This is a genomic window from Spirosoma migulaei, from assembly GCF_054776855.1.
In genome coordinates this window covers 173,015-230,685 of record NZ_BAAHBG010000013.1, presented here as the reverse complement: position 1 = coordinate 230,685, position 57,671 = coordinate 173,015, and the positions used below count along the sequence as shown (strand labels likewise).

The following is a 57,671-nucleotide window of genomic DNA, read 5'->3' as shown; positions in this document are numbered from 1 at the left end:
GGTGCCGACCAGAAGGGATCTGACACAGCTAAGCCCAACGGCAAAAACGCCACTGAACACAGGTATAAACTTCCCGTCGAAATATAGGTTTCGCCAATAGAAGGCTGATGACCGCACAACCCGATTTGCAGCCAGCCTTTTGCATCGAACGTACCCGGTGCGTCCATCGTTCGATGCATCACGGCAGTTAGTGCCGAGCGGACTTGCCCTGGCAACAGCTCTGGCGGTAGGTTTCCCTGCAAAGCAATCTGCGACAACAATTGAAACGCTCCACATCGGTAGGCTAAGGAGCGTCCGAATGCAGCAAACGAACCATCGGGATTAATCAATCGCTCCTGAATCATCGCATAACGTTGGGCGCGAGTTAGCAAGGATTCGTACAAACTTTTCTCCGCTTTTCCAGCGTCAACCAGCGTTTTAACCACATCCAGCAACATGGGCTGAATGACATAGCTATTGTAATAATCCCAATGAAAATCAGGGCCATCGCCATAGGCACCATCGCCTTTGTACCAGGCCTGGTGTTGTCGAATGGCGTAGTCCATCCGGACCTCATCGCCAGAACCCGTATATTTCAGCAAGGCAGCTTCGACCATCGCCGTAAACAACAGCCAATTGCTATAACCCGGCTTAATAACCCGACTCGCCTGTAAGGCTTTCACCACGTTAGCCTGTTCCTCTGCACTTAACGAATGCCAAAGTTTGGGCGAGCGAACCAAGCCATGCGCCAGAAATGCAGAATCGACCAATGGTTGCCCCCCTTTCGTAAAATTCAGATAATCGACTGACTGCGGATTCGTACCATTCGCAATGGCCTTTTTGGCCAGCGCCAGATACGTTTGCCGTGAACGACCTTCTGGCGAATCATCTGCCCCTAACTCAAGCCAGGGAGCCAGGCCAGCTAAGGTACGTCCCAAGGCTTCGAGATGTGAAACGTCTATTCGGCTTGCCTGCTGACCAGGTGCCGATTCTACGGGCATAGTCGCTTTTAAACGATTCTGCGCTAAAGCCGATAAAACCGGATCGGCAATTTTCAATACCGTTTGGAGCCAGTAAGCGCGGTCATCGATAGGGGCTTTGGTATCTTCCGAAACACCTGAAGCAGACCCCAAACTCGCAATCGGGTTAATGCCTACACTAACTGGCAGCGCGGCAGCTAACCGGGCAAATGTGCGTCGTTTCATATAGTTATTGTCATTCGCCGTCAGTCATTGTTATTCTGTAGTCAATCATTGTCCTAATTCCGATACCGTTTTGCCAATCACTGGCTATGTACTACAAATGACAATTCATGACCACACTTGACAAATAATGACGATTAAACAACAGGCTTCCATCCTTTTTCGTACTCACGTCCCCACAGCTTCATGGCTTCTTTGTCATGGAGAATATGGCCGTTCGATGGATCTGTATGAACAATACTTCCGGTGCGTTGGGAAATATTCGCCAAATGGCACAGCAATACTGATCTGTGTCCCTGTGCAATATCGGCGTTGGGCTTTGACTTACCCCGGACACTTTCCAGGAAATTATCCAGGTGATAGGCATCCAATTGTTCGCCACCCGGACTGACGGCATTCGTAGAGGTACTGGTCGGTGCATCTCCCTTTACATCTTTTATGACTTTGCCCCCTAAATCCAGAATCTGGTAATCTGGCCCACTTTGTGGAGCAGACAGTACTCCTTTATCGCCATAAATAGTAAAGCCACGTCCGCTTTTTTCGGGACCAAATGCCTGACAGCTTAACCCTTCCCAGGTAATGGTCGCCTTGTCACCGAATTCAAAGGTAGCGATCTGCGTATCAGGCGTCTGCCAGTCGTCGCCTTTATAGGCATAGCGACCACCCGCAGAAGTTACTTTGGTCGGAAAATCCACGCCCATCAGCCAACGGCAGCAGTCAAGTTCATGCGTACCGTTGTTGCACGCTTCGCCCGTTCCCCAATTCCAGAACCAGTGCCAGTTATAGGGAACAACATTATCCTGATACCCTTTTCGCGGAGCTGGGCCCTGCCATAAATCCCAATCGAGGGTGGTAGGAACCGCAATGGATTTGCCGGTTCCAATTGGCTTTCGATTATTGTAATACCAGGCCCTAGCAAAATAAGGCTTTCCAATAGCGCCATCCTGAATATCTTTAGCCGCCTGTTGCAGCGTTGGCCAAGACCGGCGCTGGCTACCCATTTGTACAATACGATTATGTTTTCGAGCGGCCTCCAGCAACCACTCCCCTTCCTGCGGATTATGCCCACATGGTTTTTCAACATATACGTGTTTCCCCGCCGAACAGGCCAGAATACCTGCCGGAGCGTGCCAGTGATCAGGCGTGGCGATGGCAACAGCATCGAGGTCTTTTCGTTCCAGCAATTTACGTAAGTCTTTTATAACGGTTGGCTTACGGGTTTGTCCCGCCTTTTCAACCGCTTTCAGCCCGTTGGCAATGGCCCCGTCTTCTACATCACAGATATAGCCCACTTCGGCACCGGGCAGTTTTGAAAAAATACCCGCCAGCCAACTCCCCCGCGACTGAACGCCAATCAGGCCAATGACCACTTTTTCGCTGGGCGCATTTCGCCCAAAAATTGGGAAGGGTAAAATCTGGGTTGCCAGTCCGGCAACAGCGGTATTCTGAACAAAGTCTCGGCGATTCATCTCGATGCTTGATTACGTAGATAGCTGTTAAAGCGACAAACGATAGCGTTCTTACTGTTTCCGTTTGCTATGGACCAAATTCGGAAACGTTCGGCCGGAAAATGCTGTTACCGTTTTGAACTCGCCATTTTGCTTTCCGTGAACGAAGAACAGAAAAGCGGTCGGATTTTTGACCTCGCCATTCTCCGCCGACTATATGCGTTTGTAAAACCTTATCAAACTCGTTTTTATCTTTTGATAGGGATTATTATGCTGGCAGCCTGCCTGGCACCACTAACACCTTTACTCATTCGCTATACGATCGATAACGTGATCGCGATAGGCGACTACCAGAAGTTGACCCAAATGCTGGTCATTATGATTGGTGTACTGGTGGTTCAGGCAGTCATTCAATTCCTAAATACCTACTTATCAGGTTGGTTAGGTCAATACGTGATCCGTGATATTCGGACGCAGTTATACAGAAAAATCCTGCATCTGCGCCTAAAATTCTTTGATAACACCCCTATCGGTCGATTGGTTACGCGGTCCATTTCGGATGTAGAAACCCTGGCCGATGTGTTTAGCGAAGGTATGGCGGCTATTGCAGGTGATATTCTACAATTAGTCCTGATTATTGGGGTGATGGTCTACACCGACTGGCGGTTGGCGGCTATCAGCCTGTCGACCATTCCGTTGATGTTATTCAGCACCTATGTGTTCAAGGAGAAAATCAAAAAATCCTTCAATGAGGTGCGGACTGCGGTTGCCAACCTGAACTCGTTTGTGCAGGAGCATATTACGGGCATGAACATTGTCCAGATTTTTGGTAGTGAGAAAATTGAAGCCGAAAAGTTTCGGGTTATCAACGACGAACACCGGGCTGCTAACATTCGCTCCATTTGGTACTACTCCGTTTATTACCCCGTTGCCGATATTATTTCGGCAGTAGCGGTTGGCTTGGTCGTCTGGTATGGAGCAACGCAGATTATTCACTCCGATGTTACGTTCGGGACGGTTACAGCATTCGTGATGTTCATCAACTTGTTTTTCCGTCCTATTCGGATGCTGGCCGATCGGTTCAACACACTCCAGATGGGTATTGTTAGCACCGACCGCATTCTAAAGCTTTTAGATAGCGACGAATTTACCGTTGATAACGGTTCTTATACGCCTACAGCTATTCAGGGAAAAGTCGAATTTGACCGTGTTTGGTTTGCCTATAATAATGAAGACTGGGTACTCCGCGATATTTCGTTCCGGGTCAACGCGGGCGAAACGGTAGCCTTTGTGGGCGCAACAGGCGCGGGTAAATCATCCATTATTAACTTATTGAGTCGCTTTTATGATATTAACAAAGGCGAAATCAAGATCGATGGCGTCGACGTTCATGAATATGAGCTAGGGCATTTACGTCGGAATATTGGCGTTGTGCTACAAGACGTTTTCCTGTTCTCCGATACCATAGAAAACAACATTACCCTGGGCGATAAAACAATCAGCCACGATAAAATTGTGGAAGCAGCAAAATTAGTCGGTGTTCACGACTTCATCGAACGACTTCCAGGCGCTTATCAATACAACGTCATGGAACGCGGTTCCACCCTCTCGGTTGGACAGCGGCAATTGATTTCGTTTGTTCGGGCTATGGTTCAGGACCCAAAAATCATTGTGCTTGACGAAGCCACTTCATCTGTAGATACCGAAACGGAGGAGATGATTCAGAATGCGATCAGCAAGCTGATGAAAGGCCGTACAGCTATCGTAATCGCTCACCGTCTGTCGACCATTCAGAAAGCCAATAACATCATTGTGGTCGACAAAGGCCGCATTGTTGAGCAGGGTAATCACGAAGAATTGCTACAACAAGAGGGCTTCTACGCTAATTTGTACCGCATGCAGTATAAGGAAGTCGTGTAGTTACTTGCCAAAAAGGGCTTCCTCTTCTTCGGGCCCGGCTCCGGAAGTGCCTTCTGTAATTACATCGTGACCCGATACATTGGGCTTTGCATTGGTAGGGCCTGGTCCGCTCCCATCAAGCGCATACGCAATTGAATCGGCCAGATCATCAGGTGCAATTTTGGCGGGCTGGGCATCGCTCGACTCAATCTGGTCAGAACTAACTGGCTCGGGATAGGATTCCTGGGGCGAGAGACCATCGCGCTGATCAATGACTTCCTCATCAGCATTAGGATCATTTTCCATACCGGTTTGCACGCGGCTGGAGTCACCGCCGGTTAACTCGCTGGGGTTAAGCATGAAGTGTCGCATGGGCGTCGATGAGTTTAGTTCTCATTGATAACCCGTAACACCCGATAGCTGTTTATAAACAGGAATTATTCTTCGATTAATTTCTTCACCAAAATCTTATCGATCCGGCTTTTATCCATATCCACAATCTCGAACTGGTACTTATGCCAGACGAACGTTTCCCCTGCCTTGGGAATGTCTTTCAGGATATGGAGCGCAAAACCACCGAGCGTATCGAAACCCGTTAATTCCCGTTTAGCCTGGGCATTGATATTAATGGAAAAATAAGAGAGAAAATCTTCAAATGGCAATTGAGCATCAATCAGGAAACTGCCATCTTCCCGCTCACGGATTTCGTAATCGGAGTGAATATCGTCATTAATGTCACCAACCAGCACATCCAGGATATCGTTAAGCGTGATCACTCCCAGAACACCCCCGTACTCATCAACGATTACGCCAACATACTGCCGCCGTTCCCGGAAGCGCTCCAATACCTGATAAGCTTTGTTATTTTCGGGGATAAACAACGCATCCCGCTTCATATCAGTCAAGCGCAGGAGTTCAGTATCGAGGTCTTTTCCTAGAAAATCTTTCGAATAAATCAGGCCCACCACCTCATCGACGCTGCCGTTACAAAGTGGATATACAGAATGCTTGTACTCCAGAATTTTGGCTTTGTTTTCGGCAGGTTCATCTTCTAGATCCAGATAAATGATTTCCTGCCGGTTAGTCATCAACGAGGTAATCTTGCGGTCGCCAAGTTGAAATACATTCTGAACAATTTCCTGTTCAATTTCCTCAATGGCGCCACCCGAGGTCCCTTCCTGAATCAAACTTTTAATTTCTTCTTCCGTTACGGCACTCTCATTCGGCTTGATATTCAGAATCTTAAGCAACAAATCACTCGAAACCGTAAGAAGTGCGATAAAGGGTGAGGTTAGTTTCGAAAGAAAAATCATGGGGGCTGCCATTGTTTTGGCAATGCCTTCGGGATTCGACAGACCAATGCGTTTCGGCACTAGTTCGCCAAAGACCAACGAGAGATAGGTCAGCAGAAACAAAACCAGTACAACGGACACCGAGTGCGCATAAGGCCGGAGAATATCTATCTGGGCAACAAAATTCTGAACATCGTCAGTCAGTTTATCGCCCGAAAAAATACCTAATAAAATACCAATCAGGGTGATACCGATCTGTACTGTTGACAAAAATCGGTTGGGCGAGTTCGACAGATCGAGCGCTACCTGCGCCCGGCGGTCACCGTTTTTGGCGGCAGTTTCTAATTTGGACTTTCGCGATGAAACTAAGGCAATTTCTGACATCGAGAACACACCGTTCAGGATTGTCAGGAGTAATATAATGAGGAGTTCCACAAAGGAAGAAGGTTGACTTATTGCAAAAATATAGAAACTGAACTGGTTTGCAACTAAATTGACCGTGTGACAGACCGTCAGTTTCACTACTTTTACGACTTGATCCGCTTATTGTTCTGATGATTGTTTTTATTAACGACCGCCCAATCCGGCTCGTTGGCCCCAAAGCCGCTGCGCAACTTACCAATTCTGGGTCGAATAGTCCGACCTTTACTGATTATGATGAGATTGTCGATGCACGTTTAGAGTCGCTCAAGGAAGATTCCCTGCACGGGCATCTACTAGTCCTGAACACAACTCCAGCCACAGTCAGTAAAGTTCTCAATCTTCTTCAAAAAGCAGATGCCAGTCATTTGCTGTCTATTACGTTGGGCTGCCTTGATAAGGAAGCCTGCGAAGAGGCCATTAAAAAGCCATTTAAAGTCATTAAAGCAGCGGGGGGTATCGTTTATAAGGGAGACAAAATACTGCTGATGTTCCGTCGGGGTGTTTGGGATCTTCCCAAAGGGAAGTTAGACGCTGGCGAATCATCGAAACAGGGGGCTGCCCGCGAAGTAGAAGAAGAAACTGGAGTTCGGGTAGCCGTTAGTGAACGGATCTGCACCACCTGGCATACCTATAAACTTAACGGCAACCGTATCCTGAAACGAACTAAGTGGTACAGAATGAGCGTGTTAGATGATAGCCGTATGACACCTCAGGCCGATGAGGACATTGAGAAACTGGCCTGGCTCAACCCCAAAGAAACGAAATTGGCCCTCACGAACTCCTTTAGCTCCATTCGATTTGTTATTGATGAAGCCGGAAAGGGTTCTAACGTATAGGTAAGAGAGCAAATTGGTTTCCTGAAAACGTCCAACAGCAGGTCAGTTATAGTATAGATTTAACGCCAGTTCGGGAAACGGGCGACTGAGTCCTATCTGCCACTTCGCTTGTATTAGTGTAATCTTTGCGTCGGGACGAACCTTACCCATGCACACTTTACGCCAAAAACAGCCCATTTACCAGGCACAATCACGAATCAAACGCCCGTCTTATTCATCAGGGTAATCTGCTTTTCGTCAATTCAAGCTCCATACTTTAGGAGCTTCTGGGCTTACACAGCAATACATTTCGCATTATCGAATTCAGTCTGCCTTCTGGGGGTGGAGGCTTCATGGCCAAGAATAATCTGCATTGATTATCTAGCAAAAAAGTTTTCTGGTAGCCGTAGGTTTTTTTTCAACTGGTCGTCTAATGACCCGAAGACCAATCATCCGTCCAACAGGAAAACTAAAGAAAATGCAGAAACTAATATTTCCAATGTTGCTATTAAGCGTGCTGGCCTGTAGCAAGAGCGATGACACCTCCAGCACAACCACACCTATTACTACAGGTAGTGTGGATATTACCAGCGTGGTGAAGGCCAAGTTTGCAAGCGGGGTTACAATTACCACCAGTGGTGATAACCTGATATTAAAAAGCGATGGTCGTCCCAATCATAAAACGCCTTACTGGGGTGTTGGCAATGCGTTGTATGAACCTTTTCCGTCGGGTCATGCTGCCAACCCCAATACGATGGTTGCTCAAAACTATACCATGACCATTCCAGCCAAACCTGCTGGGGCAAGCACCCATGAGGAAACATCGCTTGGGGCTATTGGACTGGCAATCACGGGTGCCCCTATTTTCAATAATAACGAAGGGGGTAATGTCGCCTTAAACGCGGGGACCATCACCTCGTTTGATGGAGCTGGTGCTCACCCAGCGCAAGCAGGCGATTATCATTATCACGTTACGGGTACGTATACAACGACAGATGATGCCAAACTAGTAGGATTTCTACGAGATGGTTTCCCTTTATACGGTCGCAAGGATAAAGATGGCACCTACCCGAGCAACCTTGATGCTTATAATGGCCATACCGCTGCTACTACTGAGTTTCCAGATGGAATTTACCATTACCATACTCGAAATGAGAACTATCTAAATACGGGCTATTACATCCTTAAATCGGGTAGCTATTATGGCACCAAAGGGACATTCACACAATAGAATCTTTCTGTTGGCAACTGCTTATTGCTGCTTGGTGGTGGCAATAAGCAGTTGTAGTAATGAATCAACAGCAACGACCACACTAATACAGGCGAAGGATTACACCATTGACACAACGGGCATTCCAAAGGATACTGTGTTAGGGAGTGACCAAAGATTGGCGGTGCTTAACGGCATTTATCTGTTGAACAACAAAAAATATTCGGGTATTCTAAAAGAGCTTTACCCGAACAGCACCGTAAAAACCTATGCCTCCGTATATCAGGGAATGTTACATGGCCGGTATAAAAGTTTCTATGAAAATGGACATCCGTATGAAGTGCGGCTTTATAGGAATAACCTGAGTACGGGCCGGCATTATGGCTATTGGCCGGAGGGGGGAATCCTTAAATTTGATTACACCTATTTTGACGAAAAACGAGAAGGTCAACAAAAACGATGGTACAAGAATGGCAAGCCTTATTTATTTACTACCTACACCGATGACCATGAAGATGGGCTCCAACAAGGCTGGCGAGAGAATGGAAAACTGTATCTGAACTATGTAGCCAAAGATGGCCATCGATACGGCCTACAACAAGCCGCACTTTGTTACACACTTCGTAAGCAGAAAATAAAATCCCAATAAACAGACTGTACCTTCCCGCCTTGCAACCCTTATCAATGTCAACTACATACCAACAACGAATTAACTATAGTTTACTGGTTGTATTGATTGTCCTGCTGACCACCTGTGAGCAGCCGCAGGAACGGAAATTACCCTATTATAACACCTCTGACTTCACTCCCCATTTTGACAAAGAAGTATCGGACAATTTTCATCGCATACGGCCTTTTAAGCTTACTGCGCACACGGGGCAGGCATTCACCGAAAAAAACATGGATGGGAAGATATGTGTCGCTAATTTCTTTTTTACGACCTGCCCAGGCATTTGCCCACGCATGACCACGAACATGAAGGTGTTACAGGATACCTTCCTCCTCGATAAAAACATTCAGCTTATTTCTCACTCCGTAACGCCGGACAAAGACAGCGTGGCCCGGTTACAGACATTTGCCAAGTCCAGAAAAATAGATGCCAGTAAATGGCTATTGCTTACTGGCAGTAAAGAAGAAATATATAACCTCGGACGAAAATTCTACTTCGTCGAAGAAGATCTTGGCGAAAAAAGAGACACCGACGTTTTTTTACACACCGAAAATTTTGTGCTAACGGATAAAAAACGGCGCATTCGTGGCATTTACAATGGCCTCAATATATCGTCCGTGCAAAATCTTATTGCCGATATCCGGGCGTTAGAAAAGGAATAGCCCTATTTCATCAACTGTCTTTTCTAGCTAGGAGTATCCAACGCCAACTCGTGAATTGGATGATTCAACCAGGTTGCCAGAACGTCAACTAGTACATTATGATCTTCCCGCTGTGGCAAACCTGAAATAGTAAGGGTACCCATGCAGCCCGTTCCTCGAATCCAAAGCGGGAAGCAACCCCCGTGGGGGGCATAATCACGATCGGGAAGCCCAGCCTTATCCATGAGTGTGGTTTGATTTTTCTTCAACTCCAGCCCAACGGCGTACGAACTCCGGTGATAACGCAGCACCACGTTCCGCTTCCGACGTATCCAATCCACATTATCGGGTGTAGTACCGGGCATGGCAAAGAAAAATAAGGGCTGACCCATAAACTGAATGTCGATGGCTACGGCTTTACCACGGGCTTCTACAGATTCTTTTAGTCGAGTGCCCAATTGCCAGGCCGTATCGTGCGTAAAAGCGTCGAATTGAAGCTGCTGTTCCTGAAGCGCAATCCGCGCCAGATCCTGATCGATTGATGCATCCATATATCCAGTTTATACGGCCTTCGCTTTTTCCAATTGATAGGGTAAAAACTCATCCACCTGCTGGCCATAGCGATGCAGGTCGCGAATAATACTGGAGCTGATAGGCGCTAATTGAGGAGAGGTAATTAAAAAAACCGTTTCAACATCTTCATAAACGTATCGATTCACCTGCGAGATACCATTTTCGTACTCAAAGTCAGTGGTGTTTCGCAGCCCCCGAAGCAGGAACTTTGCGCCAATGTCACGGGCAACATTCGCGGTCAGGTCATCGTAGCTCATAACCCGTACTGCCGAATAATCGGCAAATGCACCCTCAATTAACTGGGTCATTTGTTCCAGTGGGAAATACCGCTCTTTACGTGCATTACGCCCAATCCCAATAACGACTTCGTCAAATAGTCGTAAACCTCTTAATACAATGTCTTCGTGGCCTTTGGTAAATGGGTCAAATGAGCCAGGGAACAGAGCGATACGCTTCATAATTCACGTGAGTTAGTAAATGAGCGAATGGATAAATAAGTGACTAAAATTGCCGGACGGCATTCACTCATTCACTCAGTAAACCTAATCCATATAAGCTCAAATACCGATGAGCTGGTAAGTCCTCAAATTCATTGGCCAATATCAGGCCAGGAGGTGTTTGTCCAAACGACAAATTGGGCAGGAATCGACTCAACTCGGTATAGGCCTCCGCAAATGGTGTGATTTCACCATATAAGGATAAGTTAACGTTGTCAATCATTAACCCCTGTTCATCAATCACATACAGAACATAATAGGCCAAATCCTGGACGTTTTTATACCCAAACCGATTACAATAGCGTAGTTGATGCTCCTTCCGGTATATGATTGATACAAACTCGTCTTCAAAATATAAATAAACGGTATCAGGTGTCAGCGAACGTCGGTCTAAATCGGCAGTAGCTTGTATCAGTGCACTAACCTGATGCACGAATGTCAACGGCTGAAGCGGATACACTTCCGAAAAATAATCGGCAAGTGGGTGTTCCAGATTGAATACCGTTAGAAACCCTTCCGACTCATGTGGGTAGGCCTGGGCAAACTCGTGAGCGGGTAGTTCACTTCCTCTCATTAGCGCCAGATAGCTACCAGCATATTCTTTACGATAGAGTGGCTGTGGAACCAGGGTAAACGATGGCGAATTGACACCAATCCGAATCTCCTGCCAGGGGCCAGCCGATAGCACCGCATGATCGCGGAATACATCAGGAAGGATGCTCGTCAGCGGTCGATCGGTCAACAGGGATGGAAACATGTAGTCCTCCAGATACAAAGCCCGGCCGCGCTTATCCTGAACCAATAATTGAAACCGATCCCGGCCTACTTCAAGGCAAAGCACCGATTTATCGGTTTGCCTCGGATCGAACGAGTCAGCATGGATGGTTACGGTGGGTGCGAGGGTCACAGCGATTTGCACAACTTCAGCGAACTAACAAGTGAAGGAAAAAATCAATAAACCGTTGAATTTTTTAATAGTCAGGTCAGCAATACCAGGCCTTTCTACTTATTACTGCAAATAGCCACGAAGGCGGAATACATCATCGAGTGAATCGCAATACTGAAATAACGCGTGCACCTCTTTGGGCGGGTAGCGTTTGATTTCCTCGAAGCTCATCAGCCTGACTTCTTCAATAATTTGTCCGTCGAGGCTCATTTCGGGATCTATTCCCAGTCGAACAGAACCACCCGTTGCGCGAACCTCAAAAAACAACTCCATGGCATGAAGGGGTGGTTGGATAAATTCGTTCACGAACAACATATCGCCAATTTCCACCTCCAGGCCCGTTTCTTCCATAAACTCCCGAATTAAAGCGTTGGGCGCTGTCTCATTAAACTGCGGTCCACCACCCGGCGGGCACCAGAACGTATCTGTTGGCCCGATACCCCGGTGCCGAACCATTAATAAACGATCTCCTTCCCGATACAGGCCACATACCCGCAAACGAAGGCGATTTCCATATAGTTTTTGTACTTCTTCGCGGGTCGAATCTACTGCATCAGCAGAGGACAGGCCGGGAAAATCCATTACTTGCGTCATGGCATAATTGGTATTGGGGACGCAAAGGTATGAGATTTTAAGTATTAGTAGTTAGTAGCGAGGAGTGAGAATGCCTGCAATCCTTATCCTCACTCCTCGCTACTAACTACTAATACTACTTAATACGGGCTTCCAGAAATATAACTTTCTAATGAGTCGATCCGGGTTTTTTGGTCTACGATAATCGCTTTTACAACATCGTTGATTGAAATAATTCCCATGAGTTCTCCATTATCCATAACAGGCAGGTGACGGATGTGCTTATCTGACATAATTTGCATACACTCCTCCAGCCGCTGGTCTGGCCCAATGGTAATCACATTGGCGGTCATAACATCGGCAATGAGCGTATCATCCGAATGCCGATCTTTCAGAATTACTTTCCGGGCATAGTCACGTTCGGAGAAGATTCCCGTCAGTACCCCTTTATCAACAACTAATAAAGCACCGATATTCTTTTCGGCCATTACCCTGAGTGCATCCAGTACGGTTTGGTCCGACGAAACGGAGTAAAGGGCGTTCACCGTTTTGCCCTGAAGGATTTGACGAATTTTCATGTGAGTCAGAAGGATTTAGTTGTCGGTGAAAATAACAAAAAAGGAGAAAGGACGAAAGGGAAAGTGGAGAAAGGATTAAAAATAACTTAAAAACATCTTCCTTTCCTCCTGGAGAAGGGTATCCGTTTACTTTTTCCTTTGCCTGTTTTTTTGTAACTTAGAAGCATGAACGAAACCCAAACAGCTGCTGATTTGCTGGCTAAACGGTTCCCCTTTAAGCCTACTTCTGGTCAAACACAGTTCTTTGAACAAATTGGTGCATTCATCGCTCAGGAAGATGTTGAACACTATCGCGACTGCTTTCTCTTACGTGGCTACGCGGGTACAGGTAAAACCACACTCGTTGGCACGCTCATTAAGGTGTTGCCCCGTTTCGGCTACAAATCGGTTCTATTAGCCCCTACGGGTCGGGCAGCTAAGGTTATGACCAATTACGCCAAAAAGTCAGCGCAAACGATTCACCGGAAAATATATCGACAGGTAGCCGATCCGGGTTCAGGAACGCTGGCGTTTCAACGGCAGAAAAACTACCACGAAGACACCCTCTTCATTGTCGATGAAGCGTCGATGATTTCCGATGAAGCCGATTTTGGTGGCAAAGGCTTATTAACCGACCTGATTGACTTTGTTTTTGAAGGGCCCGGCAACAAGTTGCTGCTCGTTGGCGATACTGCTCAGCTTCCTCCTGTTGGTCGTGAGTTAAGCCCTGCCCTGGATCGGGGGTTTCTGGCCAGTGCGTTCGACATGACCGTATATGAGCAGGAGTTGACCGAAGTGATGCGTCAGGAGGAAGAATCAGGTATTCTTTACAATGCTACGGGTTTACGCATGTTACTTACAAATGATGGCTCACATACGCCCAAAGCAGTTGGTTTCGATGCCCTCCTGACTGATAACACATCGTCACCATCGGCAGATATGCCTGCCATACGTCTGAATGTTCGCTCCTTTACTGATATTTATAAAATGCCACTGACCAAACTGGAAGATGGCATTCGGTATGCTTACGATAAGTATGGCCGGGAGAATACAGCCATTATTTGCCGCTCGAATAAAACAGCCGTTCAGTACAATCAGTTTGTCCGGCGAATGATTGACCAGTGCGAGGAAGAACTCGATGCGGGCGATATGCTTATGATTGCCCGAAATAATTACACCGTGCTCGATGAAGACTCACCAGCGGGCTTTCTGGCCAACGGAGAGTTTGCCGAGGTGCAGAAAATCCGGAATAAAGAAGAAATGCACGGTTTCCGATTCGCGACCGTTACGCTCCGATTAGTCGATTATGAAGAGCAACCCGATTTCGACGCGAAAATCATGCTCGATACCCTGCATACGCCGGTACCCTCGCTGACATCGGATCAATACAAGGCTTTATACGAGAGCGTTGCAAAGGATTATTTTTACATCAAAAGCAAGAAAGAACGATCGGAAGCGATCCGGCGCGACCCATACCTGAATGCCTTACAGGTAAAGTTTGCCTACGCCCTCACCTGCCACAAAGCGCAGGGTGGCCAGTGGAGTGCAGTCTTTGTCGATCAGGGATTTCTACCGGAAGGTCAGGTGAACGATGAATTTGTGCGATGGCTCTATACAGCCCTTACCCGAGCAACGGACGAAGCCTTTCTGATGAATTTCAATCCGCAGTTTTTTAATTAGATTGAACACGGTTTCCCGTATTCAGTTTACAAACTCAGTAGGCTTTCATTAGAACCTACCTACTATAAACAGAATACTTAAAACGTTCACTAATTATGTCCTTCGAATGGATTATGAGTGCCTGTATTGGCGTTGGTCTGGCCGCCTGTTGTGGCTTTCGGGTATTTGTACCCTTACTCATTGCCAGTGCAGCTACCAAACTTGGCTTTATTGACACCATGGCCGGTTTTGAGTGGCTAAGTGGTTGGCCTGCCATCTTAGGACTAACGGTGGCTACCGTATTTGAAATCGGGGCCTATTACATTCCCTGGCTCGATAATGCCCTTGATACCATTGCCACGCCTACCTCTATTATTGCTGGCACTATACTTAGCACCTCGCTTCTTCAAATTGATAATCCAGTATTACACTGGGGCCTGGGCGCAATTCTGGGGGGAAGCTCAGCCGGTATCGTTCAGGCAGGAACAAGTTTACTTCGGCTTGGCTCTACCGCCACTACCGGCGGAGTGGGAAATCCCGTTGTGGCTACAGGCGAGAACGTTGCATCGATTGGGTTATCAATCTTCAGTATTTTTCTACCCTTGCTGGCTGTCGCTGTTATCGTCCTTATCCTTATTTTTATCCTCGGCCGCTTAGTATCCCGCCGAAAAGTATGGTTTACCCGAGCTCCCAAACAAGCGGGCGGATCAATAAGCCAGATACCCCGCAGTAACAATGGCCGCTCCTAAACAGATTCGGTATTTGGTTTACGGTTAAACCAGAAAACCGTAAACCAAATACCGAAAACCAGTTCAGCTATTACAGTTTCTCCACGGTCCGGCGGACAAAGGCTGTTAAGTCAGCACCCGTAAGCATATTTTGCGAAAGCAGTGCCAGGTCATACAGCTGCTTCACCAGCGATTTTTGAGCGTCGGTATCGGCTTCAGCCAAAATCTTAGCAACCAGTGGATGGTTAGCATTGACGACCACATTGTAGGTTGCAGGTAAATTACCATAGAATGACTGTTCGCCTGAAAGAGCCGCCATATCCTTCATCCGGCGCATAAACTCCGGCATGGTGATGGTAACGGGCAATTCGTCGGTTGGCTGGGCTTCCACACTCACATTGAGCATTTTATTGTCAAGCACCTGCTCAAACACCTCTTTCAGTTTTGTCTGATCAGCTTCCGATAATACGCTTTCGTTGTTAAGGCCCTTGTCAATCAGTTTGTCGATTGAATCGGCATCGACACGCTGGAAATGCACTTTCTCGAGCTTCTGCTCCAGTGCATTGATAAAGTGTGCGTCGATAACATTATCCATCAGCAAAACATCATACCCACGCCGGGTTGCCGACTCAATATAACTGTGCTGTTGTTTACGGTCGGACGTATAAAGCAGAACCAGCGTTCCGTTTTTGTCGGTCTGGTTAGCCTGTATTTTCTCCCGATACTCGTCCAAGGTAGAAAAAACGCCTTCCGTATTTTTTAGCAATACGAAGTTCTTGGCTTTATCCCAGAATTTCTCATCGCTCAGGATACCGTATTTGATAAACAGACCGATGTCATCAAACTTTTCTTCAAAGGCTTTCCGATCGGCATTGAACAACTCGTTCAGTTTATCAGCGACTTTCCGGGTTATATACCCGTTAATTTTCTTGACGTTCGAATCAGCCTGCAGGAAGCTCCGCGATACGTTCAGGGGAATATCGGGCGAGTCAATCACGCCGTGAAGCATCATCAGGAAGTCGGGTACTACGTCCTTCACCTCATCGGTAATAAACACCTGGCGGCTATACAACTGGATTTTCTCCCGTTGGAAACGCAGTTCGTTTTTGATGCGCGGGAAGTACAGAATACCCGTCAGATTAAACGGATAATCAACGTTCAGGTGAATCCAGAACAGCGGCTCTTCGCTCATTGGATACAACTCTTTGTAGAACGTCTTGTAATCTTCGTCGGTTAGTTCCGCTGGCGACTTCGTCCAGATGGGCGTGGTGTTATTAACCACCTCTCCGTCAAACTCCACCGGTACGGGCAGGAAGCGAGCGTATTTGTTTAATATAGACTGAAGACGACCTTTATCCAGAAACTCTTCAGAATCTGGAGCAATATGCAGAATGATATCCGTTCCGCGATCAGCCCGCTCAGCAGTCGTTAATTCAAATTCGGTTGAGCCATCGCAAACCCAGCGAACAGGCTCTGCATTGTCGCGATAGGACTTCGTAACGATTTCAACGGACGAGGCAACCATAAAGGCCGAATAGAAGCCCAAGCCGAAATGACCGATAATCTGGCCCTTATCGTCTGTTTTGTCTTTATATTTTTCCAGAAAATCAGTTGCGCCCGAGAACGCAATCTGGTTGATATACTTTTTGACTTCATCGGCGGTCATACCAATACCGTTATCGCTAACCGTAATGGTTTTGGCTTCCTCATCCAGCGAAACTGTCACTTTCAAATCACCTAATTCGCCCCCAAACTCACCAAACGACGTCAGTTGACGCAGTTTCTGGGTGGCATCGACAGCGTTAGAGACTAATTCGCGCAGGAAAATCTCATGATCAGAGTAAAGAAACTTTTTGATAATGGGGAAGATATTCTCGGTATGGATCGAAATCTGGCCCCGCGTGGACTCGCCCTTCTCGTTCTGTACGGCTTCCATAAGGTATAGTTAGAATGTATTAATGATATAGCTGATCTGTCGTCAAATCTTGTTCCAGTGTGAGCCTTGCTGACAGATTGACAGATTGATTTTACGTTCCAGCTACAACTGTCTGTACCTCTTGAGGGTCTAATACTCAAAAAAACATAGCCATGAGAATATGCGCCCTATTTACCTACTTAGTGATATATCAGTTTGTAGGTTGTCAAACACAAACAACACCTGAAGCAAAATCCGAGCGCACTGAATCAGCCTATATAGTTGGCAATCAGATCCCTTTTGATGGATGCGAAGAATCGGTTAGACTTGAGACCAGTGCTTCTGCGACCCCGATTCGCTATAAACCGACATCGGCCTCACTACCTATTTTACAAAAGGCTCTCGGAAATGATAATCAGGGCGAAAAATCGGTTACAATTCGTTTTAGAGAGACGGGCAACCAAGTCGAGCTACTGTGTGGATGGGGAGCCAAACCCAAAGTAGGCGAAATAGAGATTCTGGAACTAACAGCCCGATAAGTGAATGAGTCGAGTGAACAGGGATTGCGTGTTCATTGTTAGGCTGCCATATGGACATGCCTTCTTACACCGATATTTCCTTGTCTGATCTCGAATTGCTACGCCAGCAACCGGCTAGCGCTGTCCTAGATGTACGAGACGAGTGGGAATTTGACGAGTTCAACATTGGCGGGTTAAACATTCCTCTCCCAGACATCCGTGCCCGAAAGGCTGAACTCTTTCCTTACAATCCGCTGATTGTGATTTGTACCAACGGGGTTCGTAGCCGGGTTGCAGCCAAAGATTTACTCCGCCAGCCAGAATTTCAGCATAAAACCATTTATCACCTGTATGGAGGTATAATCGAAGCAGTCGATTAGCTTATGTGACAATCGTGAAGCCAGGCCGGGCAGCCTGTTTTTCAACATGAGGCAGATAGATCTGTAATATATCGTGTACATTTACCCGAATCAACTGGCTCAACTGATTTAGGGGCAAGTCATTCCGCTCCAAACCGAATGGTTCTTCAATTTCTTCGCCAATCATTTCAAGCCCAACCAGAATATACGACGTTAACACAACGGCTGGAATAGTTAGATATCCAAAAGCATCCATAACCGTAAACGGTAATAAGGCTACATACAGCATGATAAACAGCTTGATAAACAGCATGTACGAAAACGGAATTGGGGTACTTTTAATCCGCTCACAAATACCACATACATCCATCAAGGTCGTTAGGTGCTGATTCAGATTGATATGCTGCGATTCTGAGATATGCCCTGCCCGGTAGAGTGCCTCCGTTTTTACCCATAATTGATTAGCCACGCCAGCAGGTTTGTGATCGAAATTATTCAGGTCACGTCGTTCTCCTTCCTCAACCATATCCAGTTCGTCCATCCTGGGCATATCGCGCAGGTGATTCTTAAGGGCAAATGGAAAATTGGAAATTGCTTTGGCAAAAAACAGGCGGCTCTCTTTATCCCCTTCCGGCAAAACAGCATTAAAGAAGATAGCCAGATTACGACAATTGTTCACTAACTCGCCCCAGGCCTGTCGTCCCTCATAGAAACGGTCATACGCTGTATTAGTCCGAAAAATCAGCAATAGGCTTAACAAAATACCCATAGCTCCCAGAAATGAACCGGGGGTATCTTTCAGACGTAAATCGGTATAATGCATTTCAGCGACCGTAATCAATGTTACGTAAACGCCTACCACAACTAACCGACGCATGAGCGCTTTGGCTGTAGGGCCCGTATGGAAATGCCAGATGGATGGGAGAATTCCTTTATTCTTGTAAAGAATCATTCGGATATAAACGTGTATAGTTCCTTACCTAACCAACAGGAATGCTAAACAGTTATTGTTCCCGCAAAAACTCGTTTAGCTGGCCCAATCAGATAGATGTTATCAAACTGCTCATCAGCTTTGGGATGGAACGATACCCGAAGGTTGCCGCCAAGGGTTTTAATAAATACGGGATCGGACATATGTAGTTGACGCTGTGCAACTAACGCAACAGCCGTTACACCAGTACCGCAGGAGTAGGTCTCGTCTTCAACACCACGCTCATACGTCCTGACAAACAAGGTATTGCCATCAATTGGCTGAACAAAATTAACATTTGTACCACCAGGCAGAAAACGCGAATCATAACGAATAGAGCGGCCTTCACTTACTACATCAAGTGATTCCAGGTCATCAACAAACTGAACAACATGGGGGGAGCCCGTATTCAGAAATGTAAGCCCTTCTCGATCATCAATTCCCGCCACTTCACTCATTTTCAGGAAAATATCGTCTCCACGAACCTCGGCTTTGTGTTCACCATCAACGGCTAGGAAGCGGGTTTCGCTTTCAAACACGCCCAGATCGTGGGCAAATCGGACAATACAACGGCCCCCGTTCCCACACATGCTCCCTTCGGCACCATCCGCATTAAAATAAATCATCCGAAAGTCGTACTCAGGATCGTTGCGCAGGAGAATAAGCCCATCCGCCCCAATACCAAACCGACGATGACAAAGCCGCTCAATCAATGCCTGATCAGACGCGGGAAAGGTTTCATCTCGGTCATCGATCAGCACAAAATCATTGCCGGTGCCCTGGTATTTAAAAAAGTCGATAGTCATATGCGTAAATGGTGGTCAAAGGGAACAAAAAAAGCCACCTTTTCAGGCAGCTTTTGATTTTTTGGGCAAACAGGCAATTAAGCTGCTGCAACTGCCTTTGGTTTCCGCTCTTTCACACGAGCTGCTTTACCCTGGCGACCGCGCAGGTAGAACAACCGGGCCCGGCGTACTTTACCAAGACGAACAACTTCAACCTTGTCGATATTAGGCGACAGAAGCGGGAAAATCCGTTCTACACCTACACCATTGGATACCTTGCGAACGGTGAATGTTTCACCACCGCTGCTTGGGTTCCGGCGTTGGATTACCGTACCCGTAAAGACCTGAATACGCTCTTTATTTCCTTCGCGGATTTTAACGTGTACGTTCACCGTATCGCCGGCCCGGAATGTGGGCAACTCGGTGCGACGCTGCGCGTTGTCTGCCTCCACTAATTTGATTAACTCGCTCATGACCGTATATAAATCGCCAGATAAGTATTTGCGAAATGAGCCGCAAAGATAGTAAATTTCTCGGTAGGAGAAAATACTTTTGCAAAATTATGGTATGTACCTTGCACCACCTTTATGAAAATACTGAACGTTGACCAAATCCGCGCCCTTGATCAATCGACTATCGAGCATGAACCCATTGCACCCATCAATTTGATGGAGCGGGCGGCCCTTGCTTTCGTTGACTGGTTTGTTGATCGTTTTCCCAATACAACGCCTACCAAACTCTTCTGCGGATTAGGTAACAACGGGGGCGATGGCCTGGCCATTGCCCGACTACTTCTGGAACGGAACTATCCTGTTGAGGTAAATGTGGTGCGCTATGCACCTCGTGAGTCAGATGATTTTATGCACAATCATCGGCGCCTGAAATTAATTACCGAAACAATCCGATACATTGAATTGCCCCAGGAAATTCCTGCACTTCGCCATAATGAAGTACTAATTGACGCCATTCTGGGGTCAGGACTCTCGCGCCCAACAGAGGGCATTGTTAAGAGTGTTATTGAAGTTATCAATCGTTCTCCCGCAACAGTGATTGCGGTCGACATTGCCAGTGGCTTGTATACAGACAAACCGAATGAGCTGACCGACGTCATCATAGAACCGGATTACACGATTACATTTCAGTTGCCTAAACTAGCGTTCATGCTCCCAAAAAATGGCCGTTATGTAGGTGATTGGCATATTGTGGACATTCGGTTGCATAAACGCTATATTGACCTCGCCCCTACCCCCTATTATTATACGCAGCCTCAGGATGCCCGACTACTGTTACGCAAACGGGATCGGTTCTCCAATAAAGGTACGTTTGGCCATGCCCTGCTGATGGTAGGTAGTTACGGAAAAATGGGCGCAGCTGTTCTGGCAGCTAAAGCCTGCCTACGATCGGGGGTTGGTCTGTTAACTGTTCATGTACCCCGATGCGGTTATGACACGATGCAAATAGCTGTGCCCGAAGCAATGTGCCGTCCGGATGGCAACCCAAATGTACTAACCGGAACGCCAGACCGCGGTGCCAGTGAGTTAAGCAGTCTTACTCCTTCCGACTACGCTGTAGTGGGTATTGGCTCAGGTATTGGGCAGGCGCATGAAACGCTGGATATGCTAAAAGGGCTGCTCAAGACGATGAAAAAACCAATGGTAGTCGATGCAGATGCACTGAATCTGCTGTCCGAAAACCGTGAGTTATTGACTTATCTCCCTAAAAACAGCATTCTGACGCCCCACCCCAAAGAGTTTGAGCGACTAACAAAAAAGTGGGAGAATGATTATCAGAAATTAGATATCCTACGGGAGTTTGCCCAGAAGTATAAGGTCGTTGTTGTATTAAAGGGTGCAAATTCTGCGGTGGCAACACCCGATGGCGATATTCATTTTAACTCAACGGGCAACCCTGGTTTGAGTACGGGCGGTACAGGCGATGTTCTGACTGGGGTACTAACCGCTCTACTAGCCCAAAACTACGATTCTGTAGAGGCAGCGGTATTAGGCGTGTTTGCGCATGGACTGGCTGGCGACCGTGTAGCCGTACAGCGAGGTCAAATTGGCATGATTGCTACAGATGTAATTGATGCATTGCGATGGGAGTAAATTCGTGAAACAGGTAGTTTATTTACTACACCCGTTACTTTATGGTTCACTCGGTGTCTTATCAACCAAGCTACCGTTTTGAAACCACGAACACATATTGGTTAGTGTACAATCAGGTAGTTATACGTATCAAAAAAATCAGGGTTTTTCCGCTGTTTTAGCCAAAGGTAATCCCCCAATTTTGTACCGGTATATAACCACTTACTGACACACCAATGAAAAATGTGGCACAACGAGCTTGGCGCAACAATCGTCCTTCACGAAGAGAACGGTCGAGTTTCGATCATACAACGGCACTAGGTAGCCTGGCTGTAGCACTATTTGCCTATATCCTATACCATATTTACCCCTTAATTTCGAAGGGTTTGCTCTGGTAACCAAAACTTTATATAAAATCGGAACGCGGGTTGTACCAGTTTATTTACTGTAAATAAACTGGTACAACCCGCGTTCCGATTTTATGCGTTACTGCATTATCTGATAAGTAAAAAAGGCCGCTCCATAAGCCAGCACCATCATGTATACTAACTGAACAGCAGGCCATTTCCAGCTTTTGGTTTCCCGTTGCGTGGCCGCCAATGTGCTCATGCACATCATAGCAAACACATAAAAAATCAGCAACGACCAGGCCAGAGCCGGTGTATACATAGGTCCGCCTGTAATAGGGTTTCGCTCCTGACGGAGTCGCTCACGAATGGTGATTCCATCATCGTCGGCTCCACTCCCAATACTGTAAATGGTGGACATTGTACCAACAAACACCTCTCTGGCAGCAAACGAACTCAGTAGGGCAATCCCAATTTTCCAGTCATAACCGAGTGGACGAATGACAGGTTCGATGAAGTGTCCAAACTGGCCTGCATATGATGCTTCAAGCCGGTCGGAGGCTATTATATTCTGTAATTGATTAAGGGTAAGCGTCGAATGCTGCTGCTTTGCTCGTGCTTCGGCCTGATCCATTGAATCATCAGGTCCATAGCTTGCCAATACCCATAATACAATAGAAATGGCTAGAATAACCCGTCCGGCTTCCCAAACAAACGAACGTACACTTTCCCAAACCGTTAGCCCAACGTGATTCCAGCGGGGCAGCTTGAACGTGGGTAACTCCATAATGAAATAGCTACGTTCTTTAGTGCGGAGGAACAGTTTCAATATATAAGCAGCCACCAGAGCACTCACTAAACCCAACAGGTACAAAGCCATTAGTGCCAGCCCCTGTAAATTAAATAAGCCCAGGATTCGTCGGCTTGGTACGACCAGCGCAATCAGAATGGTATAAATAGGTAGTCGGGCCGAGCAACTCATCAGAGGAGTTACCAGAATCGTAATAAGTCGGTCACGCCGGGTACCGATGCTGCGGGTTGCCATAATAGCCGGTACAGCGCAGGCAACACCCGAGATGAGCGGCACTACACTCCGGCCATTGAGCCCAAATTTGCGCATGATGCGATCCATGATCACCATCACCCGCGACATATAGCCCGACTCTTCAAGCAAAGCTACCAGCAAAAATAAAAAGGCTATTTGCGGAATGAACACTAAAATGCCCCCAATTCCTGCCAGAACACCATCGGTTAGCAAATCGGTTAGTGGGCCAGCAGGAAGGCTTTCTTTCAGTTGCCCATTAATCCAGGCTACTCCCGTATCAATGGCATCCATGAAAGGCTGTGCCCAGGCAAAAATAGCCTGAAAAATCAGCAACAGGATAAAACTAAAAATAGCATACCCCCAAATCGGATGCAGTAAATAGCGGTCGAGTTTCTGACTCCAGCTGGGCTGGTTTGCCGGGCGTTGATTGGTCACAACCTCCGCTGCGATAGTTGCTATACGTTTGTAGCGTGTAATAGTTTCCCCTGCCTGAAACGTCTGTTCATTAAACTGATATTTATCGATCAGCTCGTCCAGTCCTCTTTGTTGGGGGCGATCTAAAAATGAAAACCCATCGTGCTGAATGAGGTACTGTAAAGCCAGATAATTATTGTCGAGCTCATAGCGAATTTTGGTATCCGTAATCAGGTCCGATAGTTCTTCTGCTGGATCAAAAAACAATTTACCTGGCAGTGTTGGCTCTGAAAGCTGCCCAATAACAGCCTTTTTGAGCAGATCAAGACCTTCGCCTGTGCGGGCATTAATCCGAACAACGGGAACGCCCAGTCGCATGGCCAGGCGAACCGAATTAACATCCTTGGCCTGCTGCCGGGCAACATCAAGCATGTTCAGAGCTAATATAATTGGAACACCAAGATCGGCCACCTGCGTAAAGAGCAGTAGATTTCGATGCAAATTAGCCGCATCGACAACAACAACTGAGACATCAGGGTAATCGGGGTGGGCAGGATTGGCCAGGATATCTGTTACGATCTGCTCATCTAACGACTTTGGGTAAATGGAATAAATACCAGGAAAGTCAATGATGGTAGCAACCGTTTGGGTATCAATCGGCCAGGTTCCCGATTTTTTGTCTACCGTAACACCGGGAAAATTGCCCGTTTTCTGACGCAGGCCCGTGAGTTGGTTAAAGAGGGACGATTTACCAGCGTTTGGATTACCAATGAGGGCGATTACGGGGGAAGCTTTCAAGGTAAAAATGATAAATGATGAATGATGAATGATGAATGATGGGTACCGTCTGGTATTCATCATTCATCATTCATCATTCATCATTCTCTATTAAAATAGTGGCTGCTTCTGATCGACGCATAGCCAGACAGTAACCAGATACATTCAGGCAGATAGGATCACCAAGTGGCGCTTTACCAGATAAGCATACCTCCGCACCAGGCAAACAGCCCATTTCGAGCAATTTGAGCGACATCAACTGATTATTAAACGATTGAATGGTGGCTCGTTCGCCAACTTTCAAATCAGCTACACTGCGCTTGCTCATGATGTCGGTGGTCTTACTCTTTATTTAGATTCAGTTTAATTAACGCAAGATTACAACGGAAAGTTTTTCCATACAAGTCAGATCAGGAAAAATATAAGCAGGCTGATTAAAATCAGTTTTTCCGCCTATCTCCAACAAGCTTCTTGCTTTTTAGTAAAGGCCTTCCCATTAACAATCCAATGGTATGCCCAGTACCTGGGACGTAAAATAACGGACAACCCTATAGATCAATTTATAGGTTTTCCTGTAGTCTGAATGTAGGTCTTTGTAGATGGGACAGCCAGCGATGAAGCATGACCTTTGTAATGTCCTTAAAATCAACTACGTCATGCAATCTAATTCATCTACTGCTGCTCATACACTTACCAGCACCGATCTGAAAACCGAAGATGAAGGCTTCTTCAGCGTACTGTACGAAATCATTCGGAGGCACCCGGTTCTATTCACCGTGTTATTCATGATTCCATTTGTTGCCTTACTGATTTCAATGGGCCTGAAATGGTTCTACGTCTTTAACGACTCGGCCCACTACCTGTCTAACTTTCAGATTGACCCAAAAACGGGCAATTGGTCTGATCAAGGTCGCTATTTCAGTCCCGGCATTGACCGGTACATCCGCGAGCTAGACATTGCCGGTTTGCTGGGGGGCATCGTCGGTATTTTCATTGGCCTGTTCGTAACCGTCTCGACTGAAAAGGCCAACCGTCAGAAGGAAAAGCTCAATCAGCAGGAGATGGAACACATTAAAACACAGACCAATCTGCTGGTTCAGGCAACCCAGTCGCTCAATACCTTAATGGTTGACGTAAGCGGCAAAGTCAATGAAAAAGTATTGCTCATGGAGGGGTCCGACGAAGTATTGAACGGCATCAGCAAGGTGGTCGAATCGGCGCAATCGCAGGGGAACGATCTGCTGGTGCTTTCCAATACAGCTCGCCTGGAAGGGATCGCGCCGTTCAGAATGGAATACGTGGCCAAACACGCAGATCTGAAACCCCACGAGCTTCGCAATGCTACACAGTTTGATTACGCCCGCAAGGCCGAAGCCCTTCAGCGCGACCGAACGGATGTTGAAAACAAGCTAAAAGGCGCGGCTCTTTACCTTCAAAATATGGGCAGCGATGCACACGTGGAGTTTGTAACCCTCAATGACCAGAACGAAGGCGCAACACACGCCTTTTTGAAGTACCTCGGTAAGGTTGTCAATGAACACGTATCCGTCGAAACCTACCGTCCTGGCAGCAATACGATCCTGACCCAGCGGGAGGATATCCCCCACCATAACCGCTTTTTAGTTCCCTCCTCAGCCGACGAAGCGATTGAACCTAAATCACTGTTAGTCAATCAACTGTACAAAGATCACGCGCAGGCCATTCGGGAGATGCAGGAAATAGGTATTCGTGTCTCGAAGGTTAATAAAACCCTTCCCGTACAGCTCTTTATCAGCTCTCCCCGCGACAACAAGCCGGGCATCTTCCGGGGTCTGTGCGTCTGTATTCTGGGCAGTGGGTCAAGCGCAAGTGGCCGGGCTACCAAACTAACCGCTTTCCTGACCGAAGATCCGCACATCGTAGCCTCCATGACCGAGCTTTTCTACGATTACCAAACCGACGGCAAACTGAATACACAGGAGTTCATTCGTCAGATCATGTAATCTCATTGATAAACTACTTGATACTTATGAACACCTTTCTTCTTATCCGCAAACTCTGGCCTTTTGTCCGCAACTACCAGGGCAGTCTGATCCTGGCACTCCTGCTGACGACCGTTGGAGCCCTGCTTGCCCAGGTTACGCCCCTAGTGATGGAATATTCGGTCAATACAGTACAGGATTTGCTTAAACGACCCATCGACAAATCAGAAGTAACCTGGGTAGTTGGTAGTTTGGTCGCTATTTTACTCTCGAAGGAATTGCTGGCGTTATTGGTCCAGTTAGGTCAGAAGTTTCTGAGTGACCGCATCCGGTTTCGGATGGCTGCTGACCTCTATGATTTCACAATCAGCCGAATTGCATCCTATCATTTATCCTTCTTCGCTCAGGATCATAACCAAATTGGCAAACTCGAAAAACGAATCGATAAAGGGATTGATAGCCTTACCAAAACTGTCAAAAACCTATTTGTCGATATTACGCCAATGGTTGCCAATGCCGCTTTTGCGCTGATCCTGATTTACAATAAAAATATTGGGGTGGGTATCGTGGCTACGCTGGTACTACCCGTATATGCCTATATCAGTCGGGAGCAGACAAATCGTCAGAAGCTGATTCGACGGAATATTCAGGAAGTCCGGGAGAACAAAGCGAATGCACTTTACGGACTGCTGGAGTCTATTTTTGTCGTAAAATCCTTTGTCCGTGAAAGCTACGAGCAGCGTCGTCAGCAGGTGCTCAACCTGAGTCTGTGCGAAAAGGAAATCCGTCACCACCGCACAAATTACTGGTTCGATGGGCTGAAAAGCATTGCCGAACAGGTGGGTATCGTACTGGTCTTTGTCGTGACAATCTATTTTGTTCTGAACCGCCAGATGACCGTTGGCGCTATTCTGCTCCATATCATGCTGTTCAACAATGTATCGGCACCTGTACGCCATCTGCATCGCATCTACGACGAATACTCCGAAGCACTGACGTATGCCGAAGGATTCTTCGATATGATTGAAAATGATACATATCTACACCAGCGCGGGTCAGTGAAACCTACCGTCTGGAAAGGACACTTCGCCCTTCAGAACGTGGATTTTGTGTATCCCAATGGCAAACAGGCGCTTCGCAATGTGACGCTTGATCTAAAACCGGGCAAAGTGACAGCACTGGTGGGTTTGTCGGGAGCGGGTAAAAGTTCAGCTCTGAATCTGCTGGCCGGCTTTTATGACCCAACGCGCGGCAATGTGCTCTTAGATGGGCAACCGTTGGCGAGCTACGACAGCGAGTTGGTTCGGGAAAACGTTGGATTAGTCCTTCAGAAAAACCACATTTTCGCTGGCACCATTGAAGAAAACATCCGCTATGGGCGACTAGAAGCCACCGCTGAGGAAGTCATAGAGGCAGCCCGAAACGCCAGTCTTCATGATCAGGTTCAACAGTTACCACAGGGTTACCAGACCGAAGCCCGCGCCTTATCGGGCGGGCAACAGCAACGGATCGCCATTGCCCGGCTATTCCTAAAAAACCCTCCTGTACTCCTGCTCGACGAACCTACAGCCAGCCTCGATGCCATTACGGCTGAGCAGATCAAAGACAGTCTGGATGCCATCAAGCAGAACCGCACCGTACTGATCATCTCGCATAACATCAGCCAGATCATGGATGCCGATCAGATTTACGTCCTTCAGGAAGGCGAAGTCGTTGGCCAGGGAACCCACGATTCTCTGTATCAGGAAGGAGGTCTGTACCGTGACATCATTGACTCTAATGCCAGAACACTCAATATCAGTCGATTAGCCGCAACGGTGTTAGGATAAAGCGATTTTTTGGTTTACAGTTTTCGGTTTACGGCGGTCCGCCGTGAATTGAATATCGCAACCATTTAACAATATGAACCAGACAATTCGAGGCTATACGCTCACCCAATGGCTGGGGTCGGGCGGCATGGGAGAAGTGTATCAGGCGTATAATGATACGACACGCCAAACGGTAGCCATCAAATTGCTAAGTCGCTTGGAACATGCGGAACGTTTTCGGAACGAGGCTACCGTTCAGGCATCATTACGGCATCCACATATCGCCCTACTACACGAATTTTTCGTTGAAGGTGGTCTTTCCTGCCTGGTAATGGAGTACATAGAGGGACCAACAATTGAACAGTTTACCCGCAAAAATGGCCCACTTACCGAAGAAGCCGCCTGGAAAATACTGGGGCAGGTTGCGTCGGCTTTGGCCTATCTGCACCGTCATCAGATCGTGCATCGGGACCTGAAAGCAGGGAACATAAAATTTGGACGTCAGGGTAACGCCAAACTACTGGACTTTGGCCTAGCCCGATTAGCCAACTCCCCCCGGCTTACGCGTCAAGGACATTTAGTTGGTACAGCCTATACCATGGCCCCTGAGCAATTTACCGGAGAGAGCACATCGGCATCAGATTGCTGGGCGCTGGGCGTGTTATTTTACGAAATGCTGACCGGCTATACCCCCTTTGGCGGCACTACAGAATCGGAAATAGGACGGCTGGTTCAAAAAGCGGATTACCTCTCTCCTATTAAATTAAAGCCTACTCTATCGCGCACCTGCGAACGACTCATTGATAAATTACTGATTGTCAACCCCGATCAACGGCTAACGGCCGAACAGGTATTGGCGATTTGTCAGGACCCAACACAGTTGGATTCGCCCAGTTGGGCCGATCCAATTCGGAAATTGTGGGGGAAACTGAATTTTTGATTTCACATTATAGAACGCTGATTTTTATGATCATTAGGATTTATTATGATCATAAAAATGATTGATCTTGATAATCATACCAATCAGCGTTCTATTTAACCAGCAGATCCCACGCAAACCGCAGGATGGTAGCTGCAATAACCAACAGGAAGAATATCCGAATAAACCGATTGCCCTTTAAAATAGCCAAACGAGCGCCCAAAAACGCCCCCGATAGGTTTGCCAACGCCATTGGGAAGGCAAAGGCATAGAGTATATAACCCTTGTTTGCAAAAAACAATGTACAGGCCAGATTTGTAGATGCATTCACCAGTTTAGCATGTGCACTGGCTTTCAGGAAATCGAAGCCAATCAGCGCGATGAAACCCAGGACCAGAAAGCTACCTGTCCCCGGTCCGAAGAAGCCATCATAGAAACCAATAATGGCTCCCATCAACCACATGCGTAATCGCTGCTGCTTTTCGGTAACGATCCGATGCGATACCTGCCCAAAGTTTTTTTGCGTGAGCGTATAGATGAATACCGCTATCAGGATGGTAAGTGCCAATGGTTTCATAAAGCTGTTCGGCACCCGCGTAAGTGTCCAGGCACCCAGCCAGGAGGCACCAAAAGCAATCACCATCATGGGTGCAATAAACCGCCCCACCACAGCAACCCGTCTGCTATATTGAAACGCCCCCATCAGACTCCCACCCAGAGAAGGAATTTTAGTAGTGCCAATGAGAGTAGGAACCGGGTACTGCGGTAAGGTAAATAAGATGGCAGGCGTTTGAATTAACCCACCTCCACCAATAATCGCATCGATAAAGCCCGCCAGAAAGGAGAACCCACAAAGGGTAATAATAGAATTGTAGTCCATGAAGAGAATCAGAACACAAAACTATTTCTTTTCCGCGTCAGCATTGCACCGTAAATTTGCAGAATCAACAAAACAGATATGGCAGAGTCGGTACGGCAGATGAGTGCATTGATGCGGAAAGAGTTTCTGCTGGAATGGCGTCAACGCTATGCACTCAATGGCATGCTGCTCTACATTGTAGGAGCCGTGTTTGTGTGTTACCTAAGCTTTAATGCCCGGCGTGGTCAGCTAACACCCATTGTCTGGAACACGCTTTTCTGGATTATCCTGCTATTCACCGCCATCAATGCAATTGCCAAGAGCTTTGTGCAGGAACGCGCCGGTCGACAGTTATACTATTATACATTGGCCAGCCCGGAACAGATTATCCTCTCAAAAATTCTCTACAACACCATCCTAATGCTTGCATTAGCGTTTCTGGGATTTGGAGTTTATGCGTTTGTATTGGGTAATCCAGTCAACGACGTGCCTTTATACGTATTGACATTACTATTGGGTGCAGTAGGTTTCGCGGCTTCGCTGACCCTTGTTTCAGGTATTGCCAGCAAAGCAGAGAATCCGGCCACGCTGATGGCGGTACTGAGTTTTCCAATTATTCTACCGCTGCTGCTGATGCTATTGAAAATTTCAAAAAACGCACTCGACGGTCTGGATCGCAGCGTTAGTTGGAGTGAGATTGGAACCGTGCTGGCTATCGACGCCATTGTCATAACGCTGTCGTGGTTGTTGTTTCCATTTTTGTGGAGGAGTTAACGTAACGCGGACATCCTGTCCGCATGTACCTGATTATTAAATGCGGACAGGATGTCCGCGTTAAACAATGAAAAATACCTGGTGGAAGGCTCTCGGAGTCTTGATTCTAACATACGTAATTTTAAAAGGCTTTTTGGGCGTTGTACCTCGCCAACCCATTCTGAATGAGAGTATTCGGAATGTCTATTTCCATGTACCCCTCTGGTTCGGGATGATCATCTTGTTGCTCACATCGGCTATTTTCTCAATTAAATACCTGCGCAGTGGTCGGTTTGATGATGATTTAATTGCTGTTGAGTTTGCCAATACCGCTATTTTGTTCGGGATTCTGGGCTGTGCAACGGGCTCTTTGTGGGCAAACTTTACCTGGGGCGAACCCTGGCCGAATGATCCGAAGCTCAACAGCGTGGCCGTCGGGATGCTCATGTACCTTGCTTATTTGATCCTGCGCGGTTCGTTTGATGATGAGCAACGACGTGCCCGCATTTCGGCAGTCTATAATATTTTTGCCTTTGCCGTATTTGTTCCCTTGATTTTTATCGTGCCCCGTTTGACAGATTCACTCCACCCTGGTAATGGAGGTAACCCGGCATTTGGCAAATACGATATGGACAATAACATGCGTATGGTTTTCTATCCGGCTATTATCGGATTTACCTTATTAGGCGTCTGGATTACGGAACTTAGCATCCGGTTTCGGCGAGTGAAAGCGGCTTTAGATGACTAAAGTCATCGGGTTTCTGGAATGATTCAGCTTATTTTTGCGTTATTTTTCTAACTATTTCGTATTCAAATGCGACTGTCTTTTTTGACGAAATTCTCATTAGCGGCTTTACTTCTACTTAGCCAACATGTATTCGCTCAGCAACCCGTTTCTGGCGGTGTTGAAATGGCGGATCAGCTTCGGGCCGATGGCAAAATCTGGGTAGTCGTGGCGGTTGTTGCGGCTGTTTTTACCGGTATTATCATTTATCTGATCCGGCTCGATCGGCAGATTGGCAAACTGGAAAAAGAAGTAAAGAACAAATCAACCGTTGTTAGTCACTAAAGACTGCTCACCTTTTGATTACCCCAAATCCTGATCATAAGTTAGTTGTACTATGAAAATCTCTCACATAATTGGCATTGTCATCATTGCAATCGCCATCGGTATTATTGCCTCGACTGCCGGGGACGCCAGTGTTTATGTCACATTTGCCAAAGCGCAACAAATGAAACAGGATGGCGACGATAAGATGATTCACGTAGTGGGCAAGGTCAAAAAAGATGCGCAGGGGCAGATCGTAGACATGTTCTATAACCCCGCCATCGACCCTAACCATTTCGAGTTTACGCTAATCGACAATGACAATCGGGCCCAAAAAGTTGTGTTCAACAGTCCTAAACCGCAGGATTTTGAACGTTCAGAACAGATCGTGATCATTGGCGATATGCAAGGCGACCATTTTCAGTGCAACAAAATTCTGTTGAAATGTCCTTCAAAATATCAGGATGGTAAGCTGGAAACAACTGAGCATGAAGCGAAAACAGCACAACTATGAGCGTACAGGAAATTGAAACAGCCATCGAAAATCTTCCTGATAAGGAGATACATGAATTGGCAGACTGGTTAGCAGAACTTCGCAACCAACTGTGGGACAGACAAATTGAAAAAGATGCCAAGGCCGGTCGGTTGGACGCGCTTATTGCCAGGGCGAAAGAACAAAACCGTCAAGGCTTAACTCGACCACTTTGATTTATAAGACAACTCCAGATTTTTGGGATTGTTATCATGTATTACCCAAAGACATTCAAAATTTGGCTGACAAAAACTTTGCACTCCTCAAAACCAATTTGCATCACCCATCTTTACATTTTAAAGAAGTTCGGGAAGGCTTATGGTCGGTTCGAGTTGGAAAAAAGTATCGTTCTTTAGCTAGTGAAGATGGCGAAGACTTGCTTTGGTTTTGGATAGGCTCTCATGCAGAATACGATAGAATTATTTAGCGAATGATACATACCACAGTCGGGCAACTCGGCCACTTTTTTGTTATTCTATCGTTCGTTACGGCACTCGTAGCAACGGTTGCTTATTTCCTTTCGGCTTTAGGCAAAGGGGCTAAATCACAGGTTGAGCACATTGAAGAGCCTCAGCTGGCTTACGCCGGAGAGTCTAGTTTTGGCGGCAAGACGACCAAACGTAAGGTAAAAACCACGGCCCAGGCCGCTACGCCCCCCGCTCGTGATGAGTGGAAAACGCTGGCTCGCTGGGCGTTCTATATTCATGGAGCGGCTGTAGTCGGTGTGGCTGCCAGTCTATTCTACATTATTTTCAATCACTACTTCGAGTACCATTATGCCTGGAGTCACTCGTCTCGGGCATTGCCGGTTCAGTACATGATTGCCTGTTTCTGGGAAAGCCAGGAAGGCTCATTTTTACTCTGGCTGTTCTGGAATGCGGTACTGGGTGCTATTTTAATTCGGAAAGCCGGTTCCACCTGGGAAGCGCCCATCATGGCACTTTTCGCGCTGGTGCAGGTATTCCTGGCCTCAATGATTCTGGGCGTTGTTTTCGGAGAAACGTTTAAAATTGGCTCTACACCCTTTCTGTTGTTGAGAGAAGCTATGCCCGAAGCACCCATTTTCGGTGCCGACCCGAACTTTGTTCCAAAAGACGGAAATGGTCTGAACCCCCTGCTTCAGAACTATTGGATGGTGATTCACCCGCCAACCTTATTCCTTGGGTTTGCGCTGACTCTGGTGCCATTTGCTTATTGCATTGCCGGGCTGTGGCGCAACCAACCTCTCGAATGGATTCGCCCTGCGCTGCCCTGGACGTTGTTTGGTGCCATGATTCTGGGAATCGGGATCATGATGGGGGGGTATTGGGCTTATGAAACCCTCAACTTTGGTGGCTACTGGAACTGGGATCCCGTCGAAAATGCCGTATATGTACCCTGGCTTGTGATGGTGGCCGCCCTACACACCATGCTGATCGCGAAGAAGTCATCAACAGGGTTAAAATCAGCCATTATCCTGACCATCAGCACATTCCTGCTGATTCTATACGCAACCTTCCTGACTCGAAGTGGTATTCTGGGGAATGCATCGGTACACTCGTTTACCGATTTAGGTTTGTCGGGACAATTGCTTATCTATCTGATGGTATTTGTCGTTTTTGCCGTCGTACTGGCTGCCCGTAAGTGGAAATACATTCCAACCGATGAGCAGGAAGCGTCAGTCTATACTAAAGAATTCTGGTTATTTATTGGCGCAACGGTTATCTGTCTGGCTTCTTTCCAAGTCATTGCCACTACCTCAATCCCGGTTTATAACAAGATACTGGAAGCTTTTGGTAAAATCTCTAACCTTGCTTTACCCGCCGATCAGATCGCGCACTATTCCAAGTTTCAGATTTGGTTTTTTGTTGTCATTGCTTTGCTGACGGGTATTGGTCAGTTTATGTGGTGGCGGAAGCTCGACAATAAAAAATGGGATGCGCTGATTACGCCCGGTATTCTGACGCTGCTTATCAGCGCGGGTCTGATTGCCTTCGGTTCGGTAAAGAGTCCGGTTTATATGGCTATTCTGGTGGCTGGCGTTTTTGCACTGGTTACCAATGGCACTATTCTGCTGGGTATTATTCGTGGTAACTACCGGATGTCGGGAGGAGCGATTGCGCACATTGGTATGGCGCTGATGCTGCTTGGTATTCTGTACTCGGCCGGTTTCTCGAAGGTTATTTCGATCAATAATAGTGGCCTGCTCATTTCCAAACAGGATGAGTTTACCAAAAACGACAATAAAGAAAACAAAGAAAATACGCTGCTTTGGTTGAACCAGCCCGAGAAAATGGGGAACTACCAAATTACCTATCGTGGTCAGCGTATTGAAGTTCGGGATATGCCCAAATACATCCCCATTAAGGATGTAACGGTCATTGAAGGGGATTTCCACGGTATTGCCCAGCGAGACCTTGAACAGAATGGTAAGGTGTACCACAAGAAGGGTGATACGCTGGCCTTGTATCCCGAAAATACCTATTATGAAGTTGAATATCGGGAGCCAAACGGGACCATTTTCAACCTGTATCCACGGGCACAGGTAAATGAAAAAATGGGGCTGCTAGCCTCACCGGATACTCGACACAAAATCGATCGCGACATTTACACGTATGTCAACTCGGTACCTAACCCAGCAGACGAAAATAAGTGGGAGAAAACCGAAACGTACAGCGTTGCCATCAAAGACACATTTTTCCTGAACGACTATGTGGCAATTCTGGATGATGTGGCACGGGCAACTGAGGTAGAAGGAATGGAGATTGGCCCCAACGATGCCGCAGTCCGGGCGCGGGTACGGGTGCTGGATAAAACCGGTGAGCATATTCTAAACCCGGCCTTTATCATTAAGGATCGTATGGTAGCGCACCCGGCCGAAATGAGCGATGAGTTGGGTGTTCGTATCCAGCTTAATGAAATTGATCCCCGGACGGGCAAGTTTACCTTTGCCGTTAACCGGACGCAACGGGATTATATCGTGATGAAAGCCTTTGAAAAGCCACTCATCAATATACTCTGGATCGGAACGCTGGTTGTTGTACTTGGTTTCCTGATTGCAACTATCCGTCGGTATCGGGAATTCAGTAAGATGAAAAACAAAGTTGCCTAGTCAACAGGTTTTAGTCAACGGTTGCAGTCTGTAGCCCACTGCCAATAAATGACTCCACTTGACGACTGTCAACCAGTGAATTCGTAATGAAACTGAAACTCTCAGAAATTTTGCTTCTATCGGCTGCTGCCGGTTTTCTACTACTCTGGATTGCCGAATATCAGCGTACAACCTTTGGCGATAGCTATTGGCTGCTCATGCTGTCAATGACCTGTTTGTTCGTCTTTCAATATGTTAAAAATAAGCGTCTCGAACGCGAAAAAGCCATCTCGCCAACCATAAAGCAAATGGTGGACGATCGGAAGAAAAAGAAAAAATAGTGTAGTAGGTGGAGTGAGTGTAGTGGCCAATTTTGCCCTTAGCCCTACTACACACACTCCACCTACTACACTTATTCACTACTTATGGAGTCCTACGCCCTCTTATTCGGTGCTTTACTTGCTCTTGTGCTAGCCGGTTTTTTCTCGGCAGTCGAGATGGCGTATGTATCGGTTAACCGGCTGTATTTTGAGCTCCATAGCAAGCAGGGACCGCTCAGTGAAAAATTAGTATCGGGCTTTTTGAAAAACCCGATTTTGTTCGTTGGTACCACGCTGACTGGCAATACGCTCTTTCTGGTTCTGTATACGGTACTGGGTGTAATGGCCCTGAATCCTCTCCTGACGGCAATTTTACCGCAGTCATGGACAGCCCATGAGTTCGTCGTTATTGCCATTGAGACCCTCATTCTGACGATCATTTTCCTTCCCTTTGCCGATTATATACCCAAAAGCCTGGCCCTTATCCACCCCGACCGGTTTCTGGAGGCTCTGGCAGTCCCACTTTGGGTGATCTACAAAGCCATTGCGCCAGTGGTTCGGGTATTGGTTGGCACAGCGCGTTTTTTTATTCGGTATGTACTGGGCAAGAAAAACCCGGAAATTCGCCCCGTTTTTGGCTTAACGGACTTAAATCATTATCTCCAGCAACTCAATAATCAGAAAGCCGATACCACGGAAGAGTCGGTAGAAGTAGACACGCAGATTTTCAACAACGCCATTGAGTTTCGCGATGTGCGCGTTCGTGACTGCCTGGTACCCCGCACCGAAATTGCTGCCATAGCTGTAGACGATACAGTAGAGGAATTACGACATGCCTTTCAGGAAAGCGGCCATTCTAAAATTGTTGTCTATCGCGATACCATCGACGACGTAATTGGCTACTGCCACGCGTTAGCTCTGTTTAAAAAACCGGCGACTGTCGAAGAGATCATCACCCCCATTATTACGGTTCCGGAAACTATGCCTGCGCAGGATTTGCTTCTTCGGTTTCTCTCGGAACGCAAGAGTCTGGCTTTGGTGGTAGATGAGTTTGGCGGAACAGCGGGTATCGTGAGTGTTGAGGATATGGTTGAACAGATTTTTGGTGAGATTCAGGATGAATACGATACCAATGAAGACTGGACCGAGCAACAACTTGATGAAAAAACCTGGTTGCTCAGTGCCCGACACGAGATTGACGACCTGAATAAAACCTATGGCTGGCACATACCCGACGGAAGTTACGATACGCTTGGCGGTCTGATTCTGGCCGCCCATGAAGATGTTCCCCAAGTGGGCGAGGTTGTTGAATTTTCTCCCTTCACATTCACTATCGTCTCTATGGATGGCACCCGGATCGACACGGTTAAAGTGCATTTAAATCCAGAATAAAACGTAGCCAGGTCTACACAAGCCCTGTCAATCCAAATACTTTGTGTACGTTGGTCGATAACCGAGTAGATAGGCAACCGGTGCTAGTACCAGAAAGGCAATTTTCTGAACAAAAAACTTCGGCTTCGTTAACCGGTATACGCTCGAAAACCGATTGATTAGTAGAAGACCCTGCAAAAAATTGGGCATACCCAGAGCATTGGTTTTTCCATCATTAGCTAGTCCGGTCGCCGTTTCAAAGAAGTATTCTGTATCCAGAGCAGGTTGTACCTGCCACTTTACAATCGTCTTCTCTCCCGACTGATTCCACATGGAATGGACCGTATTTTTCGGGATGTGTAGTTTGTCGCCAGCTCGAAGTGTTTTCAATTGCCCATTAATTTTCGTCGTTAATTCTCCCGACAAAATCGTAAAATCTTCGGCCTGATGTGGGTGATAATGGGGAGCTGGTTCAATGGATTGTCCTTCATACCAAGCTTCCATCTCGAGAAGCTCTCCGGCCGTATCTTTACCAGTCTTGATAAATCGAATAACCTGCCCGGTTAGGGTATTGCGTATTGTTTTGTTTGCGTAGGCCATGAGTATTGTTTGGGCAGGTTAGCTTTATTTTTTCGCCAGTTGTAATTCAGCGTTCTTCCCGGCGATATCATTCTTCAATTTTGGGATCGTCTTCAGGTATTCATAGATGGCGCCCACTTCATAGTCACTCAAGGAAGGCCGCGGCTCCATAGGCAGGCGCAGGGTCGAACCATCCGGCCGAACTCCCAATTTTACAGCCCGTATAAACTGTTCTTTTGTGTATTTTTTGCCAATCCCTGTTTCCTCATCAAAGGTCAGATTGGCCGTAAAAATCGGTTTTCCACCTTCGCCATTTAGCTTATTGCCACCGCCATAATACCCTTTCGAGCGTTCGGGATGAAGTTTATCCTGATCCAGGAAATCGGATGAGTGGCAGCTATAGCAATCGGCTACCCCATCAGCGATATAACGTCCTAACGCTACCTGGTCGGTAGAGTCCGGCATCGGTATAGGTTGCTGTGGATAGTCACCAGCTTTAATAATCGTGTGTGATAATAGCTTTGAGAGAAAGCTGTACTCCGCTTCCGGTGCTTCCTGCTTCGTGGGTTGCACAGGAAACCGATCTGAACGTAGCCAGGCCACTACCGACTTAAGATCTTCCTCAGCCATTAGCGAATAGCGTGGCATAATTCCAGAAAACGTACCATCGGGTTTAACGCTTGTCCGCAGGAAATACATAAGCTCACCATCAGTCCAGTTCCCAATGCCTTTCTCGGTATCCTGCGTAATATTTTTCGAATAAATCTTACCGAAAGCGGCCGGGATTTCACCTAAATATTTACCAGTCAACCGATTTTCATCGTTCGCATGACAGCTCATGCACTGTACCTGGGCAATAGCTTCACCGCGAGCCACCCGAGCCGGTGTTCGTTCGACCGTTAGTTTTGGTGTAACAGGAGGGTCGTAGGAAGCAACGCCGACCACGGCAACATATGCGCAGAAAACCAGCGCAAGCAGGACAACGCACCCTAAAACGATGCCGACGAGTTTTACTATTTTTTTCATGGTACTGATTGAGTTAAAAAGAGGGAGTGTCGTGTCGACGGGGTCAAAGTTGAGGTCTGACCTATACCCAATTCAATGCTCAGACAGGTGAAACGGAAGAAATTTCCGATGAAGCGGGTGTAATCGGACCGTAACTGTCAACCAGGACAGCCCTAAAGCGTATCCTGATCCGTAGCTATCCTGCTAAATCGGCAAATAGATTCACCGGAGAATTTAAGGAGTTTGCTTACTTTTGGGCCATTACTTTTCATGACCCTGTGGATTCACTACTCATTCAAAAAACTGTAGCGCGGCATTTGCTCGCCGTACAGGCTGTTCGACTCAAGCCCAATGAGCCTTTTACCTGGAGCTCCGGCTGGAAGTCCCCCATCTATTGCGACAATCGGGTTACACTGGCTTATCCTGACGTTCGTACATTTATTAAAAATGCACTCGCCGATGCTATCAGACAGCAGTTCCCAACGGCAGAAGTTATTGCCGGTGTGGCCACGGCGGGTATTCCACAAGGAGCCCTGGTTGCCGATGTACTCAACCTCCCCTATTGCTACGTCCGACCCGAACCCAAAGCCCACGGCATGGGCAAGCAGATTGAAGGACATTTAGCCCAAGGCCAACGCGTGGTTGTGATTGAAGATCTGATTTCAACCGGAGGCAGCTCCCTTAAAGTGGTGAATGCGCTACGGGCTGCGGGTGCCGAAGTATTGGGAATGGCTGCTATTTTCACCTACGGCTTTCCAATTGCCAGCCAGAATTTTGCCAGTAAAAACGTGCCACTTGTATGCCTTAGTGATTATGATGCTCTCCTGATCGAAGCGCAGGAACTCGACTATATTCCAGCCGAAGCCATGGACTCATTAGCTGCCTGGCGACAAAATCCAGCTCAGTGGGGACAATAGTTAGGCTAATTAGACTTTAAAATCAATCACTCATGGCTATTGTAACAGCACGAATCGAGCGAACACCATATGAAACACACCTCTCAACTGATTCGCAGGTTATTGTTGCCGATGAGCCGATGGACATGGGTGGTCAGGATCGGGGTATGCGACCGGGTGAACTATTGGCAGGTTCGTTGGCTACATGTACCGTAATGACGCTGCGTATGTACGCCGATCGGAAAGGTTGGCCACTCGATTCGGCCGTTGCCCATGTTGAGTATTCAAATGACCCGATTTCCAGGCGATCGCTTTTTGTGTTGAAACTGATCTTAAATGGCAGCCTGACCGATGATCAGCGGGCAAGGCTGCTTGAGATGGCCGACCGATGCCCGGTTCATCGAGCCTTGCAAAATCCCATTGACTTTGAAACGATCCTGATTGAAGATCCTATAACCACAAACCGATAAGGTTCAACTCAACCTACTATGAGCCAGGCCGAACACAACTCAACTCCCGATATTACCAAAACCTACACCAACGGCGAAATCACGGTTGTCTGGAAACCGGCCGTCTGCATTCATTCCAAAGTTTGCTGGACGCAGTTGATTGAGGTATTCAACCCAAGAGAGCGTCCCTGGATCAAAATGGAGGGCGCCACCACCGATCGTATTGCCGAACAGGTAGACCGCTGCCCATCGAAGGCCTTAAGCTATTTCCGAAACGATGAACCACTGAAACCTGAGGATATTCAGGCCGAAAGCCTTGTGGAACCATTACCCAATGGCCCCTTGCTGGTGTATGGCAACCTACGCGTGAAAGATGCCAGTGGGCATGAAACCCAGAAAAATAAAGTCACGGCTTTTTGCCGATGTGGAGCCAGCAGCAACAAACCCTACTGTGATGGGTCTCATCTTAAGATTGGCTTTACGGGATAAAAAGAACCCTATTACAGCTAGAAAAGAGTCGCGTTACGGCTATGATTGGAAAAAAGATAGCGGAACGAATTGGTCGGCCAGACTTGATCGACATCCTGACCACTGAGTTGACCGGGTCTGAACTGACATCGCTTCTGCTTGAGGTCTTCAGTCGAAAAACAGAGCAATTATCCCCTGCTGACTTGTTACGTGTTTACCAGACCAATCGGTTTGTAAAACCAGCGGATGTAGATATGGTTGGACTGCGGGCACTGGAAGATCAGGTAATTTCGGTTGCCAGCGACTTTGACTTTATACCCCTTGAACTCTCTCCGGTAGCTCCCTTGGGTAGTTGTTCTGTCGTTGCCACCGCCGATCAAAAGAAAATCCTCTCAGCAACTCGCCAGACTGAAGTAGTTGCCGACGCGACCAACGCCCTGGCCCTGCATATTGCCGATTTGCGGGACGGCAAACGAAACGCGATCACTTCGACATCAGACCTCCTTCGTTTTAGTGCCATCCATCGTCATGTTAGGACACCCACGCTACCTAACATTCCGGGGATGAGATCCCACTTCAAGATTGCCTGCTTTGTAACAGCTGGGAGGGATACAGGTAACTACCAGTTTGAGAAAGTAGCCCTGACCGAACACATCGCCATGATGACAGCTTTCTTCCGGGATACGTTGCAGATTTACGATTTGTCATTTCAATTGTATCCCCGAAAAGGCTATTCGGATCCAGTTGCGTTTATTGGCAAGCTAAGCGATTATCTACATCAGCAACAGCCTGATTGCCCTATTGAAGTGATGACAGACGGCCTTAACGACAACAATTACTACAAGGGATTGCAGTACAAAATCAGCATAACTGTTCAGGACCAAACCATCGAGATTGGTGACGGTGGTTTTGTTGACTGGACGCAGCAACTCCTCCAGAATAAAAAGGAACGAATGCTGACAACCGGAATCGGGCTTGAGCTTTTTTATCGACTACTCAAGCCCGATTAACTTAAAAAACAGAATACGTTGCGGGTTCAGGTTTCATCTGTTGATTCACCAAAGCCTCAATTTCTGGAATTATAGCCAATTCGGCTTCACCACAAACCTTTTTTGCAACCAATAACTCGTCCATTTTCTGTTTTATCCATTCTGGTGAAGGTTTCTCATTAGCTGCTAACTTAGTTAATGCTTCCAATCCAATTGAGGCCGCAGTATTTAAATTTTTAGCATGTTCTTTGACTTCACTATTCAGTGGATATTCACTTACTAAAGAACCTAAGCTGAGGGAATTTTCTTGCCAATTTATTAAATGATTATTAATATTTTTCCTCGATTCTTCGTCTTTATTTTTTAAATAATTATTGACTACTTTTCGAAAATTACGTTTGACTTCGGAGTCAACAAAAACTAGGTCAGAAATAGCATTTACAGGGGCTGTTTGATACAAATGACTTGGAAGACTTGTCATTTTTACAAACAATTTTTTATAGCCTTTAACGGGTGTTAGTACATCAGTCAACGTTTTTAGCTTCTCAATAGCTCTCCCTCCTGTCAATCGACGTAATCCTTTTTCATAATTACTGATATGTTGCAGCCCTAGTTCATCTAATTGCTTACTAATTATAAACGATCGCCTATAAAAATCATCAATATCATTTACAGCTCCAGGCGACCATAATCGTTCAGCGATAGCGGTTGTTCGCGGCCAGATCCGGGTTTCTATATTGTTTTTATCCGCTGCTTCTGTCCAAAGCGCGGCCTCTCCACCTATAATTTTAGATTGCAATGAGTCTGGAATTGAAGCGGGCATTAACTCATTGGTATAGTGTACATAAGCAGGCATAAACAGGTCGAGATAATAGCCTTTTGATATAATAACTGCATTACCCTGTTTGGTAGCCCGGCTTATATACGTTGGATTTTGCCAAACCTGAACAATTACGTCCTTTGGTAAATCGGCAGAAACTAACTCCTCCCACCCTACTGTACGCTTATGGTATTTCGTCAAAATTTTCTGAACCCTTTTTACAAAATAAGCCTGCAGCGCATGAGTATCAGCAAGTTTATTCCGTTGCATAAATGCAACAATGGCAGGGTTATTTTTCCATGATACACCATTATTCTCATCTGCGCCAATATGCAAATAAGGCGAAGGAAACAGTACTGCCATTTCGCCTAAAAATTTATCCAGAAATGTATAGGTAGATTCACTCGAAGGATCAAAAGCTGGGGTTGGGCTGGTGTTGATCATACTCATGATATCTGCTAAGCCTAGTTGTTTTCCTGCCGTTTGAAAACGAAGCCCCGGCTGGTAAGGACCAGGAGCACTGGCCAGATATGGATAAGCAGCTAAAAAACTGGTGGTATGACCTGGCATATCGAACTCAGGGACAACAACAATGCCACGTTCTTTGGCATAAGCAAGCAGTTCTCTTAGCTGAGCCTGGGTATAATATTCACCGTAAGACCCTTTTTTTTGAAGTTCTGGAAAAAATTTAGATTCGACTCTAAATCCTTCATCATCAGACAAGTGCAGATGAAGTACATTCATTTTTACTGCAGCCATGGCATCCATATTCCGCTTAATAACATCTAACGGAATAAAATGTCGGGCTACGTCGATCATTAAACCTCGCCATATAAAACGAGGAGCATCGTTGATTGTCACTAGTGGCAGATAGAATTCCGGGCCTGTATGTTGTACTAATTGTAAAAAAGTTTCCAGTCCATGCAAAGCGCCCGTAGTAGAAGCTGCATTGAGCTGTATCTGATTTGCGGTTACATGTAATTGATAGGATTCATCCTGACCAATTTGTTGCGCTAGCTTTTGCTTAACCGTTATAATAAATGAGTTAGTATTACTTGTGTCTTTACTGGTAATACGCTGTTGGCCAAAATAAAGGTTAGTCCTTCGATTCAGGGTTTGTAAGGCTCGGTTCACAGCCGAATATAAAGTGCTATCTGTTTTATCTGCTTTCACAGATATGCTAAATTCTGACCCTACTACGAATTTTCCATCCTCAAAAGTCATATGTTTGGGCACTGGTAAAAGCGTAGTCAGTTGATTAGACTGGCCATACAGAATATCTGTACTGAATAGTACAGATAAAACCATTATAATTCGTTTCATAGGTTTATGATTTATAGTTAACAAGTTCGGTGGGTGTTTCACTAGAATTTATTTCCTGAATTCCTTTTTCAGTACAAATTCCCCTTAGATATACATCGATTGTATTAGCGGCTATTTCAAATGGGGAAAGTTCGAATTTAGCAAACGCGTCTGTACGCGTAAGTGACCGATATAAAATACCAAGAGTTTCTGCAATAAGTGGACTTGCTAGTGTAGGTCGGATGTAGCCCTGTTCCTTCCCATTTTGAATTAATCCTAACAAAAACGAATCAAATTCTTTATTATTTTTTTTCAGTATTTTATCTTGTAAGTCTGGATAATAATGATTCAGGTCGTAATAAAATACCGGATTAATTTTAAAATCCAGTTCAATAGCTTTAGCGTATAATTGAACTAACAGTAAAATGGGATTAATTTTCTGTGCCTGAAAAATTTCCAATTGCTGAAGTATACCCGTATAATGTAGATTCAGGCATTCTTCCAGCAAAGCCTCTTTATTAATAAAATATTTGTATACCGTTTTTGTCGATAATCCTAATGGAGCAATGAGTTGCTGAATAGTCATTTTACGGATTCCATGCAACAAAAACTGCTCAAGCGAAACAGCGATTATGGTTTCTTTCATAGCCTTAGCAATGGAAAATATTTTGCTGTTAATATTTTCCAAGGGCAAAAGTACTGGAAAATATTAACAGCAAAATATTTTCCAGTACTTTATTTGTCAGGTTTTCAAATTTACCAAGCTATAATCATCAGCCAAGGATGACTCGGCTAGTTATCGAAATTTGAAATAAACAAAGCGTCATACTACTACGCCATGGAACTTTGGCGTAGTAGTATGACGCGACTTATACTTGTGAACAAAGCGCGGATAACGGCCTGTCTTTTACAATTTAGGCTTAGGCGCCACTACTACCGGGTTAGCAATTCCATTAAGATCGTAGACAATTTTGCCGTTTCGGATCGTCAGTTCGCACTCCAGCTTCTGCTTGCCCTCAATTTTATAGCCCGTGTAATCAACAAAGCCGAAGTAGCCCGTATCTCTGGCATCAAACTTTCCGTTGCGAATAGTCAGGATGGCCACATCGGCTACGGACCCGATTGAAAGGCTACCCAGTTCAGGTCGGCGGATGGCCTGGGCTGGGTTCCAGGTACTGGCCTGAATCACGCTTTTCAACTCCATCCCCATCGCCATGAATTTCGACATCACGTTGAGCATGTCTTTCATAGCATTGTTCATGCTGCCTGTGTGAATATCAGTACTAATTGTGTTGGGGTAAAAGCCACTTTTCAGCGCTGGAATCGCCTGCGAAAAGGCGAAACTGATCCCGCCGTACCCCACATCAAACAAGATTCCCCTTTTCTGGGCTTCCCAAACAAAGGGTTTGACTTTCCCTGTTGCAACGTCCAGAATCGACTCACGCGTTTTTAACTGCCCGAAACAATGCGTGTAAATATCGCCCGGACGGAGGTATTTCGTGAATAACTCGTCGAGCGACAAAGTGGGGGTACTCCCTCCAAAATCAATCATGACGGGCAGATTTGCCAGTTTCCCGGCCTCAACAACGCGCTCGGTGGGTGTCCAGTTGTAGCCACTGAAATGGGCGAGTTTAAACCCAACTATGTAGTCGGGATATTGCTTCGCTACTACTGCCGTTTGGCTGGCATCCATATCGGCCATGTTCTGCTCAAACTTAGTGCCCCGCATACCACTACCCACAATATTGAGCAACGCCAAAACACGCGTTTGCGACCGGTCAATCGTCTGTTTTTTAAACGTTTCGAAATCGCGCCAGCCCGAGCAACCTGCATCGACAATGGTTGTTACACCGTTTCGAAAGGTAAAGCCATCGGGTGGCAGTGCATTTGGGCCGTTGCTGTATGTCTGATCCAGATTGGTACCGAAAAACACATGCGTGTGCATGTCGATCAGGCCAGGAGTCACATACAATCCCCTGGCATCGACTACCTGAATGGCTTCTTTGGGATCAAGATTTCGGCCAATTTGCACAATCTTCCCCTCACTGATGGCTACATCCAGAATGCCATCAAGTCTGTTTTTGGGATCAATAACATGCCCGCCTTTTATGAGGATGCTATACGTCTGGGCAACCACCAGATTGCTTAACAAGATCGCAAACAGCCCAAGAACTAGTTTTTTCAACATTGGGAAACTCTTGAAGTTGACAAGTTAGATTTTGGCAAATCCAGGCTAGTTTTTTCGGCAGGATTAACAGGATGTACAGGATTGCAATTACTTCAATCCTGTACATCCTGTTGATCCTGTCGAAAAACTTAAACGGCAGCTTTGGATAACTCCTCCTTAATCCGCCTGGCAACGATCTTTTCCTGACCGGGTTTCATCATCCAGACCGTGACGCCAATGTTACTTGGACCGCCCCCACCTACTTCAATTGACGGGTCGCCCTTTCGTAATGATTCCTGTAACTCTTTGCCTGTAATCCGTAGTTTAGCCGGATCCCAGGAAATGCGGAGCGTGGGCGTATGATTCCCTAACGGTGGTACATGTACGTCGATCTGCACACCGGGGACCGCTTTCACTGTATTCTCAATGTAGGCGGTTCCTTCTTCCCAGGTTTTCCAGACTTTATCGTGGTCTTCGTTGATAAATTTTTCGAGGGCGACATACATCCCCAGAATCTCTTCTTTGTTGACTTTCATACCCCGACCAATATTGAAGCCACGGGGAGGCATATGCAAACGGGCGGCCGAGATAATGTCTTTTTTGCCCATCAGGATACCCGCACTTTGGGGTCCCCGCATGGCTTTTCCGCCCGAAATGACCACGAAACTGAAGCCCATATCGTTGAATCGCCATAGATTCTCAACGGGTGGCACATCGGCGGCAATATCGATGGAGGTGGGAATGTTATGCTTCTTTCCCAACGCAACCCACTCTTCATGCATGATTTTACCCTTGTCGGCTTCGATGTGCAAAAAGTGCATTAGTGCCGTTTTTTCGTTGATCACCCGTTCAACATCTTCAGCCGTTTCAACGACCACAATCTTACAGCCGGTATTGGTTAGCGCATGATTGTACACAATGTCATGGGCTTTCTGGCAGATTACTTCCGTTTTCATCCCGGTGCCGTCCAGATGCGGCAATTTCTCCACCTTCTTCTGATCCATACCGGTCAGAATCCCAGCCAGACCCAATGTCATACCCGCAAACGCACCCGAGGTCACAACAGCTGCTTCTGAATGCACGAGTTGGGCAATTTTTTCGCCCACTTTGTCCTGAATCTCGTCTAACAGGCAAAATTCTTTCGCACCGCCATTGATCGCATCCAGCACTTCGTCGTGCATGAGCGAGCCGGTCATATAGGTGAGTGTACCAGCTGCATTGATAAACGTCCTGATGCCCAGTTCTTTGAACAGATCGCGTTTAGGAGCAGCCAGTGGCGTGGCATCTGCGGTTAATGGAAGGCCACCAATCAGTCCGCCCAAAAGCGGAACGCTGGATAAGCGCTTAATGAGTTTTCGTCTGCTTAACATGGAAGTAGTTGGTTAAAAAAGAGAGCTACCCCAACCCCTCCCCTGAAAACAGGAGAGGGGAGCTATTTCGCAATAGCCCCTCCCTTTATTTCAAGGGGAGGGGTTGGGGTAATTTTTAGATATACGCAATACAGTCCATTTCCACCAGCGATTCGCCGGGTACGCCCCCGTAAACCGCTACCGTTGTACGTACCGGCGGCTTGCTGCCAAACCGACCTTTGTAGACTTCGTTCATGGCTTTGTAGTCGTTCAGGTCATGCAGGAAGACGGTTACTTTCAGGACTTTTTCCATGGACGAGCCCGCTTTGATCAACTCTTTTTCAAGCTCTTTAAGCACCTCATCGGTATGTACTTTAATGTCGCCCTCTTTGTGATAGCCTTTACCGGCTACAAAAACCAGGTTGCCTAGTTTAGTAGAACCCGAAAACAAGGGCACATCCTGCTGAGTAACTACGTTAAATACTTCTTTTTCTGGCGTAGGCTCGGCCATCACTTTAGTTGTTGCCCCTACCCCAATTATACCCGCTACTGATGCAAAAAGGCGTTTTAAACTAGATCTGCGTTGTGTTTCCATAAGTGCACTAACAAGTTAAATGATTATGTTATAGTGGTTTTGCGTATACCCCTTAGTCTAGCCGTAGCTTACTGATTTTCTGCGTATTACCTTCTATCTTCAACCCATCCTGATACAGAATAGCCCGGTACTCAATTTCATCGTACGCCTTGATGTTGTTTCCAACAATTTCCAGACTCCGTTCGCCCGGCTGAGCAATGGGATAAACATCCGTTTCGGTCCATTTCTGATTGAACTCCTCATTGAGCGAACTCTGGACCGGACGATATTCGAAGCCCAGGTGGTAGGCTTGCCCATTGCCCAATTTGGTGAGATCGGCGGTTAGTTTCAGATTACCATTCGACGTCTTTTCGGCTTTAAGGGTCCTGACATTCGCGGGTTCAAGAGCAGCCTGTACGTTTGTTAGCTTCACCACGATGGGGTTTGGCCATTTGTGATTGTTATAAATTCGCTGGGCGCGAACCACCGAAATTTTCAGCCCGTCAGGCGTTTGTTCAAGCCGCGCTTTACCATCATTTGCAGGCTGGTACTCAACTATATTCCCCGATTGTCCCAATACGCTGATTTCGGTTGACCCAGTTGCTTTGAGCGACCGAAGCAGAAACGTCCGGCGTTCGCCACGTGGCCAGTCGGGCATATTGGTCAGATAGGCATACACGGTATTTCCCTCTTTTGACCTGGTGAACCAGATATCCCCTTCGTTACGCACGATCCAGGGACGTACGTTATGCACGGCTTCCTGATTGATAAAATGCCAGGCACCAATTTCCATCAAACGTCCCTGCTGGCCTTCGTTCAGTTGCCCCCACTGCGTTGGCCCAACATTAAGCAGATACGAACCCCCTTTGGCACGGGACTCAATCAGAATATTAATCAACTCTGTACCAGACTTATAGTGTTCGTTGGTTGGTTTGTAGTTCCAGGCTGTCCCCATCGTCATGCAGCTTTCCCAGGCCGTCGTCAGGGTTTCTCCAGGCAGGTATTGCTCTGGGGTCTCCAGCACACCACGGGTAATGAGGCAGTTCGGCTGGTACTTCCAGACAACCGCTTTGACTTCTTCCCGCAACACGTCGCTGTCGATAAAAAACAGATCGACCGGGCCGTATTTAGTCATCAACTCCTGACACTGGGTCTCCACAAACTGCTTGTATTTAGCCTGAAACGGTTTGGCTTTTTCCCAATGGTCATCGCGGGTGATGTCCTTCATGCCATTTCGGTACGCAAACGAGAAATCTTCGGGTGAGTAGTAAAATCCAACCGCCAGTCCCCATTTCCGGCAGGCATCAACATACTGCTGAACAATATCCTTTTTATAAGGTGTATTTATCACCCCAAAATCAGTGGTTTTTGTGTCCCACATACAGAAACCAGCATGGTGTTTGGTGGTGAACATAATGTATTTCATGCCCGCATTTTTGGCCAGAATCACTAGCCGCTCGGCGTCAAAATCTTTGGGGTAAAAGGTCTTGGGAAGTTCTGAAATATATCGCTCAACGTAGTCGGGAGAGGCACCTACCAGCGAGTGGCTGATCACGACACCCAGTTGCGTATCCACATTCCAGTGAATGAACATCCCAAAACCAGCATCTTTCAGCCACTCCTCGCGCTGGGGTTTATTGTGGTTGGCCCCAATTTGCGCGAACGTAGAGAAAGCGAGTAAAGTAAGCAGGAGGAAAGAAACAAAGAGTCGCGTACGCATAGGTAACTAAACTATAACTAATTGACTTACAGCGATCCTAATTGGGGATCATAAAAATTTAATCTACCCGAAACTCATCGAGCATAAGCCAGGCTTTGCCACCAGCTCCGTATTCGCCGGAGGGAATGATGCCTTTGTTTGTTGCCTGTATCCGCACGTATCGCGCCTGAGTCGGTGGAAACGTAGCGTTTACGGCGTTTATGCCATTAACCGGGAACTGGGTTTGCTCATACACCTCCCGAAACGTTTTGCCATCTTCCGACACGGCAAAGCGGAGTGTATCGGGCGCCCACATCCGCTGCCAGTGGTAGTTTAGTATGTGCGTGCCAATGCTCGATATAGACTGGGTGCTTTGTAAATCAATCAGTACATCTGCGTCTTTTCCCTGAAAACCGATCCACTCACCCGTGTTGTAGCGGCTGGTTCCGGCTACCCCATTGACGGCCACCAATGGACTGGCGGGTCGGTAGGTTCCGGTAGGTTCTGTGGTATACGTGACAGATTTCCCTGTTGCTTTACTGACCGTGAGTGCCTTTTGAAATACTCTTCCTTGTGGTTGGTTACCCAGAAAGGCAACCGCTTTTAGGTTCGTAGTATGTTCAATATCAATTAGTTGATCATAAGCAGGACTAGTGAGCACCGGGTTTGTCCCATCGGTTGTATAGCGAATTGCAGCACCGGGCAATGTCGTTGAAAGCCGTAGTTGCACGGTGCCTGTCGGACTAACGGATACCGAATCGGTCAGTTCGTCGAAGCGATTGGCGTACTGAATAGTCAGGCGTTTCAGCAGCGGTTCCTGCAACCGAAGTCTTCGCAAAAAATCGGGATAATTCCGGTGTTGGCGTTGACTCCAGGCAATTTCGGCGACGGCAATTGCGCGCGGAAAAATCATGTACTCTGCCTTCTCCGGACTGTCAAAATATTCACTCCAGGCCGTTCCCTGAACCCCTTTCAAATAAACGGCTTCCTCTGGACCGAGATCAGCCGGAACAGGCTCGTAGGCATACACTTTACTTAGGGGTGTGTAGCCCGCAGCCGCCAACGGTTCTTCTGGATACAGCGACTGGTAGTAGTCGAAATAAACGTGACTTTCTGGCGTCATGATGGCGTTATGTTTCTGCCGAATGGCTTCGATACCACCTTCTATCCCCCGCCAGCTCATAACCGTAGCGCCCGGTGACAAGCCTCCTTCTAAAATCTCATCCCAGCCAATTACCTGCCGACCTTTCTTATTGACATGCTGTTCGATGCGTCGGATAAAATAACTCTGGAGTTCATCTTCATCCTTGAGATGTTCACTACGGATGCGCGCCTGGCATTTCGCACAGGTTTTCCAGCGGGTTTTTGGGCACTCATCCCCCCCAACGTGAATGTACATCGAAGGGAACAAGTCAATGACTTCATCCAGTACGCCTTCCAGAAAGGCAAATGTGCTATCATTCCCGGCACAGAACACATCCTCGAAGACGCCCCAGAACGTAGCTGCCTGATACGGCCCGCCCGGCTGACCGTTTGGTTTTAGGCAACCTAATTTCGGGTAGGCACTCAACGCGGCCAGCGCATGGCCCGGCATTTCAATCTCGGGAATAACCGTTATGTGTCGCTGCGTAGCATACCGGACAATGTCGCGGACTTCGGCCTGGGTGTAGTAACCGCCGTAGCGTTTACCATCGAACCGATGCGGCAACTCTTTCTTATGGCCAATCAGCGTTTCGCTCCGATAGGCAGCCGTTTTTTGTAATTCTGGGTATTTCTTGATCTCAATCCGCCAGCCCTGATCGTCGGTCAAATGCCAATGGAAGGTGTTGAATTTATACAGGGCCAGTTCATCGATGTATTTCTTAATGAACGCAACCGGGAACAGATGGCGGCTCACATCGAGGTGCATACCCCGATACGAAAACCGGGGATAATCCGTAATGTGACAGGCCCCAATCGTAGCCGATTTCGATTGAGAAAAAAGTTGGGTTAGGGATTGCAATCCGTAGAATAAGCCAGCCTCGTCGTGACCGATCAGGCTGATTTTTTGTGGGTTAATCTGAAGTTGATAGCCTTCTGGCTGTTTAACAAGTCCGGGATCAATCGTCAGGTCAATACCAGGTTTCGCCTTTTTTACCGCCAGGGATAAACCAGTACATGCCCGTAATTGCGCCTGAACCAGCGCCACAAATTGCCCGGAAACACCAGCACCGGGCGCAATTCCAACTTGAGTACCAAGCTGAAATTGCCCCGCTGTCTGGCGAAAGGTTACTGGCTCAGGAATCAGGCCGCTTTGGGCGAACAGATTTCCTAAACTGAGGAGGAATAGTGCAATATGTTTCATTGGAAATAGAACACAGATTTTTATGATGTGTATGATCAAGGATGATTTTAACCTTTTCTCCGCAAATCCGGGCTAAATCATATTTAATCCTAATGATCATAAAAATCAGCGTTCTAGTTTGTACCGAATTATTTATCCAACCACATCTGCGTCAGGAATGTGTTTTCGCCCTGACGGGCAACGGCACCCAAATAATTTTCTTTGTTCAGGTTTTCTTCCGTTGCAGGGTAAAGCATCCGGCGGAATATTTTTCCTCCTGTGATGTTGCCCGTGTAGTTGTTAGGCACCAAAGCCGGGTAGCCAGTCCGACGCCAGTTCAGGAACACCTCCTGCGAATTCGGGAAGATCGACACCCAGAACTGGGTATAGAGTTGCTCTAGCTGTTGCGCCTGCGTAGCTGTCGTAACAAGGGCATTTGCCGTTGCATACGCATCGATGTTCGCCTGCGAAATCACGCCATCGGCACCGTATAACGCCCACTGACGCATGGCTGCTTTGACGCCCAGATCATACAAAGTTGCGGGCGTTTTTGCCGTATACCAACCCCGGATGGCGGCTTCTGCCAGGTAAAAATTAACCTCGGCATTGGTCAGCACCAACATCGGCGCGTTCAGTTTGAGAATCGTGTTCTGATTCGGCTCCGAATACGTGACAAAGTCTGCGGGTTTGGTATTGGGAATCGTGGCCGCCATCCCTTTCTGGAGGCTTACATCCGTGCTGGGTTTACCATTTACATACACCACCGATAGCACCGGTAAGCGTGGGTCGTTCGTCTTTTTCAGGTAATTGATAAACGTATCGTAGTACTTTCCACCTTCCGGGTTGCTTACGCCGTCGGCTTTCAGGTAATCACTATTGAGCATCCAATACGCCAACGGATTCTGATTAACAACCTGGCCAGAAGACAAATAGACAATTTTTGCCATATCTGCATCTTCTGTGATCAGACTTCCGGCAATGGCTTTTTTCACCCAGGTTTCGGCCAGTGCTACATCGGGTTTGGTCATGCGCATTCCCATCCGCAGCATCAGCGAATAAGCGAACTTCTTCCATTTGGCAATGTCGCCACCATACATCAGATCGGCAGCGCCAAAGGTTGATTTCGTGGCATCGAACAGAGCGATCGCTTTCTCCAGCTCGCTGAGCAGGTCGGCATAAATGTCTTTCTGCGGGTCGTAAACTGGCTTGAAAATGCTTTGGGTATAGCCCTGAGCCGCCTGTTTGTAGGGGATATCGCCATACAGATCCGTGATTTTGGAGAAGCTGTACGCACGCCATATTTTGGCAATGGCCAGCTTATTAACCTGCGCAGGATCTTTCTCCAACGCCCGAATCACTTCGCCGATTTCATTGATTTCGTTCGGATAGGCATTGGTAAAAACGGTGTACGGGGCCGTGCCCTGGTTGAAAATGTACTTGGAGCCCCAACTCGCTACGTCGTTGTAGCTGGTTGTGTACTGCATCGTTCCCTGCAAGCCAGTGATCATGTTACCCACCGCATCGTACTGCGCTTTGGTGAATACGAAATCGGGGCTGACCGTACTGGATGCGTCGGGGTTAATATTGAGTTCTTCCAGGCCCTTATCGCAGCTTTGCAGGGTGCAGAGCGCCAACAGGCAATAGGTAAATTTATAGAATCGATTTTTCATGGAATGTCGTCGTTAGAATTTTACGATGAGGTTCGCGCCATAACTTCTGGTACGGGGTAATCCCAACGATTCAAAGCCCTGGTTCGAGCTATTGGTAAAACTCTGCTCGGGATCGAAATTGTCGGTTTGCTTATAGAGTGTCAGGAGGTTACGCGCAACAAACGAGATACTGGCCGACTGTAGTTTCACGAATTTGAGAGCACTCGTTGGAATATTGTAGCTGAAGATGACCTGACGTAGTTTCACAAAGCTGCCATCGTGCAGGAACAGGTCGGTGTAGTTTTTATCGTTGTCATAGTAGACCCGCAGGTTTTCTTTGGCAACGGTACGCGTGTAGGTGTCGCCAGTTGGTGTCACCCCGGTCAGGGTAAGGCCATTTTCGCGCCCATCCAGCGTCCGCTTCAGTTTTCCCATTCGATTGGCATACACTTCCATCACCGAGAAAACTTTGTTGCCAAACTTCCCGTCCAACAGAATATTCAGCGAGAAATTTTTGTATCTGAATTCGTTGGTCAAGCCCATAGTGAGCGGAGGAACGCCTTTCCCTAATTCCTGAAGGGCTGATTTCTGCGCAAACCCTGACGTTGGGTCATACACAATGTTGCCCTTGGCATCGCGCACGCGTGTTGTGCCGACAATGGTTCCGTATGAACTGCCTTCGATGGAGTTGATATAGGCCCAGTTACCAACCGACGTCGCCATCTGCATGGAATTGATGCCGTCGGCCAGTTTTACTACTTTGCTCTGGTTATAGGCCACATTGTAGCTCAGATTCCAGCCAAAATTCGACGTACGGATAGGCGTTACGGTTACCAGTGCTTCGATACCCCGGTTATTCAATTTACCCACATTCAGGTAAACCGAGTTGTAGCCAGACGTTGGCGAGGTGCTGGTTTGAACAATATCGTTTGTGGTTGCCCGATTGTAATAGGTAAGGTCAAGACCGACTTTTTTATTGAAAAACTGTAAGTCAATCCCAGCCTCGAAGGTTGTCGATGTGAGAGGCTTCAGACCAGCGTTGGTCAGACCTGATGCAGCTGTCGCATTGGTGGTCACATTCTGCAGGGGCTGCCCTGAACTCGGAATCATCGAGTAAGTCAGGTTGATCACGTACGGATCGGGCGTAGCGCCACCCACCTGTGCCCACGAAGCACGAACTTTGGCGTAATCTACCAGGCGAGGCAATTGGAACGCCTGCGACAGTACGAAACTCCCCCCAACGGATGGGTAAAAAATGGTGTTGTTCTGTGGACTCAGCGTCGAAAACCAGTCCTGCCGACCTGTAGCCGTTAAGAACGCAATACCCTTATAGTCAAGATCAACCGAGCCGAATACAGAGTTGGTGCGGGTGTGCTGATTGAGCGGTATGGTACTCGACGTAGCAAGGTTGGTAGAGCTATAAAAGAACGGAATTGTAAAGGTTGCTCCTGTCAAATTCAACTGATTATAGCTGAAATTCCGTTGGTTCATCCCGGCCAGTGCCGAAACGCCAAAGTGACCGAATGTGGTGTTGTAGTTTGCGGTGAGCATGCTATTGGTTTCGCTCACATCGGTTTTCAGTTGATTGAACTGGCCATTCGGAATGTAGCGGGTGCCGGTTGGCAGAATGTAGCGATAGTTGTAATTATAAAAATCCCGGCTCACGGTTCCTTTCACCGACAGGTTTTTCAGGATTTTGTAGGTCAGCCCTAACTGACCGATAAAGCGATTCTTGCTATCGTCCTGCTGATACTTATTGACAACAAAGTAGCTGTTGGAAGCAATGTCGGCATCGTTCCAGGCAATTTCATTACCGCTGGCATCGTATCCTGGACTCAGCCACCGTATATCGGAGGTGTTCCCAATCATGTAGGGTGTCCAGTTCGGGTTGCCGAGGGCATCGCCAGCGCCGGTCTTATTATGCCCCTTTTCGAGGGTATACTGAGCCACGGCTTCCAGCGCTATCTTATCCCCGAATGATCCATTAATGTTAAGGTTTCCAGTTTTGCGATTGTAGGTGTTGGTGGGCAAAATCCCTTTGGCATCCAGATCGGACAGCGAAAAACGATAGTTAACTTTCTCATTACCACCGGTGAAGGCTAAGGTATTAGTAAACGTTTTTCCCGTCTGGTAAAAGTTTTTGATGTTATTTTTCTGCGCGCTGTAGGGGTGCGTTTGTCCATCGGCAGCCACAAAGTCGGAACCATCGATTTTAGCGCCCCACGAACGGCGTCCCCAGGCAATGCCCTGGGCCTGCGTCGTTGGCTTGGCGGCTCCGTCGCCCTGACCGTATTCATACTGCCAATCGGGGAACACAGCGGCATTTTCCATGGTAAAGGTCGAATTATACTCAACACCAATACCACGCTGTGCTTTTCCTTTTTTGGTCGTTATCAGGATAACGCCGTTAGCCGCACGCGAACCATACAGCGCGGCAGCCGTACCACCTTTCAGCACGCTAATCGATTCAATATCATCGGGATTGATACCCGCAATTCCGTCCCCCCGGTCCACGTTACCCTGACCACCATTGGGTGTGGCACTTCCGCCCGGTACCGTGTTGTCGATGGGCATCCCGTTGATTACATATAGCGGCTGGTTGTCGCCCGTCAGGGAGCCATTACCCCGGATAATGATCCGGCTGGAACCGCCCGGACCCGTTGAAAGACCCGTTGCGTTGACGCCCGCTATTTTACCAGACAACGCATTGGCTACGTTATTCTCACGGGCCTGCGTAAACTCAGACCCTTTTACTTCGGTCACCGAATAACCCAGGGCTTTCTTGTCTTTCGTGATACCCAGTGCCGTTACCACCACTTCACCGAGTTGCGTAGCATCTTCTTTCAGGCTCACATCAACTACAGAGCGACCATTCACGGCAACTTCCTGGGCCACAAACCCGATGTACGAGAAAATCAGGGTTGCCTGCGAACTCGACAGGCTAATCGAGTATTTTCCCTGACTATCCGTAACCGTTCCTTTCGTAGATCCTTTCTCGACAATGGTCACGCCCGGTAATAGGGCACCATCGCCGGTATTCGTCACTTTCCCCGAAATCGTCTGTGCTAAAACAGGTACACTCAGCAGCCAGAGCATCGTGAGCATCTTCCCCAAATGAGTCGGCCAGCGTAGTAAAGTACAGTCCATAAGTTATGATTGATTAGTTAAGTTAAGATTACTCATCAGTCCACTTTGCAAATTTTGCAATCTTTTAATGCAATTCTTGCGCAATATAGCGGTCGATGTTGCAATTTTGCAAACAATATTTCTTTCAACAGGCAAAAATGTGGATTTTATATGCAAATAATATTTTTTTCATCCTGTTTATACGGCATATGTGAGAATTATGCAAAGTGTATTCCGAAAGCCACTAACTCATTCGTGTATGGTCAGCAGGGCCCGATTTCTGATAGGTAAGATTTTACCTTTATTTTGCTTTTATGTTTAGTAACCGAACGGACCATTCTCTCATGTCAATTGCCTTCTTAAAAGACGAGCGTAAAGATTTAATTATCAACCAATTAAATCTCCACACGCGAATCAACCTGACCGATTTGGCTATTACGCTAAACGTATCTGAAGACACCGTTCGACGCGATATAAATGACCTGGCCGACGAAGGGAAACTGATAAAAATTCGCGGGGGAGCTATGTCGAAGGCCTACCACCATTCGTCGCAGTTGCAGGAAACGTATGCCCATCAGAGCAAACGGATCATTGGCGAGAAAGCACTGACCCTGCTGAAGGATGGGATGCTCATTCTTATGGGTGGAGGTACTACCATTCGGGAGTTCATTAAAATGATTCCGACGGAATTGAAGGCGACCTTCATTACGGTTAACCCCCTGACAGCCGTTGAGTTACTGGACAAACCCAATCTGGAAATCATCATGATTGGCGGGCAGATTTCCCGCTATAGCCAGATGAGTGTGGGGGGTGAAGTGTACCAGCGCCTGTCGGAACTGCGCGTTGATCTATGCATCATGGGCACCAACGCCATCGACGCGAAAGAAGGGCTGACCGATTCGGATTGGGAAACGGTTCAGGCCAAAAAGACTATGATTCGGGCTGCGGAGAAGATCGTGATCCTGGCCATTTCCGAAAAGATGAACAGCGTCATGCGCATGAAAGTGGCCGACCTGAGCCAAATCGACTACCTGATCACCGAACTCCCCGCCGACTCGGTGCAACTGGCACCGTATAAGACGGGGAAGACGGAAGTGTTGTAGAATAGAGCCTATTTTAACACGAGCTATAGGGTCTTATTTCTGACTATGAGCCAATTAAGCGCTATAGTTCGCATTATTTTAAAATTACAGATGCTGTTTTTTGTCATTCCGACGCAAGGAGGAATCTCTAGCACCAGGCGAATTTGAGATTCCTCCTTGCGTCGGAATGACAAAAAACAGCATCCTACTCCGGCAGCATCGAACTC

The 57,671-nt window shown here is 47.1% G+C and carries 55 protein-coding genes (2 of these 55 running past the window's edge); 27 read left to right on the top strand and 28 right to left on the bottom strand.

The genetic code is table 11. The annotated features are described in order from the left end of the window. Together ACYVGO_RS16690 and ACYVGO_RS16685 are read right to left on the bottom strand one after the other, a co-directional pair. Positions 1-1,184, bottom strand: the 5' portion of a protein-coding gene (locus tag ACYVGO_RS16690) for a DUF2264 domain-containing protein (protein ID WP_460970245.1). It extends 73 nt beyond the left edge of the window; 1,184 of the gene's 1,257 nt are visible here — the first part of the coding sequence; its start codon is at positions 1,182-1,184; the stop codon falls past the left edge of the window. Positions 1,185-1,318: 134 nt separating this feature from the next. Further along, entirely contained in the window at positions 1,319-2,650 is a 1,332-nt protein-coding gene (locus ACYVGO_RS16685; RefSeq protein ID WP_142772352.1) for a Gfo/Idh/MocA family protein, read from the bottom strand. 138 nt (positions 2,651-2,788) lie between these two features. On the opposite strand from ACYVGO_RS16685, the gene ACYVGO_RS16680 reads away from it, so the two are divergent. Beyond that, a complete protein-coding gene (locus ACYVGO_RS16680; protein ID WP_460970426.1) occupies positions 2,789-4,549 on the top strand; it encodes an ABC transporter ATP-binding protein in 1,761 nt (586 codons plus the stop codon). Here the strand turns inward: ACYVGO_RS16680 and ACYVGO_RS16675 are convergent, their stop codons facing one another. Next, entirely contained in the window at positions 4,550-4,900 is a 351-nt protein-coding gene (locus ACYVGO_RS16675; protein ID WP_460970244.1) for a hypothetical protein, read from the bottom strand. Positions 4,901-4,965: 65 nt separating this feature from the next. Further along, on the bottom strand, positions 4,966-6,255 hold the full coding sequence (locus ACYVGO_RS16670) for a hemolysin family protein (protein ID WP_460970243.1): 1,290 nt from the start codon (positions 6,253-6,255) through the stop codon (positions 4,966-4,968). A 119-nt stretch (positions 6,256-6,374) separates the two neighbouring features. Here ACYVGO_RS16670 and ACYVGO_RS16665 point away from each other — a divergent pair, with 119 nt between their 5' ends. The 4 genes from ACYVGO_RS16665 (at position 6,375) to ACYVGO_RS16650 (ending at position 9,600) form a co-directional block, all read left to right on the top strand. Next, the gene (locus tag ACYVGO_RS16665; protein ID WP_460970242.1) at positions 6,375-7,079 is read left to right on the top strand and encodes an NUDIX hydrolase; all 705 of its coding nucleotides are present in this window, start codon (positions 6,375-6,377) and stop codon (positions 7,077-7,079) included. A gap of 457 nt (positions 7,080-7,536) precedes the next feature. After that, complete coding sequence (locus tag ACYVGO_RS16660; protein ID WP_210422463.1) at positions 7,537-8,289, top strand: YHYH protein; 753 nt, start codon at positions 7,537-7,539, stop codon at positions 8,287-8,289. Continuing rightward, complete coding sequence (locus ACYVGO_RS16655; RefSeq protein ID WP_460970241.1) at positions 8,261-8,917, top strand: toxin-antitoxin system YwqK family antitoxin; 657 nt, start codon at positions 8,261-8,263, stop codon at positions 8,915-8,917. The genes ACYVGO_RS16660 and ACYVGO_RS16655 overlap by 29 nt, the downstream gene beginning before the upstream one ends. A 35-nt stretch (positions 8,918-8,952) precedes the next feature. Next, positions 8,953-9,600 (top strand): SCO family protein, encoded by a 648-nt coding sequence (locus ACYVGO_RS16650; RefSeq protein WP_460970240.1) that lies wholly within the window; start codon positions 8,953-8,955, stop codon positions 9,598-9,600. 23 nt (positions 9,601-9,623) lie between these two features. Here the strand turns inward: ACYVGO_RS16650 and ACYVGO_RS16645 are convergent, their stop codons facing one another. The 5 genes from ACYVGO_RS16645 to ACYVGO_RS16625 form a co-directional block, all read right to left on the bottom strand. Beyond that, complete coding sequence (locus ACYVGO_RS16645; protein WP_460970238.1) at positions 9,624-10,130, bottom strand: heme-degrading domain-containing protein; 507 nt, start codon at positions 10,128-10,130, stop codon at positions 9,624-9,626. 9 nt (positions 10,131-10,139) lie between these two features. Continuing rightward, positions 10,140-10,610: a pantetheine-phosphate adenylyltransferase gene (coaD, locus tag ACYVGO_RS16640; protein WP_142772343.1), complete on the bottom strand. Its 471-nt coding sequence runs from the start codon at positions 10,608-10,610 to the stop codon at positions 10,140-10,142. A 67-nt stretch (positions 10,611-10,677) separates the two neighbouring features. Continuing rightward, a complete protein-coding gene (locus ACYVGO_RS16635; protein ID WP_142776697.1) occupies positions 10,678-11,556 on the bottom strand; it encodes a DUF3822 family protein in 879 nt (292 codons plus the stop codon). A gap of 102 nt (positions 11,557-11,658) precedes the next feature. Further along, positions 11,659-12,189 (bottom strand): NUDIX domain-containing protein, encoded by a 531-nt coding sequence (locus ACYVGO_RS16630; RefSeq protein WP_142772342.1) that lies wholly within the window; start codon positions 12,187-12,189, stop codon positions 11,659-11,661. Between the two features lie 119 nt (positions 12,190-12,308). Next, entirely contained in the window at positions 12,309-12,746 is a 438-nt protein-coding gene (locus ACYVGO_RS16625; RefSeq protein WP_460970237.1) for a CBS domain-containing protein, read from the bottom strand. Between the two features lie 165 nt (positions 12,747-12,911). Here ACYVGO_RS16625 and ACYVGO_RS16620 point away from each other — a divergent pair, with 165 nt between their 5' ends. Together ACYVGO_RS16620 and ACYVGO_RS16615 are read left to right on the top strand one after the other, a co-directional pair. Further along, positions 12,912-14,405: an ATP-dependent DNA helicase gene (locus tag ACYVGO_RS16620; protein ID WP_460970236.1), complete on the top strand. Its 1,494-nt coding sequence runs from the start codon at positions 12,912-12,914 to the stop codon at positions 14,403-14,405. Between the two features lie 95 nt (positions 14,406-14,500). Beyond that, positions 14,501-15,133, top strand: a complete 633-nt coding sequence (locus tag ACYVGO_RS16615) for a DUF4126 domain-containing protein (protein WP_246859535.1) — start codon at positions 14,501-14,503, stop codon at positions 15,131-15,133. A 70-nt stretch (positions 15,134-15,203) separates the two neighbouring features. On the opposite strand, the gene htpG is transcribed toward ACYVGO_RS16615, so the two are convergent. Further along, positions 15,204-17,048 carry a molecular chaperone HtpG gene (gene htpG / locus ACYVGO_RS16610; RefSeq protein WP_460970235.1) on the bottom strand — a complete coding sequence of 615 codons (1,845 nt, stop codon included), beginning with the start codon at positions 17,046-17,048 and terminating at the stop codon, positions 15,204-15,206. Between the two features lie 152 nt (positions 17,049-17,200). Between htpG and ACYVGO_RS16605 the strand changes: the two genes are divergently transcribed. Continuing rightward, the gene (locus ACYVGO_RS16605; RefSeq protein ID WP_460970234.1) at positions 17,201-17,566 is read left to right on the top strand and encodes a hypothetical protein; all 366 of its coding nucleotides are present in this window, start codon (positions 17,201-17,203) and stop codon (positions 17,564-17,566) included. A gap of 50 nt (positions 17,567-17,616) precedes the next feature. Beyond that, the gene (locus ACYVGO_RS16600; protein WP_460970233.1) at positions 17,617-17,925 is read left to right on the top strand and encodes a rhodanese-like domain-containing protein; all 309 of its coding nucleotides are present in this window, start codon (positions 17,617-17,619) and stop codon (positions 17,923-17,925) included. Position 17,926: 1 nt separating this feature from the next. On the opposite strand, the gene ACYVGO_RS16595 is transcribed toward ACYVGO_RS16600, so the two are convergent. The 3 genes from ACYVGO_RS16595 to rplS all read right to left on the bottom strand — a co-directional run bounded on the left by ACYVGO_RS16595 (position 17,927) and on the right by rplS (position 20,132). Continuing rightward, entirely contained in the window at positions 17,927-18,856 is a 930-nt protein-coding gene (locus ACYVGO_RS16595; RefSeq protein ID WP_460970232.1) for a bestrophin family protein, read from the bottom strand. Between the two features lie 44 nt (positions 18,857-18,900). Then, complete coding sequence (dapF, locus tag ACYVGO_RS16590) at positions 18,901-19,674, bottom strand: diaminopimelate epimerase (RefSeq protein ID WP_460970425.1); 774 nt, start codon at positions 19,672-19,674, stop codon at positions 18,901-18,903. Positions 19,675-19,757: 83 nt separating this feature from the next. After that, positions 19,758-20,132 carry a 50S ribosomal protein L19 gene (rplS, locus tag ACYVGO_RS16585; RefSeq protein ID WP_142772335.1) on the bottom strand — a complete coding sequence of 125 codons (375 nt, stop codon included), beginning with the start codon at positions 20,130-20,132 and terminating at the stop codon, positions 19,758-19,760. A 114-nt stretch (positions 20,133-20,246) separates the two neighbouring features. Between rplS and ACYVGO_RS16580 the strand changes: the two genes are divergently transcribed. Beyond that, a complete protein-coding gene (locus ACYVGO_RS16580; RefSeq protein WP_460970231.1) occupies positions 20,247-21,764 on the top strand; it encodes an NAD(P)H-hydrate dehydratase in 1,518 nt (505 codons plus the stop codon). A gap of 465 nt (positions 21,765-22,229) precedes the next feature. Here ACYVGO_RS16580 and feoB read toward each other — a convergent pair whose 3' ends face one another. After that, positions 22,230-24,347, bottom strand: a complete 2,118-nt coding sequence (gene feoB / locus ACYVGO_RS16575) for a ferrous iron transport protein B (protein WP_460970229.1) — start codon at positions 24,345-24,347, stop codon at positions 22,230-22,232. Positions 24,348-24,420: 73 nt separating this feature from the next. Further along, complete coding sequence (locus tag ACYVGO_RS16570) at positions 24,421-24,654, bottom strand: FeoA family protein (protein WP_460970228.1); 234 nt, start codon at positions 24,652-24,654, stop codon at positions 24,421-24,423. A gap of 328 nt (positions 24,655-24,982) precedes the next feature. Between ACYVGO_RS16570 and ACYVGO_RS16565 the strand changes: the two genes are divergently transcribed. The 3 genes from ACYVGO_RS16565 to ACYVGO_RS16555 all read left to right on the top strand — a co-directional run bounded on the left by ACYVGO_RS16565 (position 24,983) and on the right by ACYVGO_RS16555 (position 29,035). Beyond that, positions 24,983-26,308 (top strand): hypothetical protein, encoded by a 1,326-nt coding sequence (locus tag ACYVGO_RS16565; protein WP_460970227.1) that lies wholly within the window; start codon positions 24,983-24,985, stop codon positions 26,306-26,308. A gap of 26 nt (positions 26,309-26,334) precedes the next feature. After that, complete coding sequence (locus tag ACYVGO_RS16560; RefSeq protein WP_460970226.1) at positions 26,335-28,116, top strand: ABC transporter ATP-binding protein; 1,782 nt, start codon at positions 26,335-26,337, stop codon at positions 28,114-28,116. Between the two features lie 73 nt (positions 28,117-28,189). Next, entirely contained in the window at positions 28,190-29,035 is an 846-nt protein-coding gene (locus ACYVGO_RS16555; protein ID WP_460970225.1) for a serine/threonine protein kinase, read from the top strand. Positions 29,036-29,126: 91 nt separating this feature from the next. On the opposite strand, the gene ACYVGO_RS16550 is transcribed toward ACYVGO_RS16555, so the two are convergent. Further along, a complete protein-coding gene (locus ACYVGO_RS16550; RefSeq protein WP_460970224.1) occupies positions 29,127-29,894 on the bottom strand; it encodes a sulfite exporter TauE/SafE family protein in 768 nt (255 codons plus the stop codon). A 78-nt stretch (positions 29,895-29,972) separates the two neighbouring features. Here ACYVGO_RS16550 and ACYVGO_RS16545 point away from each other — a divergent pair, with 78 nt between their 5' ends. From ACYVGO_RS16545 to ACYVGO_RS16505, 9 genes are all read left to right on the top strand, one after another. Beyond that, entirely contained in the window at positions 29,973-30,647 is a 675-nt protein-coding gene (locus tag ACYVGO_RS16545) for a heme exporter protein CcmB (RefSeq protein ID WP_460970223.1), read from the top strand. Between the two features lie 67 nt (positions 30,648-30,714). Then, entirely contained in the window at positions 30,715-31,374 is a 660-nt protein-coding gene (ccsA, locus tag ACYVGO_RS16540; RefSeq protein ID WP_142772326.1) for a cytochrome c biogenesis protein CcsA, read from the top strand. A 66-nt stretch (positions 31,375-31,440) separates the two neighbouring features. Next, the gene (locus ACYVGO_RS16535; protein WP_142772325.1) at positions 31,441-31,695 is read left to right on the top strand and encodes a CcmD family protein; all 255 of its coding nucleotides are present in this window, start codon (positions 31,441-31,443) and stop codon (positions 31,693-31,695) included. A gap of 52 nt (positions 31,696-31,747) precedes the next feature. After that, entirely contained in the window at positions 31,748-32,188 is a 441-nt protein-coding gene (locus ACYVGO_RS16530) for a cytochrome c maturation protein CcmE domain-containing protein (protein WP_142772324.1), read from the top strand. Beyond that, the gene (locus ACYVGO_RS16525; protein ID WP_460970222.1) at positions 32,185-32,382 is read left to right on the top strand and encodes a hypothetical protein; all 198 of its coding nucleotides are present in this window, start codon (positions 32,185-32,187) and stop codon (positions 32,380-32,382) included. Before ACYVGO_RS16530 ends, ACYVGO_RS16525 begins: the two co-directional genes overlap by 4 nt. Then, positions 32,379-32,633: a type II toxin-antitoxin system RelE family toxin gene (locus ACYVGO_RS16520; protein WP_460970221.1), complete on the top strand. Its 255-nt coding sequence runs from the start codon at positions 32,379-32,381 to the stop codon at positions 32,631-32,633. The genes ACYVGO_RS16525 and ACYVGO_RS16520 overlap by 4 nt, the downstream gene beginning before the upstream one ends. A gap of 3 nt (positions 32,634-32,636) precedes the next feature. Next, positions 32,637-35,297: a cytochrome c biogenesis protein CcsA gene (gene ccsA, locus ACYVGO_RS16515; protein ID WP_460970220.1), complete on the top strand. Its 2,661-nt coding sequence runs from the start codon at positions 32,637-32,639 to the stop codon at positions 35,295-35,297. An 86-nt stretch (positions 35,298-35,383) separates the two neighbouring features. Continuing rightward, positions 35,384-35,617, top strand: coding sequence for a hypothetical protein (locus ACYVGO_RS16510; RefSeq protein ID WP_460970219.1), 234 nt, complete (start codon positions 35,384-35,386; stop codon positions 35,615-35,617). 84 nt (positions 35,618-35,701) lie between these two features. Further along, complete coding sequence (locus ACYVGO_RS16505) at positions 35,702-36,988, top strand: hemolysin family protein (protein WP_142772321.1); 1,287 nt, start codon at positions 35,702-35,704, stop codon at positions 36,986-36,988. 27 nt (positions 36,989-37,015) lie between these two features. On the opposite strand, the gene ACYVGO_RS16500 is transcribed toward ACYVGO_RS16505, so the two are convergent. Together ACYVGO_RS16500 and ACYVGO_RS16495 are read right to left on the bottom strand one after the other, a co-directional pair. Further along, positions 37,016-37,567, bottom strand: a complete 552-nt coding sequence (locus ACYVGO_RS16500) for a cupin domain-containing protein (protein WP_142772320.1) — start codon at positions 37,565-37,567, stop codon at positions 37,016-37,018. 24 nt (positions 37,568-37,591) lie between these two features. After that, positions 37,592-38,572, bottom strand: a complete 981-nt coding sequence (locus tag ACYVGO_RS16495; protein ID WP_460970218.1) for a c-type cytochrome — start codon at positions 38,570-38,572, stop codon at positions 37,592-37,594. 257 nt (positions 38,573-38,829) lie between these two features. Here ACYVGO_RS16495 and pyrE point away from each other — a divergent pair, with 257 nt between their 5' ends. Genes pyrE through ACYVGO_RS16475 form a run of 4 tightly spaced genes read left to right on the top strand, consistent with a single transcriptional unit; the run spans position 38,830 to position 41,374 of the window. Continuing rightward, entirely contained in the window at positions 38,830-39,468 is a 639-nt protein-coding gene (gene pyrE / locus ACYVGO_RS16490; protein WP_142772318.1) for an orotate phosphoribosyltransferase, read from the top strand. A gap of 32 nt (positions 39,469-39,500) precedes the next feature. Then, complete coding sequence (locus tag ACYVGO_RS16485) at positions 39,501-39,917, top strand: OsmC family protein (RefSeq protein ID WP_142772317.1); 417 nt, start codon at positions 39,501-39,503, stop codon at positions 39,915-39,917. An 18-nt stretch (positions 39,918-39,935) separates the two neighbouring features. Then, on the top strand, positions 39,936-40,385 hold the full coding sequence (locus ACYVGO_RS16480) for a (4Fe-4S)-binding protein (protein WP_142772316.1): 450 nt from the start codon (positions 39,936-39,938) through the stop codon (positions 40,383-40,385). A 41-nt stretch (positions 40,386-40,426) separates the two neighbouring features. Beyond that, complete coding sequence (locus ACYVGO_RS16475; protein WP_460970217.1) at positions 40,427-41,374, top strand: hypothetical protein; 948 nt, start codon at positions 40,427-40,429, stop codon at positions 41,372-41,374. A gap of 1 nt (position 41,375) precedes the next feature. Here ACYVGO_RS16475 and ACYVGO_RS16470 read toward each other — a convergent pair whose 3' ends face one another. From ACYVGO_RS16470 to ACYVGO_RS16430, 9 genes are all read right to left on the bottom strand, one after another. Next, positions 41,376-43,496, bottom strand: a complete 2,121-nt coding sequence (locus tag ACYVGO_RS16470) for a beta-N-acetylhexosaminidase (protein WP_460970216.1) — start codon at positions 43,494-43,496, stop codon at positions 41,376-41,378. 4 nt (positions 43,497-43,500) lie between these two features. Beyond that, positions 43,501-44,163 carry a TetR/AcrR family transcriptional regulator gene (locus ACYVGO_RS16465; RefSeq protein ID WP_460970215.1) on the bottom strand — a complete coding sequence of 221 codons (663 nt, stop codon included), beginning with the start codon at positions 44,161-44,163 and terminating at the stop codon, positions 43,501-43,503. A 219-nt stretch (positions 44,164-44,382) separates the two neighbouring features. Beyond that, positions 44,383-45,663, bottom strand: coding sequence for an amidohydrolase/deacetylase family metallohydrolase (locus ACYVGO_RS16460; protein WP_460970214.1), 1,281 nt, complete (start codon positions 45,661-45,663; stop codon positions 44,383-44,385). A gap of 128 nt (positions 45,664-45,791) precedes the next feature. Next, the gene (locus ACYVGO_RS16455) at positions 45,792-47,012 is read right to left on the bottom strand and encodes an aminotransferase class V-fold PLP-dependent enzyme (protein ID WP_460970213.1); all 1,221 of its coding nucleotides are present in this window, start codon (positions 47,010-47,012) and stop codon (positions 45,792-45,794) included. Between the two features lie 115 nt (positions 47,013-47,127). Next, positions 47,128-47,586, bottom strand: coding sequence for a RidA family protein (locus tag ACYVGO_RS16450; protein WP_460970212.1), 459 nt, complete (start codon positions 47,584-47,586; stop codon positions 47,128-47,130). Positions 47,587-47,638: 52 nt separating this feature from the next. Beyond that, a complete protein-coding gene (locus ACYVGO_RS16445) occupies positions 47,639-49,285 on the bottom strand; it encodes an alpha-L-fucosidase (RefSeq protein WP_460970211.1) in 1,647 nt (548 codons plus the stop codon). Positions 49,286-49,343: 58 nt separating this feature from the next. Continuing rightward, a complete protein-coding gene (locus ACYVGO_RS16440) occupies positions 49,344-51,608 on the bottom strand; it encodes a glycoside hydrolase family 20 protein (RefSeq protein ID WP_460970210.1) in 2,265 nt (754 codons plus the stop codon). 128 nt (positions 51,609-51,736) lie between these two features. Next, positions 51,737-53,257 (bottom strand): SusD/RagB family nutrient-binding outer membrane lipoprotein, encoded by a 1,521-nt coding sequence (locus tag ACYVGO_RS16435; RefSeq protein ID WP_460970209.1) that lies wholly within the window; start codon positions 53,255-53,257, stop codon positions 51,737-51,739. Between the two features lie 12 nt (positions 53,258-53,269). Next, on the bottom strand, positions 53,270-56,383 hold the full coding sequence (locus tag ACYVGO_RS16430; protein WP_460970208.1) for a SusC/RagA family TonB-linked outer membrane protein: 3,114 nt from the start codon (positions 56,381-56,383) through the stop codon (positions 53,270-53,272). 323 nt (positions 56,384-56,706) lie between these two features. Here ACYVGO_RS16430 and ACYVGO_RS16425 point away from each other — a divergent pair, with 323 nt between their 5' ends. Then, positions 56,707-57,465, top strand: a complete 759-nt coding sequence (locus tag ACYVGO_RS16425; protein ID WP_142772308.1) for a DeoR/GlpR family DNA-binding transcription regulator — start codon at positions 56,707-56,709, stop codon at positions 57,463-57,465. 184 nt (positions 57,466-57,649) lie between these two features. Here the strand turns inward: ACYVGO_RS16425 and ACYVGO_RS16420 are convergent, their stop codons facing one another. Then, positions 57,650-57,671, bottom strand: partial view of a dihydrolipoyl dehydrogenase family protein gene (locus ACYVGO_RS16420; RefSeq protein ID WP_460970207.1) — the 3' end only. Its footprint extends 1,328 nt past the window's final position; 22 of the gene's 1,350 nt are visible here — the last part of the coding sequence; the start codon falls outside the window, past its right edge; the stop codon is at positions 57,650-57,652.

Bases quoted from the DNA above. Each gene is read 5' to 3' on its own strand.
- ACYVGO_RS16650 (WP_460970240.1), top strand. From the start codon at position 8,953: ATGTCAACTACATACCAACAACGAATTAACTATAGTTTACTGGTTGTA.
- ACYVGO_RS16480 (WP_142772316.1), top strand. From the start codon at position 39,936: ATGAGCCAGGCCGAACACAACTCAACTCCCGATATTACCAAAACCTAC.
- ACYVGO_RS16495 (WP_460970218.1), bottom strand. From the start codon at position 38,572: ATGAAAAAAATAGTAAAACTCGTCGGCATCGTTTTAGGGTGCGTTGTC.
- ACYVGO_RS16435 (WP_460970209.1), bottom strand. From the start codon at position 53,257: ATGAAAAATCGATTCTATAAATTTACCTATTGCCTGTTGGCGCTCTGC.
- ACYVGO_RS16530 (WP_142772324.1), top strand. From the start codon at position 31,748: ATGAAAATCTCTCACATAATTGGCATTGTCATCATTGCAATCGCCATC.
- htpG (WP_460970235.1), bottom strand. From the start codon at position 17,048: ATGGAAGCCGTACAGAACGAGAAGGGCGAGTCCACGCGGGGCCAGATT.
- ACYVGO_RS16450 (WP_460970212.1), bottom strand. From the start codon at position 47,586: ATGGAAACACAACGCAGATCTAGTTTAAAACGCCTTTTTGCATCAGTA.
- ACYVGO_RS16675 (WP_460970244.1), bottom strand. From the start codon at position 4,900: ATGCGACACTTCATGCTTAACCCCAGCGAGTTAACCGGCGGTGACTCC.
- ACYVGO_RS16605 (WP_460970234.1), top strand. From the start codon at position 17,201: ATGAGAATATGCGCCCTATTTACCTACTTAGTGATATATCAGTTTGTA.
- ACYVGO_RS16485 (WP_142772317.1), top strand. From the start codon at position 39,501: ATGGCTATTGTAACAGCACGAATCGAGCGAACACCATATGAAACACAC.
- ACYVGO_RS16660 (WP_210422463.1), top strand. From the start codon at position 7,537: ATGCAGAAACTAATATTTCCAATGTTGCTATTAAGCGTGCTGGCCTGT.
- ACYVGO_RS16525 (WP_460970222.1), top strand. From the start codon at position 32,185: ATGAGCGTACAGGAAATTGAAACAGCCATCGAAAATCTTCCTGATAAG.
- ACYVGO_RS16470 (WP_460970216.1), bottom strand. From the start codon at position 43,496: ATGAAACGAATTATAATGGTTTTATCTGTACTATTCAGTACAGATATT.
- ACYVGO_RS16550 (WP_460970224.1), bottom strand. From the start codon at position 29,894: ATGGACTACAATTCTATTATTACCCTTTGTGGGTTCTCCTTTCTGGCG.
- ACYVGO_RS16570 (WP_460970228.1), bottom strand. From the start codon at position 24,654: ATGAGCAAGCGCAGTGTAGCTGATTTGAAAGTTGGCGAACGAGCCACC.
- coaD (WP_142772343.1), bottom strand. From the start codon at position 10,610: ATGAAGCGTATCGCTCTGTTCCCTGGCTCATTTGACCCATTTACCAAA.
- ACYVGO_RS16655 (WP_460970241.1), top strand. From the start codon at position 8,261: ATGGCACCAAAGGGACATTCACACAATAGAATCTTTCTGTTGGCAACT.
- ACYVGO_RS16425 (WP_142772308.1), top strand. From the start codon at position 56,707: ATGTCAATTGCCTTCTTAAAAGACGAGCGTAAAGATTTAATTATCAAC.
- ACYVGO_RS16625 (WP_460970237.1), bottom strand. From the start codon at position 12,746: ATGAAAATTCGTCAAATCCTTCAGGGCAAAACGGTGAACGCCCTTTAC.
- ACYVGO_RS16535 (WP_142772325.1), top strand. From the start codon at position 31,441: ATGCGACTGTCTTTTTTGACGAAATTCTCATTAGCGGCTTTACTTCTA.
- ACYVGO_RS16665 (WP_460970242.1), top strand. From the start codon at position 6,375: ATGATTGTTTTTATTAACGACCGCCCAATCCGGCTCGTTGGCCCCAAA.
- ACYVGO_RS16510 (WP_460970219.1), top strand. From the start codon at position 35,384: ATGAAACTGAAACTCTCAGAAATTTTGCTTCTATCGGCTGCTGCCGGT.
- ACYVGO_RS16545 (WP_460970223.1), top strand. From the start codon at position 29,973: ATGGCAGAGTCGGTACGGCAGATGAGTGCATTGATGCGGAAAGAGTTT.
- ccsA (WP_460970220.1), top strand. From the start codon at position 32,637: ATGATACATACCACAGTCGGGCAACTCGGCCACTTTTTTGTTATTCTA.
- ACYVGO_RS16630 (WP_142772342.1), bottom strand. From the start codon at position 12,189: ATGACGCAAGTAATGGATTTTCCCGGCCTGTCCTCTGCTGATGCAGTA.
- ACYVGO_RS16475 (WP_460970217.1), top strand. From the start codon at position 40,427: ATGATTGGAAAAAAGATAGCGGAACGAATTGGTCGGCCAGACTTGATC.
- ACYVGO_RS16620 (WP_460970236.1), top strand. From the start codon at position 12,912: ATGAACGAAACCCAAACAGCTGCTGATTTGCTGGCTAAACGGTTCCCC.
- ACYVGO_RS16555 (WP_460970225.1), top strand. From the start codon at position 28,190: ATGAACCAGACAATTCGAGGCTATACGCTCACCCAATGGCTGGGGTCG.
- ACYVGO_RS16615 (WP_246859535.1), top strand. From the start codon at position 14,501: ATGTCCTTCGAATGGATTATGAGTGCCTGTATTGGCGTTGGTCTGGCC.
- ccsA (WP_142772326.1), top strand. From the start codon at position 30,715: ATGAAAAATACCTGGTGGAAGGCTCTCGGAGTCTTGATTCTAACATAC.
- ACYVGO_RS16685 (WP_142772352.1), bottom strand. From the start codon at position 2,650: ATGAATCGCCGAGACTTTGTTCAGAATACCGCTGTTGCCGGACTGGCA.
- ACYVGO_RS16600 (WP_460970233.1), top strand. From the start codon at position 17,617: ATGGACATGCCTTCTTACACCGATATTTCCTTGTCTGATCTCGAATTG.
- ACYVGO_RS16565 (WP_460970227.1), top strand. From the start codon at position 24,983: ATGCAATCTAATTCATCTACTGCTGCTCATACACTTACCAGCACCGAT.
- ACYVGO_RS16580 (WP_460970231.1), top strand. From the start codon at position 20,247: ATGAAAATACTGAACGTTGACCAAATCCGCGCCCTTGATCAATCGACT.
- ACYVGO_RS16430 (WP_460970208.1), bottom strand. From the start codon at position 56,383: ATGGACTGTACTTTACTACGCTGGCCGACTCATTTGGGGAAGATGCTC.
- ACYVGO_RS16560 (WP_460970226.1), top strand. From the start codon at position 26,335: ATGAACACCTTTCTTCTTATCCGCAAACTCTGGCCTTTTGTCCGCAAC.
- ACYVGO_RS16645 (WP_460970238.1), bottom strand. From the start codon at position 10,130: ATGGATGCATCAATCGATCAGGATCTGGCGCGGATTGCGCTTCAGGAA.
- ACYVGO_RS16505 (WP_142772321.1), top strand. From the start codon at position 35,702: ATGGAGTCCTACGCCCTCTTATTCGGTGCTTTACTTGCTCTTGTGCTA.
- ACYVGO_RS16595 (WP_460970232.1), bottom strand. From the start codon at position 18,856: ATGATTCTTTACAAGAATAAAGGAATTCTCCCATCCATCTGGCATTTC.
- rplS (WP_142772335.1), bottom strand. From the start codon at position 20,132: ATGAGCGAGTTAATCAAATTAGTGGAGGCAGACAACGCGCAGCGTCGC.
- ACYVGO_RS16440 (WP_460970210.1), bottom strand. From the start codon at position 51,608: ATGAAACATATTGCACTATTCCTCCTCAGTTTAGGAAATCTGTTCGCC.
- ACYVGO_RS16445 (WP_460970211.1), bottom strand. From the start codon at position 49,285: ATGCGTACGCGACTCTTTGTTTCTTTCCTCCTGCTTACTTTACTCGCT.
- ACYVGO_RS16455 (WP_460970213.1), bottom strand. From the start codon at position 47,012: ATGTTAAGCAGACGAAAACTCATTAAGCGCTTATCCAGCGTTCCGCTT.
- ACYVGO_RS16460 (WP_460970214.1), bottom strand. From the start codon at position 45,663: ATGTTGAAAAAACTAGTTCTTGGGCTGTTTGCGATCTTGTTAAGCAAT.
- ACYVGO_RS16500 (WP_142772320.1), bottom strand. From the start codon at position 37,567: ATGGCCTACGCAAACAAAACAATACGCAATACCCTAACCGGGCAGGTT.